Genomic DNA, 57,076 nt, shown 5'->3' on the forward strand with positions numbered 1-57,076 from the left:
CAGCGGCATGGCTTCCGGCGCGGGAGCCGGGGCCAGGGCCGGGGCCGGGATGACCTCGGGCATGGGGGCGGGGACCGGGGCGGCAGCGGGCTGCTGCTCGGCGACCATGGCGACGCGTGCCGGAACGCTGTCATCGGCCACCGACACCGCCGACGAAGCGGCGACGGCCACGATGCCGGCCGCGGCCACGGCGAAGGTCAGGCCCTCGCGGAGGGTGGTGCTGCGGCGCAGGGTGGAAAGGCGGCTGTGAGGCATTTCTGAGTTCCTTGTTAGGGGACAGGGGGGTCCGGCCGCACTCGGGCAGCGCGGATCCGGCGGCGGACGCTCGTGGTGTTCGCCGAGAAAAAGTCGGTGTGCTGTTGTGGATTTGGTTGTGGAGGACACTCCGGTCCTCGGAACGCGACGAGCTGTGCGGGTACCGGGCGGATCGGCCCGGGCCGCGGCGTCGCGCGGAACTCCACGGTGCGTGGAGCGATAAGCGGAAGGTTCGCGATCGGGGTCTGTTGCGGCTTCACATCCGGGGGCCCGGGGAACCTACATCAGGTCCGTGCGGCCGTTTTCCGAATGCGTGTAAACAACACCTCGGTCTAACCAAACCTCAGGTCTCTTTGCGACCTGATTGCAGAATGGTCACGGAAGGTTAACGGAAGGTGAACGAGAGCTGAATGGCAGAAGCTGTCGATCTTGGAATGCGCGGCGCACCGTTACCTAAACGCGATGTATGCAGGGAGTTTGCCGTTAAACGTGTTGTGCCCTAGGTCACAAAATTGATGTTGTGACGTGGGTCTTATCTGGGTTTATCGCCCTGACTGGGGCCGGTTTCGGGCCTTGGTAACGGCTCGGATCACGGCGTCGTTACCTTCGCGAGACCACCCGCCGAACAGCGTTTGGACACTGTTCGGACAAGAAAAGACCGTGCCCTTGCCCAAACGTAGCTGGGACTAGGCACGGCCTGTACTGTGCGCCATCAGGGACTCGAACCCCGAACCCGCTGATTAAGAGTCAGCTGCTCTGCCAATTGAGCTAATGGCGCCTGCTCCGTGTTCCGGTGCGGGACAAACATTAACAGGCCGGACCCGAAGAAGTGAAATCGCCTGGTGAGGGGCGGTTTCTTGGAGTCGACGGCAGGTGTTAACACCGGGCCCTTCAAACCTGATCTATCCGGTGGAACTCGGCACCTGTCGCGATGGTGTTCGCGTTGGATCGGTTTCGGATGGACTGGCAGAATGGCAGGACGTGGTCTCGACCGATCCCGCCGACGCGGTGGGTTGAGCTTCTGTAGTCGGTTGGATCCGAAGCCATCGGCGCATGTCTGGACGCGCGCGCCGGGACTTGAAACGGGGTTGAATATGAGCATTGGTCGAGGTCGGTGGCGTTCGATACGAAGACTCGGTGCACCTTTGGTAGCGCTCGCCGTGATCGCATCGGTATCGACAGGATGCTCATCGTCATCCGGTAGCGCGGACGCGGCGGTCGCCATCGACCGTAACCCGATCACCGAATTGATCAAGCCGAAGCTGCTCGCTCCCGTCAAGGACGGTGACAAGGGTGTGTCGCCCGGCATGCCGATGACCTTCAAGGTCGACGACGGCAAGTTCACGAATGTGACGTTGGTCAATCAGCAGGGCAACCCGGTCGAGGGCAAGCTGGCCGCCGACGGCCGGACCTGGGAGACCGCCGAGGTGCTCGGTTACGGCAAGACCTACCGGCTCACCGCCGACGCGATCGGTCTCGGCGGCGCCAACACCACCACGATGAGCTTCACCACCAGTTCGCCGAACAACCAAACCAAGCCGTACTTGATCCCCGGGGAGGGGGAAGTCGTCGGCATCGGCCAGCCGGTGGCGATCCAGTTCGACGAGAACATTCCGGATCGCAAGGCGGCGCAGGACGCGATCAAGATCACCGCGAACCCGCCGGTCGAGGGCGCGTTCTACTGGGTGAACAACCGCGAAGTCCGTTGGCGGCCAGAACATTTCTGGGCGCCGGGCACCCGGGTCGACATCCAGGTGAACGTCTACGGCAAGAACCTCGGCAACGGGCTGTTCGGCCAGGACAACCTGACCTCGCACTTCGTCGTCGGCGATGCGGTGATCTTCACCGCTGACGACAACACCCACCAGGTGGTCGTCGAGCAGAACGGGCAGGTGGTCCGCACCATGCCGACCTCGATGGGCAAGGACAGCACGCCCACCGACAACGGCATCTACATCGTCGCCGACAAGCACGAGAAGATCATCATGGACTCCTCGACCTACGGCGTCGCGGTGAACTCCTCGGACGGTTACCGCACGCCGGTCGACTTCGCGACCCGAATCTCCTACAGCGGCATCTTCTTCCACTCGGCTCCGTGGTCGGTTGGCGCGCAGGGTTACTCGAACACCAGCCACGGCTGCCTGAACCTGAGCCCCGCGAACGCGCAGTGGGTGTTCAACTTCGCCAAGCGCGGTGACATCACGATCGTCAAGAACACCGTGGGCGGCACGCTGTCCGGCACGGACGGACTCGGCGACTGGAACATCCCGTGGTCGGAGTGGAAGGCGGGTAACGCGGACGTCGGCTAGCGCCGCGACCATAAGTGGCGGCAAAAAGGCCCCCGGCGCTTGCCGGGGGCCTTTTTCGTCGAGCTACGGGATGTTCGGTCCCGGGGTGCCCGCGCAGGTGAGGTTGGCGTTCATCGCGCTGCCCACCGCCGCGCAGATCAGCGGGCCGCCGAAGATGATCTGCTCCAGCGCGGAGCCGGAGCCGGTGGTGGTCGCGCCGCCCGAAGATCCGGTGCTGGACGAGGATCCGCTGGTGATGCCCGCGGAACCGGAATCGGCGGGCAGGTCGATCGGAGTCGCCTCGCGCGCCGCCGATGCGGTGCCTGTGGACCCGCTGAGCAGGGTGGCGCCGACAAGGGCTGCGAGAACGGCGGAACGCTTCACGGAGTGCTTTTCTTTCTCCTCGACCGGGTGGTGCCACGGCGGCATACCCCTGAGCGCGCAGTTTACGACCGCTCGGGGAGATGCGGGACACATTTGGAAGTATCTGTGTTTCAGAACGCATTCCGTGCGCGGCGGCCGTAGTCGTTCCCCGGGTCGGTTCGGTCCGTCACTGTGACCGATGGCCTCGTCTGCCCTGCGATCTCGGGGCAATCCCAGGGGTCGGCTGGGAGAGAGATCGTTCGTTGGCGCGGCATCTGGCGGGTCGGAATGGGCGGCTCGGGCTGAACATCCACCGCGTCCTGGACGGGGCCGGGCGTTTGCCGACGGATCGAGCGTTCGCCGATGGGGCGTTGATCCGCCGCGATGCCCCGGCGACCGGCCTAGAGCACGGGATCAGGCTCACTGCCCTGGAAAAGCGAAATGCGCGAGCCCATCGGACTCGCGCATTTCGCGTGGGGTGAGTGACGGGACTCGAACCCGCGACAGCCAGGATCACAACCTGGTGCTCTACCAACTGAACTACACTCACCATCGCCGGTGAATTACCGGCGCGCTAGATACTAGCGTGCCGCACCCGCGATTCCCTAATCGGCTTCCAACATGCCGTTTCGCGGCGCCGCGGCCGCGGACTTGGCGCCGCCGCTGAGCTGGGCGGCGACCGCGGCGATCTCCGTGGTGGACGGGCCGGGCGGCGCGACGAACGCGGTGCGCCGGTAGTACTCGAGTTCGCGGATGGATTCCTTGATGTCGGCGAGGGCGCGGTGGGTGAGACCCTTCTCCGGCTGACCGAAGTAGATGCGGGGATACCAGCGGCGGCACAGCTCCTTGATGGAGCTCACGTCGATCATCCGGTAGTGCAGGTGGCTGTCCAGCGTAGGCATGTCCCGGGCGATGAAGCCGCGATCGGTCGCGATCGAATTGCCCGCCAGCGGAACGGTTCCCGCCGTGGGAGCGTAGGCGCGGATGTAGTCGAGCACCTGCTGCTCGGCCTCGGCGAGGGTGACCGTGGAGCGGCGGACCTCCTCGGTCAGCCCGGAGCGCTCGTGCATGTCGGCGACCACCGGGGGCATCGCGGCCAGCGCCTCGTCATCGGCGTGGATGACGATGTCGACGCCGTCGCCGAGGATGTTGAGGTCGCTGTCGGTCACGAGGGCGGCCACCTCGATCAGCTTGTCGCTGTCGAGACGCAGGCCGGTCATCTCGCAATCCATCCACACCACAAGTTTGTCGGACACTCGGGCAACCTTACTGCCATCGCCGCGCGCATCCTCCGGGAACAAGCGCGTTCGGCTTCCGTGCGCCGACATCATCGCGCCGCGCGCCGCCGGAACGCCGTCGGCGGGGATACAGTTTCGGCAGAGATCGGCCAGGCGTACTTCGCCTTCGCTCCGGCCGTGCGCGGGCTCTCGACCGTCGTACTCGCCCTCGCTCCGGTCACGCGGGCTTCCGGCGAGCTACGTCCGGCTCGCCCAGTGGCGTTTCGGTGCGACAGACGGAGGACGTGCGATGACCACTCCCCAGGAGAAGGCGGCCGCGGCGCGGAAGGCCGCCGACGAGGCGGCGCGGGTGGCGGCGGAGGCGGCGGCCGCCGCGGAAGCCGCCGAGCGCGAGCTGGCCGAGCGGCAAGCGACGACCGCGGGTGAGGCGCCGGATGCCGAGAGCCCCGAGCCCGCCGACGGGACCTCCTCGAAGGGCACTCCGAACGCGACCGCGCAGGAGATCGCCGCGGGCTACGCCGTCGAAGGCGCGGCTCTGGAGCTGGGCGCCGTCGTCGTCGACGGAGTCGTGGATTCCGCTGCGCGCGTTCGGATTCCGATGCGGATGATGAACCGGCACGGCCTGGTCGCCGGCGCCACCGGCACCGGAAAGACCAAGACGTTGCAAGGCATCGCCGAACAGCTCTCGCGCGCGGGCGTTCCGGTGGTCCTCGCCGACATCAAGGGCGACCTGTCCGGTTTGAGCAGGCCGGGCGAGGCCAACGACAAGATCGCCGCACGGGCCCGGGAAACCGGCGCGCCGGACTGGGCGCCCAGCGGCTTCCCGACCGAATTCGTCTCGCTCGGCACCGGCGGGATCGGGGTGCCGATCCGCGCCACCATCACCTCGTTCGGTCCCGTGCTGCTCAGCAAGGTGCTCGATCTCAACGAGACCCAGGAATCGACCCTCGGCCTGATCTTCCACTGGGCCGACCGGCAGGGGCTCGCGCTGCTCGATCTGAAGGACCTGCGCGCGGTCATCACCCACCTCACCAGTCCCGACGGCAAGGAGGACCTGAAAGGCATCGGCGGTGTGTCTGCGCAGACCGCGGGCGTCATCCTGCGGGCGCTGGTCAACCTGGAGGCCGACGGCGGCGACACCTTCTTCGGCGAACCGGAACTCGATCCGGCCGACCTGGTCCGGCTCGCGGACGGCCAAGGCGTGATCACCCTGTTCGAGCTCGGCGCGCAAGCCGCCCGGCCGGTGATGTTCTCCACCTTCCTGATGTGGGTGCTCGCCGATCTGTTCCAGACGCTGCCCGAAGTCGGCGATGTCGACAAGCCCAAGCTGGTGTTTATCTTCGACGAGGCGCACCTGCTGTTCGACAACGCTTCGAAGGCGTTCCTCGACCAGGTCGAGCAGACGGTAAAACTGATCCGCTCAAAGGGCGTCGGCGTGTTCTTCTGCACCCAGTTGCCCACCGACATCCCCAATCCCGTGCTCTCCCAGCTCGGCGCGCGCATCCAGCACGCGCTGCGCGCTTTCACCCCCGACGACCAGAAGGCGCTGTCCAAGACCGTCCGCACCTATCCGAAGACCTCGGTCTACGACCTGGAGAAGGCGTTGACCTCGCTCGGTACCGGCGAGGCCGTGGTGACGGTGCTCTCCGAACAGGGCGCGCCGACACCGGTGGCGTGGACCAGGATTCGGCCGCCGCGTTCGCTGATGGACACCATCGGCGCCGACGCCATCAAGTCCAGCGCCCTGTCCAGCGCGCTCGCCACCGAGTACGGCCAGACCATCGACCGCGAATCCGCTTACGAAATGCTGACCGCCGAACTCGCCGCGGCCGAACCGCACCAACCGGAGGTAGCCCCGGTACCGGGCCGGTCACCCAGCCAGGACGAGGAGTCGGCCGCGGAACGCATCATGAAAAACCCCGCGGTGAAGAGCTTCTTGCGCTCGGCCGCGACCGCCGCGGGCCGCGAGATCAGCCGCAGCCTCTTCGGCACCCGCCGTCGCCGCTGACACTCGAACGGCGCGTTTCCAGCCGCCGAGGCTCCGGCGCGTCAGACGCCCACCTCGCGAGCCATCAAATCCTCGACCGTCTCGCGGCGGACAAGGGTCCGGGCACGGCCGTCGCGGACGGCGACGACGGGTGGGCGGCCGACACAATATCCAGCAGCGTCACAGTGTTCTCCTGGGGTGCGCCCCCGCTTTCTCCACACTGCGGGGCCGATGCCAGTACTACCCCTCCCAGCACCCCGCGGACGCGCCCCTAACGCCTCATTGACGCCCACCGCGCCGTTCCTGACGACCCACTGACACCCGCGTCAACCCAGCTCACACACTTTCCTGGCACCAGTGCGCGGTCTTCGCAGAGGTTCGGTACGCCTCGCAGGGGTTGTACGCCCTGCGAGGTGTGCGAATGGTCTGCGAAGCGCTATGAGGGAGGTGGCGCGGCGTGGGTCAGCCGCCGAGCTTCTTGTAGAAGGCTCCCGCGATGGGGGCGGTGAGGGCGCGCGGCCCGTACTGGCCCGCGACGCTCATGCCCTTGGAGATCAAGCCGGGGACGATGCGCATCTTGTTGCGGGCGAGGGCGTCGAGGGAGACCTTCGCGGTGTACTCCGAGGAGACCCACATGAAGTCGGGGACCATGCGATCGACGATCGAGGCTTCGGACGGGTCGGGCAGTTCGGTGCGGACCGGGCCGGGGGCCAGCAGCGTGACGTGCACACCCGAATCCTTCAGCTCCCCGCGCAGCGATTCGCAGAAGGTGTTGGCGAACGCCTTGCTCGCGGCGTAGGTCGCGTTGTTCGGGATCGGCATGTTGCCCGCGGCCGAGCCGCTGATCAGGATGCCGCCCGCGCCGCGCGCGATCATGCCTGGCAGCACCGCCAGGGTGAGATCGTGCACGGCGACGGCGTTGAGCTCCATCTGGGCGCGCTCGTACTCCATGTCCAGCTCCGCGACCGGCCCGAAGGTCGCGATGCCCGCGTTGTTGCACAGGATCGAGATGTCGCGCGCCGACAGTTCCTCGACGAGCGGGCCGCGCTGCGCGCGGTCGGACAGGTCGACCGCGCGCACTTCGGCGGTGATGCCGTGCGCCAGGGTGAGGCGCTGCGCGAGCTCGTCGAGCAGGTCGCCGCGGCGGGCGACCAGGATCAGCGAATAGCCGCGTCCGGCCAGTTCGGCGGCCAGCGCGGTGCCGATGCCGGAGGAAGCTCCGGTGACGACGGCGCGGTTCTCGGAGGTGGGGGAGGGCAGGCTCACCTGAGCGATGCTAGCGAGGCGGTCAGAGGCGGGCCGCCAGCCGGGTGCCTTGATCGATCGCGCGCTTGGCGTCGAGTTCGGCGGCCAGCTCGGCGCCGCCGATCAGGTGCGGGACGATGCCCGCGGCACGCAGCGGCTCCGCCAGCTCCCGCACCGACTCCTGACCCGCGCAGACCACCACGTTGTCCACCGGAATCAATTGCGGGCGTTCGCGTTTCTCGCCGAAGCTGATGTGCAGGCCGTTGTCGTCGATGCGCTCGTAGTTGACGCCGCCGATCTGCTCGACGCCCTTGGCCTTCAGCGCGGCGCGGTGCACCCAGCCGGAGGTCTTGCCGAGGTCCTTGCCGAACGACGACGACTTGCGTTGCAGCAGTACGACATCGCGGGCGGCGGGCGATGGCTTGGGGGTGGTGAGCTGGCCCGGCGCCTGCTCGTCGTCGGCGTCGACGCCCCATTCCTCTTTCCACTCGTCGAGCTTGAGCGCGGGATGGCCCTCCACGGTGAGGAACTCACTGACGTCGTAACCGATGCCGCCCGCGCCGATCACCGCGACGCGCTTGCCCACCGGCTTCTCCTCGCGCACCAGTTCGGCGTAGGAGAGCACCATCGGGTGGTCGATGCCGGGGATGTCGGGGATGCGCGGCCGCACGCCGGTGGCCAGCACCACCTCGTCGTAGCGGCCCGCGATGAGCTCGTCGGCGGTGACGCGCTTGTTCAGGTGCAGGGTCACCCCGCGCAGCTCGATCATCCGGCGGTAGTACCGGATGGATTCGTCGAACTCCTCCTTGCCCGGGATCCGGCGGGCGATGTCGAACTGGCCGCCGATCTTGTCGTCGGCCTCGAAAAGGTCTACGCGGTGGCCGCGTTCGGCGAGGTTGACCGCCGCGGAGAGCCCGGCCGGGCCCGCGCCGACGACCGCGATGCGCTTGGCGCGCCGCGTCGGTAGCAGCTTCAGCTCTGTCTCGTGGCCCGCGCGCGGGTTGAGCAGGCAGGACACCGTCTTGTGCTGGAACGCGTGGTCGAGGCAGGCCTGGTTGCAGGCGATGCAGGTGTTGATCTCGTCGGCGCGGTCCTGCGCGGCCTTGTTCACCCATTCCGGATCGGTGAGGAACGGGCGCGCCAGCGAAACCAGTTGCGCGTCACCGCGGATCAGGATCTCCTCGGCGATCTCCGGCATGTTGATGCGGTTCGAGGCGCAGACCGGGATGCCGACCTGCTTCGTGATCTTCGCGGTGAACTCCACGAACGCCGCCCTGGGGACTGAGGTGACGATGGTCGGCACCCGCGCCTCGTGCCAGCCGATGTCGGTGTTGATGATGGTGACGCCAGCACGCTCCAGTTCCTTGGCGAGCGTGACGATCTCGTCGAATGTCTGGCCCTTCTCCACCAGCTCGGCCATGGACAGCCGGAACACGATGATGAAGTCCGGCCCGACCGCGGCACGGATCCGGCGCACGATCTCGAGCGGTAGTCTGCGCCGGTTCTCGGCCGAGCCGCCCCACTTGTCGGTGCGCTTGTTCGTGCGCGGCGCGAGGAACTGGTTGATGAAATACCCTTCACCGCCCATGATCTCGCAGCCGTCGTACCCGGCGAACTGGGCCAGCTTCGCGCAGCGCGCGTAGTCGGCGATGGTCTGCTCGATGCCGCGGGCAGACAAGGCGCGCGGCCGGAAAGGGTTGATGGGGGCCTTGATCGAGGACGCGGAGACGCTGCCGGGCCAATAGGAGTAGCGGCCCGCGTGCAGGATCTGGATGGCGATCTTGCCGCCTTCGTCGTGCACCGCCTTGGTGATCCTGCGGTGCCGGTAGGCCTCGGTCTTGTTGGTCAGCTTGGCGCCGAAAGGCAGCAGCCAGCCGGTGCGGTTGGGCGCGTAGCCGCCGGTGATGATCAGCCCGACCCCGCCGCGGGCGCGTTCGGCGAAGTAGGCGGCCAGCTTGTTGGTGTCCCAGGCGCGGTCCTCCAGGCCGGTGTGCATCGACCCCATGACCACTCGGTTGCGCAGGGTGGTGAAGCCGAGGTCGAGCGGCTCGAAGAGGTGGGGGAAGGAGCTCATGCCTGCGCCTCGCTGACGCTCGGCTCCGGCATGTGCTCGGCACGCTGGCGCACGATTCGCTCACTTCGTTCGCTCATGGGTGATGCTGGCCTTTCTCCATCAGGCCGGACGCGGGGCTGACGCGTCCGGTCGCAGTGCTTGCAGTACTTCGTCGCACCATTCGACGAACCCGGACTCGATGCGGATGCCGCCGCGCAGGACCAGGTACTGGTGCAGTGCCGTGCCGGAGAGCTGATCCGGCGCGGCGAAGTCCTTCTTCTCGATGAGCCGGTAGACCTCGAGCCGCTGGGCGTGCTGGTCGCGGTGCCGGACGACCTCGGCGCACAGCGCGTCCAGGTCGCCGTAGGCCGCGCCGCGGATCTTGACCCCGAGTTCGCCGCGTGGCAGGTCGGTGTTGGAGGGTTCGGCGATCCAGCGGGCCAGCTCGGCGCGGCCCGCCTCGTTCACCGAGTAGACCTTCTTGTCCGGCTTGCCCTCTTGCGCCACCGATTCGCTGTCCAGCCAACCGGATTCCTCCATCCGCTTGAGCACACGGTAGATCTGCTGATGGGTCGCGCTCCAGAAGAAGCCGATGGACTTGTCGAACCGGCGCGCCAGCTCGTAGCCCGAACCGGCCCGCTCGGTCAGCGATACCAGCAACGCGTGCTCGAGAGCCATGCCGTCACGGTACTCGTTACAGTCGGTACTATGCAACTGAGTGCATAGCGAGGCGTGGTCTTCGATCGACACGGCGCCTGCTTTCGGCGGACTTCGGCCGGTCGGGCGGGTTACGCTGCGCGCATGACCGAGGTGGACGCGCGCGGCACGATCGGGGACGCCGCCGGGCGCGGGCAGATAGCGGCGTGGGGGTTGTGGGACTGGGGCTCCTCGGCGTTCCACGCCGTGATCCTCACGTTCGTGTTCTCGGTGTATCTCACCGACACGGTCGGCGACGATCTGCCCGGCGGCATCTCGGCCAGCGCCTGGCTCGGCTGGTCGCTCGGAATCGCCGGACTGGTCGTCGCGCTGACGGCGCCGATCAGCGGGCAGTGGTTCGACGCCGCCGCGAAACGCAAACGCTCCCTTGGCGTGTTGAGCGCGCTGACCGTCCTCGCCATGGCCGGGATGTTCTTCGTGCACGACGACTACCACGATCTGTGGCTCGGGCTGACGCTGCTGGCCTTCGGCTCGGCCGCCTTCGAGCTGGCCAACGTGCCGTACAACGCGATGCTGCGTCAGGTCTCGACGCCGGAGACGGTCGGCAGGGTCTCCGGATTCGGCTGGGCGATGGGTTATTTCGGCGGCATCTTCCTGCTGCTGATCTGCTACATCGGTTTCATTTCAGGGAAGGGCGACAACCGGGGATTGTTGGGCATACCGACCGACGACGGGCTCAACATCCGGCTGGTCGCCGTGCTCGCCGCGGTGTGGTTCGCCGGATTCGCGCTGCCGGTGCTGTTCACGGTGCCGGAACTGCCGCGCACCGCCGCCGATCCCGGCGCCGCGAGCGCGGGGTTCTTCGGTTCCTACCGCGTGCTGTGGCGAGATTTGCGCGAGTTGTGGGAGACGGACCGGCACACCGTCTGGTTCCTCTTGGCCAGCGCGATCTTTCGGGACGGACTGGCGGGCGTTTTCACCTTCGGTGCGGTGCTGGCGGTGCGCGTCTATGGCATCGAGGATTCCGATGTGCTGCTGTTCGGCGTCGCCGCGAACGTGGTCGCCGCGCTCGGGGCGATCGTCGCGGGCCGATTCGACGACCGGGTCGGGCCGAAGGCGGTGATCGTGGCGTCGCTGGCCGCCATGCTGGTCTGCGGGCTGGCGCTGCTCGTGGTGTCGGGCCCGCTCATGTTCTGGGTGTTCGGCCTGCTGCTGACGATTTTCGTCGGGCCCGCCCAGGCCTCGGCCCGGTCGTTCCTCGTGAGGTTGGCCCCGCCGGGGCGGGAAGGACAGCTGTTCGGTCTGTACACCACGACCGGCCGGGCCGTATCCTTCCTCGCCCCCTCGCTTTTCGGGCTGTTCGTCTGGGCGTTCGACGCCGACCGCGCGGGGATGGTCGGACTTGCCGTCGTCCTCGCCGCCGGCTTGGCCGTACTGCTCCCGGTGCGCGCGCCCGACGCGCGCTAGTTGATCCGGCCTTCCATGCCGCTGTAGATCTCGGTGGCCTCGGTGAAGCCGCCGCCGATCAGGTCGGCCAGCGCCAGCGCCTCGTCGCACTTGCGCAGCGACAGCCGCGTCCGGTCGTCGCCGCCGGAAAGCGCCTCGGCGTGGGTGGCGAGCCAGTCGCGCGCCGCGGCCGCGTCGCCAGGGCCGACGAATCCGCCTACCGCGTAGTTGGCGGCGATGGTGTCCTCGGTGCGCCAAGCGATCTCGGGGAACAGGGTCGGCAGGTCACCCAGCAGCGGGCCGTTGCCGCCGAAGCCGGTGGGCCAGCCGGTTGCGGCTTCCTCGGCCAGCGCGGTCGGCCAGACGACGCCGCGGTCCATCCAGCCCGGCAGCAGTCGTGCGGCGAATTCGACCAGGCAGAACTGGACGTTGTTGCGTAAGAGGTCGGCGGCGTCGTGCGTTTCGGCGCTGTGCGGGTCGTCCACGGTCGGTTGTCCTGAGCGCAGCGCGAGGGCGGCCTGGCGCAGCAGGCGAATCTTCCAGGCGATATCGATGGCCAGGTCGTCGGCGCCGGGCAGCGTGCCGCTCATATCGGGTTCGGTGCGGGCGGCCAGCGCGGGATCGAGCAGCTCGAGCTGGGCGCGCGCCAGCTCGTCCACCGTGCCGACGGTGCAATCTCGGTACCGCGCGGCGGTTTCCGCGACCTCGGCGGGCGTCTCGGCGGTGATCAGGTACGGCCTGCCCCATACGTACAGCGAGTCGTCGAACTCGTCGCCGGCGGCCTTCATCGCGCCGAGCGCCCACGCCTTGGCCCGGAAACGCACGCGGGCCTGCTCGACCGCGGTGGCGATCAGGTCGTCCAGATCGCCGTCACCGCCTAGCCCCGCCAGGTACGGCAGGATCCGCTCCTCGACGAGCCGCATATCCAAGGCGTGAAAGCTGGTGTCGTAACCCATGTTCGGCACACTACCGGCGCGGCGAAGTCCCTCGTCGGGTCACCGATCCTTGGGCGGCCACCAATTGTCCATACCGAGGGCGATCAGGCGAACCTTCTGCACCGTGTTGTCGATGATGGCCCGCTGATCGCGCTCGGTGGCGGCGACGTAGGCGGCGATCCCGTCGGCGACGGTGCCGACCAGCAGGTCCGCGGCGATCTCCAGGTCGCGCGGGCTCCAGTCGTCCAGCGCGCGCACCCGGGACAGATCCGCGACCAGCTCGCGCACGATCAGCTGGAGTTCCAGCGCGATGGCCTTGCGCAGCGCCAGCGAGCCGCCGTGCCGCTCGCGGGTCAGGAAGCCGAACAGCGCGCGTTTGGCCGCCACCTGATCGAAGACGAACCGCACCGTGTCGGCGATGCTGCCCTCGGGATTGCGCCTGACCTCGCGCAGCGCCAGCCGCAGCGCGGTCACGCCTTGGTCGACGAGGGTGGCGCCGAGATCGTCGAGCGAGGCGAAGTGGCGGTAGAAGGCGGTCGGCACGATCCCGGCCGAGCGCGCGATCTCACGCAGGCTCAGTGCGGCGAAACCACGGTCGGCGGCGAGTTCGAGGGTGCCGTCGACCAGGGCCTGCCGCGTGCGCTCCTTGCGCTCGATTCGGGTGGCTGCCTGCTCGCTCATCACGGTGAGCATACATCCGTTCACCATTCGCTCATCCAGGAGGTGTAGTTCGTGTCACACGAATTGCCGGTTGACACCGGACCCTGCCTATCGGTCACACTGGATGAGTGTACATGCGTGCACTGAAATGTGATTGGCACGCCGCAGCCATGATCGACCGACAAGCAGAGGCACGGAGAACCGAATGGTGGATCTCATCGACCTGGTGCAGACCCTGACCACGCCCCATCCGCTCGACCGATACCTGGAACTCGTGCGCCCCACCCTGACCGTCCGTCAGATGCGGGCCGAGATCACCCACGTGCGCCGCTCGGTGCCCGGCTCGGTGACGCTCACCCTGCGCCCGACCCGGCAGTGGCGCGGCCACGCCGCGGGTCAGTACGTCCAGATCGGCGTGGTGATCGACGGCGTACGGCACACCAGGTGCTACTCGCCGGTGAATCCGGAGAGCAGACGCGACCGGCACATCCAGCTCACCGTCAAGGCGCATCCGGGCGGCCTGGTCTCGCAGTACCTGCACGAGCAGGCGGTGCCGGGCATGGTGGTGGACCTGAGCCCCGCGGCCGGGGTCTTCCGGTTGCCGGAAGTCCGGCCCGATCGGGTGCTGCTGATCAGCGGCGGCAGCGGCATCACGCCGGTGCTGTCGATGATGCGGACCCTCGCCGCCGAGGGCTATCCCGGCGAGCTGACCTTCCTGCACTACGCCCGCTCGCCGGAGGCGGTGCCGCACCGCGCGGAGCTGGCGGCCATCGCGGAGCGGAACCCGCGTTTCCGCGTCGAGATGCGCTACCCGGAGCAGGGCGGCGGCCCGTTCGACTTCGACGAGCTCGAGCGCGTCGCGCCCTGGTTCGCCGACGCGCAGACCTACGTGTGTGGTCCGCCGCCGCTGATGGACGCGGTTCGCAAGGTGTACGAGGCCGAGGAGCTGGCCGACCGGCTGCATTCCGAGGAGTTCACACTTTCGGTCGCTCCCGTCGACGCGGACGAGGCGTACGGCGCGACCACCTTCTCGGCCAGCGGGGTGAGCGCCGAGAACACCGGCGCCAGTCTGCTGGAACAGGCCGAGGGAGCGGGCCTGAACCCGGAGTACGGCTGCCGCATGGGTATCTGCTTCTCCTGCACCGCCGTTCGCCGCTCCGGTTGTACACGCGACCTGCGCACCGGCGAGACCGGCAGCGATCCCGATCAGCCCATCCAGCTCTGCGTCAGCGCGGCGGTGGGCGACGTCGACATCGAAATCTAGCCAGACAAGGGGACCGGCAATGACCATCCTGACCGAGACCGAGAACGGACCGCTGATCCTGACGCCGGATCAGGTCGAAGAACTGGGCAAGGCGCTCGACGAACTGCGCGACCGCGTCGTCGCGGAACTCGGCGAGCACGACCGCGAGTACATCTACTCGATCATCAAGGCGCAGCGCGGTTTCGAGATCGCCGGCCGCGGACTGATGTACCTGGGCTTCCTGCCGCCGGTATGGCTGGCCGCGGTGGCCGCGCTGAGCGTGTCGAAGATCCTGGACAACATGGAGATCGGCCACAACGTCATGCACGGCCAGTACGACTGGATGCGTGAGCCCGGCCTGAATTCCCGTGAGTTCGAATGGGACACGGTCTGCCCGGCGGACCAGTGGAAGCACTCGCACAACTACATGCACCACACCTACACCAACATCCACGGCATGGACCGCGACATCGGTTACGGCATCCTGCGCATGGACGAAGGCCAGAAGTGGAACCCCTATTATCTGGGCAACCCGCTGTGGGCGTTCCTGCTGATGGTGTTCTTCGAGTGGGGCGTGATGTTGCACGACGCCGAGGCCGACAACATCATCCAGGGCAAGCGCAAGTGGTCCGATCTGAAGCCGCTGGTCAAGGGCTGGTGGCGTAAGGCGGGCAAGCAGGCGCTGAAGGACTACGTGATCTTCCCCGCGCTGACCGGTCCGCTGTTCGTCAGCACGCTGGCCGGGAACGCCGCCGCCAACCTCGTGCGCAACGTCTGGGCCTATTCGATCATCTTCTGCGGCCACTTCCCCTCCGGCGTACAGACGTTCACCGAGGAGGAGACCGCCGAGGAGACCCGCGGCGAGTGGTACGTCCGGCAGATGCTGGGCTCGGCGAACATCAGCGGCGGCAAGCTGTTCCACATCATGAGCGGCAACCTGTCGCATCAGATCGAACACCACTTGTTCCCGGACATCCCCGCCAACCGTTATCCGGAGATCGCGCCGGATGTGCGGGCGCTGTGCGAGAAGTACGGATTGCCGTACCACACCGGGCCGTTGAGCAAGCAGATCGGCGATGTGTGGTCGAAGATTTTCAAGCTGGCGTTGCCGCCGCGGTTCACGAAGAAGCCGTCATCTCCCGGTGTTATCGTGATGCGTCAGCGGAAGGCAACCGAAGTGGGCGTGTGAATGATCGGGAAATTCGAAAGCAACAAGGATTTGATCCAGGAATTGACGGCCTCCGGTGCCAGGCACGTCGGAAATATCGCGACGATCATCACCGGAACCGTTCAAGAGGTCACTCGGGAGATCGGTGAGTGGATCACCGACGCGATCGAGATGAACGAGGCGGCCGCGGCGGCTCGCAAGGACGCCGCCGCCCATCGGGAGACGCTGCCGGACGAGGCCACCGACCAGGCCGAGGCCGAGCCGGAGCCGCCTGCCGCCGGCTCCGCCTTCGTCGAGGCCGAGGTCGTCGAGACCGACCTCGACGACCGTCGCTGATCACCACACCGGCAGCCTGCGCCGGTGCTCGGTGACATCGGTGATCAGGTCCTGATAGCCGTCGGCCAGCTCGGCGAGCCGCGTCCACAGCAGGTGGGCTTCCCCGTCCACCCGCGGTGGCTGCGCCGCCGGGCCGGTCTTGCCCAAAGCCTGTTGTGCCGCAGTCCATTTCGCCGCCATTCGGTCGATGACGGCGCCCAGCGTCTCGGTGTGCAGCGAAGCGCCTGCGCGGTGCGCGACATTGCTCGCCACCCAGTCGTCTATGCGTCCGACGAGCTCGGCGCGGCGCTCGTCGATGTCTTCCACCAGCTGACTGCACGCCGCGACCCTGCGGTTGTTGGCGTCCGGCGCGTGCGCCGCGGCGAGCGCGCGGTGCCTGCGCTCGTGGCATTCGACCAGTTCGCGCGCCGCGGCGAGGACTCGGTGTTTCTTCCGGTTCGGGTCGTCGGGTTCGCGAAACGCGCGCAGCAGCGCTGATCGCGGTGGCAGCTCGCCGGCTCCGATACGGTTCCCGGCGTATTCGGTAGGCATGGTGCACGCCCCTGCTCGTAACGATCCGATCGTGGATACGCCAGGGCCGAGGGGGATTTCGGGGAGGGGCACCCCTCGGCTCCGGCGCAGCCCCGAGCCCGAGACGCCCCCCACACAGTCCACCAGCACGGCAAAGTAACCGGGAAATCCGCGACGATGCGATGAGGAAGACGGCCCGACAAATCGGGACACTTTCAGGAAAGCGCGATAGCCGAATCGGCGCAACAGTATGGTGTGAAAATCCATGCGCCGGTCGGAAATCGTTACCGTCCGTTACGGTGCGGTCACCCGAAATCGACCTTTGCTCAAAGTGAACTGAGCCATCGGCGCATCTTCAGTTATCGTGGCGGCGCGGCGGCTGCGTGCTCCGGTGCGATGGACTAGCCTCGATGTTCGTGCCCGCATATGTGTCATCGCCGGAGCTGACATTCGGCTTCATGTTCGCGCTGGAAGATCCCGAGCGAATTGCTGAAGTCGTGCGCAACCTCATCGTCCGCAAGACGGTCTCGGTGTTCCGGCTCGCACGTCTGTCCGACGACGACGGCCCACCAGAGCGCTACGTGGTGAACTGGGCGGTCATCCCGCAGATCTCCATCACCACCAGCGCGCCCGATCCCGAGGAGCTGCGGGTCAATCGGATCATGCTGGTCAACGCGTTCCTAGGCGAGGACGGCGAGGTCAGCCTGTACTCCGCCCAGGGGGAGGCGCCCAGCTGAGCGCCTCCGCGTCCCGGGGGAGTACCCACCGCTATGCCGTGGCCGCCAGTGGCATCGTGGCCGGCGCATTCAGACGCCCGGAGCGGGCAAGTCCGTACAGTCCCGCGGCGGAGGCCGCGCCGATGGCGATCAGCGCGGCCCAGGCCAGCGAGCTCAGTCCGGCCGAGCGGGCCGCGTCCAGGACCGTGCCGGTGCCGAGGTTGCCGAGCAGGATGCCGGTGCCGACGACGGTGTTGTACAGGCCGTAGTGAGTGGCGACCAGGCGGTCGCCGCAGAGCGCGACGACGGTATCCATTTCGAACGGAAACACCGCCGCCGCACCGACACCCAGCACCGCGGCGGTGAGCAGCAGCGCGCCGACCGCCGTGGGGACGCCGAGTGCGACGCCGGGGACCAGCAGCAGCGGGACGAACGCCGCCGCCAGGATCGCCATGCCGAACACCAGGCTGCGCGGGCGGCCCCAGCGGGCGGCGAACCAGCGGGTGATGCGCAGCTGTCCGGCGATCGCGATCACCCCCGAGACCACGAATACCGCCGTCATCAGCACGGTCGCCGTGCCGTCACCGACGATGCGGGCGGCCTGCATGGGCAGCGCCAGGTACACCTGGAACGAGAGGACGTAGCAGCCGATCATCGCCGCGGCGAACAGCAGGAAGGGGTGGTTACCCAGCACTACTCGCCAATCGTCCAGCACCGAGGCGGTTTTCGGCTCGGCGCGGTGCTGCGGCAGCGCGCGCAGCTGGGCGATGGTGAGCAGTCCGAACACCGCCGCCGCGCCCGCCGCGGTGGCGCGGAAATCGAAGGCCATCAGCGCCAGGCCGAGGATCGGGCCGAACAGGATGCCCGCCTGATAGAAGATGTTGAACACCGCGAACGCCTCGACACGTCGCTCGCCGGAATCGACGGCCAGGTACGCGCGGACCGCCGGGTTGAACAGCGCGCCCGCGAAACCGGTTGCGGCCGAGGCGATCAGCAACGCGGGCAGGGAATCGGCGAAGGCCAGCAGCGTGAAACCGCCGGTGCGCAGCAGACATCCGGCCACGATGAGCGGCTTGTATCCCAGCCGGTCGGCCAGGGTGCCGCCGATCAGGAACATGCCCTGCTGGGAGAAGTTCCTGATGCCGAGCACCAGCCCGATCGCCCATGCGGCCAGACCGAGCGGGCCCGCCATGTAACCGGCCAGGTAGGGCATCAGCATGTAGAAGCCGGTGTTGATGGCGAACTGGTTGACCATCAGCACCCGGCTCGGCCTGCCGAAACTGCGATAGGTCGCGTAGACGTCCCTCATCGCTCGACCCCCGGCGCGGTGGTGTCGGCCCGACTGTCGGCCGCCGGGTTGTCGCTGGGCACAGTGCGCTCCTGGAGGTGTGAGTCGGATCGGTGCTGGGCCGAATCGAGCTGGTGTCGATGGGAATCGGGCTGCGGCTGAGTGCGGTTGAGCTGGTGCTCGGTGGGACCGCGCTGATGCCGGCTGAGATCAGGTGCGTGCTGCTTCGGATCGAGGACAGTCGTGCATCGGGTCCACGAGTCGACCACCTCGGCGTACGGGTGCGCGATGGTGGCGGGCTCGGTCGGCGGTTCGATGGCGAGCAGACCGTGTTCGCGGCAGTACGCGTCGTTGTAGACGGTGTCGAAATAGCGCAACGGTCCGTCCGGGAAGACGGCGGCGATGCGCGCGTCCGGGTCGCAAGTGCGGGCCAGCCACCCCGCGACGAGTGCGACGGCGCCGACGCTCCACCCGCCGCTGGCGTGGTGGGTGGCGGCCAGCGCGCGGCAGGCCCACACCGCCTCGGCGGGCGCGACCCAGTGGATCTCGTCGAACGCCGGATAGTCGACGTTGCCGGGGTGGATGCTCGAACCGAGCCCGCGCATCAGCCGAGGCCCGGCGGGCTGGCCGAAGATGGTTGACGCGACGGTGTCCACGCCGACCAGGCGCAGCTGCGGGAAGTAGCGGCGCAGCGCGCGGGCGACGCCAGAGGAGTGACCGCCGGTGCCGACCGAGCAGACCAGCACGTCGACGCGGCCGAGTTGCGCGACGAGCTCCATGGCCAGCGATTCGTACGCGGCGCGGTTGTCGGGATTGCGGTACTGGTCGGGGCACCAGGCGCGTGGGTCGGCGGCGAGGAGTTCGGCGACGCGGTCGCGGCGGGCCTGCTGCCAGCCGCCGGTGGGGTGCGGTTCGGTCACCGTCTCCACGCGCGCGCCGTAGGCCGCCAGCATGTGGTGCATGATCGGCTCCAGGCCCGGGTCGGTGACCAAGGTGACCGGGTGGCGGTGCACCATCCCGGCGAGCGCGAGGCCCAGGCCGAGGGTGCCGCTGGTGGATTCGACGATCGGTGCGCCCGGCGTCAGCTCGCCGCGGGCGGCGGCGCGTTCGACCATGTGCAGCGCGGGCCGGTCCTTCATGCCGCCCGGATTGGCGCCCTCCAATTTCGCCCAGAAACCGCGGCCGACGGGCGCGAGCGGTTCGGTGATCCAGAGGACGGGGGTGTTGCCGACCATGGTGGCCGGTCGCGGGCAGCGGCCCGCGGTGGTTAGCAGACTCGCCGGGCTGGGCAGTGGTTCCGAAGTCGTTTCGAACAGAGCGGGATTCAGCACGGCATCGTTCCGCAGTGCAGCAGTCATGGGGAATCATCGATTCTGTGCGGTCGCTGTGGCAGCGAGGTGTGTGGTGCGGGAACGCACGAACACCGGCCGGGCCCCGGCAGGCCACGACCTGACGCTGACCGATCAGTTCCGATCGATGCCGAATCGAGTGAGCAGATCCCGGCCGCGATGAACCGGAAGAGCGGAGACCGGCGGCGCCCGCGGGCCGACGCCGAACCCGGTGGTCAACGGCAGCGCGAGCAGCAGCGTGACGCCGACGAGCAGTAGTTCCTGGAGCGACGGACCGGAGCGCGGCAGGGTCGCGATCACCGCGTCGGTGGACAGATGCCGGTCCGGTTCGGCGACGTGCTGGTGCAGGTCGGCGCCTGCCCACGGCACGACCTGGGACGCGACGCCCGGACCGGAGGATTCGATGTGCGCGTGAATCGTGGCGGCGGGTGTGAACAGGTGACATTCCGGCAGCGCCATGGCGAGCGCCCACGCGGCGAAGACGCAGGCGATCACCGCCCGCATACCGGGGCCCCGTATCGCACCGAAGATCACGTCTGCCGATAGTACAAGCCCGTGGCTTCGCCCCGGTCCGGTCGCCGTCGGCGCGCGGATGTCGTCGTTTCGCGCCCGATAGCCGTCGATCCAGCCATGCATTCGACGCTGGAGTCAGTGGCGGGCGCGGTGCCGCGCGGCCCCCTGTAATGCGCCGGTGGTGAATAAGCACCGGGCCGGTGGCTTCGGCTCCGGCCGCGAATCAGCGCGGTGCTGTGGTCGGGCGCACCAGGCAGGCGACGCCGTCCTCCTTGCCGTCCACCCGGTCCAGTGATGCCGAGTAGCCGGGGTCGTGGCGGCGCAGCGGAGCCCTGCCCGCCGCCCAGGCGTCCTCGCAGCTGTGGAAGGCCGCCGCCGAGGTGGTGGTCGCCGTGGCCACCGGACTGGAGGAGGAGTGGCGCCGTTTCTTGCTGGAGCCGCAGCCCGTCACCGAGATAGCGACCAGCGCGATCAGTAGCAAGCCGACGACGAACACGAAGCGACGAGAGTTACGCATGATCGGAATCCCCCCAAACACAACGGTTTTCGATTCAGACGCCAGCAAGTATCGCGGCCCTGCCTGCCTTTCGCAACATACCGGTCAGGCTGGTCGGTCGTTTTTGTTGGCGTGTCGGTATCGCATCGTGCTCTTACTGTCCGAGGGGTGCCGGATAATTATGAGATACCTCACAGGCGCCCTGTGAAATCCAAGCCCGGGAGGGCTGTGCATTCGAAGCCCGGAAGGAGCGTCGATCATGGAAATGGAACCCGAGAAGCCGGTGGTCGCGGCGAATCCGATCCGCGTCCGCGGTGATCTCGATCCCAATCTGTCGCGATGGATGTGGCTGGTGAAGTGGATACTGGCCATTCCGCACTACATCGTGCTCTTCTTCCTGTACATCGCGTACTTCGTGGTTTCGGTGATCGCCTTCTTCGCGATCTTGTTCACCGGAAAGTATCCGCGCGGCCTGTTCGACTTCAATGTCGGTGTCATGCGGTGGAATTGGCGGGTCGGTTTCTACTCGCTAACCGTGCTCGGCACCGACAAGTATCCGCCGTTCCATTTGCGGCAGGACGCGGACTATCCGGCCGATCTCGAGGTCGACTATCCCGAGACCCTGCACCGGGGCCTGGTTTTGGTCAAATGGTGGCTGCTGGCCATTCCGCACTATCTGATCGTCGGCGCGCTGATGAGCGGCGCGGTCGGCAACGCGGCGGACGACGGCGCCAATCCGTGGAGTCTTGTGCTGACCTGGCCCTTGATCTCCCTCCTGCTCGCGGTGGCGCTGATCGCGCTGCTGTTCACCGCGCGTTACCCGAAGGGGCTGTACGACTTCGTCGTCGGCATCAATCGGTGGGCCATCCGAGTGCAGGCCTACGCCTCGCTGATGCGTGACGAGTACCCGCCGTTCCGGCTGGATCAGGGGCCGCGCGAGCCGTAACGCCGGATCCAACCGAATACCGTGCATCCGCCCGCCTGCTCGTCAGCGGGCGGATTCGTATATGCGGCGGACCACGTCTTCGATGCCGGGCTCCTCGATGGACAGATCGCGCACCTCCACCCGGTCCGATACCGCCGCGAGCAGCTGTGCGGCCGTGATGGATTCGGCGTCGAAGGCCAGGCGCTGGCGCATGCCGTCGGCCTCGCTGGTGAGCAGTTCAGCGCCGGATGGCAGCTCGCGCAGATCCGGGGTCGGCTCGGCGAGATCCACCACCAGCACCCGGCGCGCGCCCACCGTCGCGCCGAGCCCGGCGAGCGAACCGTCGTAGACCAGCCGCCCGTGGTCGACGACGAGCACACGGTCGCAGAGCCTTTCGATATCGCCCATGTCGTGCGTGGTGAGCAGCAATGTGGTGCCGCGGTCGGCCCGTTCGGCGCGCAGGAACTCCCGCAGCCGCTGCTTGGACAGCACGTCGAGGCCGATCGTCGGTTCGTCCAGGATCACCAGCTCGGGGGAGTGCAGCAGCGCCGCGGCGACCTCGGCGCGCATCCGTTGGCCCAGCGAGAGCTGACGCACCGGCGTGTCCAGCGTCTCGGCCATCTCCAGCTGCTCGACCAGCTCGTAGGTGCGCTTACGGGTGATGTCGGGTTCCAGCCGGTGGATGGCGGCCAGGATCGTGAACGATTCGCGCAGTGGCAGATCCCACCACAGCTGGGACCGCTGCCCGAACACCACCCCGATGCGGCTCGCCAGTTCACGCCGCCGCCGGACCGGGTCCAGGCCACAGGTGCGCACCCGCCCGGAGGAGGGAACCAGAATGCCGGTGAGCATTTTGATGGTGGTGGATTTCCCCGCGCCGTTCGCCCCGATGTATCCGACGGCCGCGCCGCGTTCGATTCGGAAAGTCATCCCGTCGACCGCGGTGAGGATGTCGCGCTGCCTGCGCCACCGACTGCCGTTCTTGCGGTACAGCGTGAATTGCCTTGTCAGATTCTCGATATCGATGATCGTCTCAGATAAGTCGCTGTCCGCCACGCTTATCCCCCGCCTCCCTGATAGTGCCTCGTCCCGAGCCGCCACAAACCGAGTGCCAGCAGCCATATCCACAGCGTCGCCAGCGGAGTCAGCCAGGCCAGCCAGGACGGCAGCAGCGGCGGGCCGGGCAACTCGAGCAGGGCGATGGTGGGCAGGTACGCCGTGAACGCGACCGGGACGGCGAATCCGAACAACAGTTTCAACGGCAGCGGAAATACCGAGGCAGGCTGCATCGCGGCGAACGACCCGCCGTAGGTGAAACTATTGGTGAGCTCGGAACCGTCGATCAGGAAGAACTGTAACCCGGCCGCGCAGACGAAGATCCCGCTGAACAGCAGAATACCGCAGCCGAGCGTCATCACCACGAGGACGAATGCGGCCGCGTCCCAATCGATGTCGTTCTGTAGCAACCCGATGATCAGCACAACGATGGCGACCGCGGCGCGCGCGAATCGGCGCAGCGAGACGTCACCGGTGACCAGTTGCAGCAGCAGCGGTTGCGGGCGCAAGTGGTAGGCGTCGAGTGTGCCCATCCTGATCAGGGTCGGCAGCGTGTCCAGATGCCCGACCAGCACCTGGGCCAGCGCGAACGTGGTGTTGCTCAGGCCGAACAGCAGCAACGCCGCGTGCAGATCGAGCCCACCGAGCACCCGCACGTTGTGAAAGATGACCCACACCTCGGCGAATTCGACGACGCCGATGAGGAAGGCGCTGAACACCTCGCTGGCGAAGGACAGCCGGTAGGCGCGCTGGGATCGGATGCGCGAGCGCAACACCGCGGCATACGGTGTGAACCATCTCCCCGATGGCGCGGAAACCGGCGCTGCCTCAACCACCCTGCACCTCCAACTTGCGGCGGCCCGCCGACAGCATCAGCCGTCCGGCGACGGCGACCGCGACCACCCAGAAGAGCTGTGTCCCAACGACCGTCACGCTGTCCAGGCCGATGATTCGCCCCGAGAGCACGTCGATCGGGGATTGCAGAATGGAAGGGAACGGGGTGGCGTTCGCGAGCGTGCGCAACCAGTCGGGGAACATGTGCACCGGCACGAACAGGCCTGCGAGGAAGGTACCGCAGATCTGGTACAGCACCCGGATGCCGCGGGTCTCGACCACCCAGAAGCCGATCAGCCCGATGACGAACAGCAGCAGGAACGACAGCGAGATGGCCAGCAACATCGAGATCGCGCCGAGCGCGTAGGGTCCCGGCGTGGTGGGCATCGCGAGCCCGACGGTCAGGAAGCCGAACAGCACGCTCGGCAGGAAGCGCGGCACGATGGTGCAGGTCGCGCGTCCGAGATCGGCTGCCAGATAGCCGAATTGGATGTCGACCGGGCGCAGGAAATCGATCGCGATGTCGCCGTTCTTGACTCGCTCCGCCAATTCTATTGGCGGACCCATGAATTGCATGGCGCCGAGCAGTCCCTGCGAGAGCCAGACGTAGGCGCCGATGGTGCCTTCGTCGTACCCGCCGAATTCGCCCGCGCCGCGCACCGCCGCGAGCATTACCGCCGCGCGCACCAGCCCGAACACGCAGTTGGTGAACAGCCCCGCGAACATCGCCAGCTTGTATTGCGACTGCCGCCGGAACCCCGCGATGGCGAGCCGCCAATACAGTGTGGCCTCGCGTCGCGCCTGGGTTGCCGCGGCCTGCCGCTCCTCCCCTCCCGCACTCCAGTGCACAAGCAGTCAACCTTACTGTCCGGTCGCCGATGCGCGGTAGCTTCCCGCGCGATTTCGCCGAAAGTGCGACGAAGCTGACGCGCCAGTGTTAGAAACACAGTCACTTCAGATTATCTGCCAGCGCTCGCGCACGACAGGAAGGATCGTGATGACTGTCGCCGAGTCGACCGTTTTCGAGGCTCTCGAATCGAATGTCCGCGGCTACTGCCGATCCTGGCCGACGGTGTTCGACACCGCCAGCGGCGCCTGGTTGCGCGACGAGCACGGCCGCGACTACCTGGACTTCTTCGCGGGAGCGGGCGCGCTGAACTACGGCCACAACAATCCGGTCCTCAAGCGCGCGTTGATCGACTACCTCGTCGGCGACGGCATCACTCACGGGCTCGACATGTCGACCGTGGCCAAGCGCAGGCTCTTGGAAACGCTGCGCGATACCGTGCTGGTTCCGCGCGGCTTGGACTACAAGGTGCAGTTCCCGGGCCCGACCGGAGCGAACGCCGTGGAGGCCGCGCTCAAACTGGCCCGCAAGGTCACCGGACGACAGCCGGTGCTGAACTTCACCAACGCCTTCCACGGCATGTCGCTCGGTGCGCTGTCGGTGACCGGCAACGCCGCCAAGCGGGCGGGTGCGGGTGTGCCGCTGGTGCACGTCACGCCGATGCCCTACGACGGCTACCTCGGCGCGGGCGACGAACTGCGTTGGATGCGGCGCGCGCTCGACGATCCCTCCTCGGGTTTGGACAAGCCCGCGGCGGTGATCGTGGAGACGGTGCAGGGCGAGGGCGGGGTGAACGTGGCGCGGGCGCGGTGGCTGCGCGAACTGGCCGAGCTGTGCCGGGCGCGCGGCATCCTGCTGATCGTCGACGACGTGCAGATGGGCTGCGGGCGAACCGGTCCGTTCTTCTCCTTCGAGTCCGCGGGTATCACGCCCGATATCGTGACGCTGTCCAAGTCGATCGGCGGCTACGGATTGCCCATGGCGCTGGTGCTTTTCAAGTCCGAGCTGGACCAGTGGGCCCCTGGCGAGCACAACGGAACCTTCCGCGGCAACAACCCCGCCTTCGTCACAGCCGAGGTCGCGCTGCGCCACTATTGGTCCGACGACGCGCTCGAGCGTGCCACCCTCGCCAAAGGCGAGCGGATCGAGCGGGCGCTCGCCGGAGTGGCCGCGGCGTATCCCGGCGTCTCGACTCGTGGGCGAGGTCTGGTGCACGGCATCGTGTTCGAGGACCCGTCGCTGGCGGGCAAGGTCTGCCAGGTGGCGTTCGATCGCGGGCTGCTGGTGGAGACCTCCGGCTCCGTCGACGAGGTGGTCAAGCTGCTGCCGCCGCTGACGATCACCGACGACGAGCTCGACCGTGGTCTGGATGTGGTCACCGGCGCTGTCGACGCCGTCTGCGGCTGACGGATCTGGACAAGTCGAACGGCACTGGGCACCGCGTCCGTGCCGCGTCGGTTGGTCCGTTGCGTTTGTCCAGCGGGCAACGGCCATTCGACTACCGTCGTTTCCGGTCAGTGCCACTTGGGTTGGCGAGCCTGCTGGCCCGAGATGCCTGATCCGCACGGCACAGGTGCGGCACTCAGCTCGCCACGCGGTGACCGGTGACGATCCGGTGGATCAGCCGCGCGGCCGTGCGGGCGGTGCGGCCGTCGATGTCGAAGACCGGCGCGAGTTCGGCGACGTCGGCGGCGACGAGTTTGCCGCTGGCCGTCACCCGGTCGCATACGCGCTGCACGGTCTCGACCGGTACGCCGAAGCCCGCGGGCGCGCTGACGCCGGGAGCCACGGCGGCGGGGAGGACGTCGAGGTCGATGGTGAGATAGACCAGGTCGACGTCGTTCAGGAAGGCATCGACGAACTCGTCCACGGCCGCCCGGTCCAGTAGGCCGCATCGGTCGTCGGGCAGATGGCGGACGCCGAGTTCGCGCGCGGTCTCGAACAGCGCGACCGTATTGCCCGGTTGGCTGATGCCGAGCACGTCGTAGCGGTAGGACGCTCCCGCCGCGCGTTCGGCCTCGGTGATCTGCCGGAACGGGGTGCCCGAGCTCGGCTCCTGATCGGCCCGAAGATCGAAGTGGGCGTCCAGATTCAGGATGCCCAACCGCAGCGTGCCGCGTAGCCGTGCCGCCGCGATGCCGGAATAGGTGCCGAAGGCGACCTCGTGACCGCCGCCGAGCACCACGGGAAAGCGGCCCGCGTCCAAGGCGGCCGCGACGGCGCGGCCCAGCCGCCGCTGACCCGACTCCAGATCGCCATCGGTGACCGTGACGGTGCCCGCGTCCTCCAGATCGAGCGGTTCGGGCAGCGCCAGCGACGCAAGCGCGCCGCGCAGCGCGTCCGGACCCGCCGCCGCCCCCGGACGGCCTTTGTTCCTGCGGACGCCCTCGTCGCTCGCGAAACCGATCAGCACACAACCCTTTCCGGCCGTGCGCGCCGGATCGTAGGGGCGGACCAGCTGATGCCACCGGGCGTGCTGCGGCCCGTCGCCGTCGACCCGGCCGGTCCACGGCCGCGGGGCGATATCGACCGGGAGGCGCGGGTTCATGCGGCTGCCGTTCCGGCGACGAGGATTCCGCCGCGCCACACCGAACGCACGAGCGGCACGCCGGGCCGGTAGGCCAAATGCAGATAGGAAGGGGCGTCGAGCGCGAGTGCGTCGGCGCGCGTACCGACGCGCAAGGTGCCGACATCGTCGCGGAGCAGTGCCCGTGCGCCGCCCGCGGTGGCGGACCACACCGCTTCCTCCGGCGTCATTCGCAACTCGCGCACCGCAAGCGCGATGCAGAACGGCAGGCTCGTGGTGTACGAGGTGCCGGGATTGCAGTCCGCGCCCAGCGCTACGGTGACGCCCGCGTCGAGCAGTGCCCTGGCGTCGGGATAGCTGTTGCGGGTGCAGAAGTCGGCGGCGGGCAGCAGTGTCGCCACCGTCGCGCTGCCCGCGAGGGCGTCGATGTCGGCGGGGGTGACGTAGCTGACGTGGTCGACCGAGGCCGCGCCGAGTTCGACGGCCAATCCCACGCCGGGACCGGGGCCGAGCTGATTGCCGTGCACCCGGGGAATCAGCCCGTGCGCCATTCCCGCCCGCAGCACGGCCTCCGACTGCTCCCGGGTGAACGCGCCCCGTTCGCAGAACACATCGATCCACTTCGCGTGCGGCGCGCAAGCCGGAATCATGTCCCGGCACACCATCTCCACGTACTCGCCGGCTCGTCCCGCGTACTCCGGCGGTGGCACGTGCGCGGCCAGCAAGGTCACCTCGTCGGTGAAGCGCCCGGCCACCAGCGCGCTGCGCAGTTCGTCCCCGGTGGTCTGGCCGTAGCCGGTTTTGCATTCGACCGTCGTGCTTCCCGAGCGCAGCGACTCGTCCATCAGCCGCAGGACGTTGGCGGCGAGCCGGTCGTCGCCGGCCGCCCGCGTCGCGGCGATGGTGGTGCGGATGCCGCCCGCCGCGTAGGCGGTCCCGGACATCCTGGCCGCGAACTCCTCGGCCCGCTCCCCGTCGAACACCAGATGCGCGTGGCTTTCCACGAATCCGGGCAGCACCGCCCGGTCCGCCAGATCCACGCATACATCGGCCGCCTGAGCCTCGCGCGAATCACCCACCCAGCCGACCAGTCCATCCTCGAACACCACCGCCGCGTCGCGCCGCACGCCGAGCGGGCCGACGCCCGAGTCCGGGTCGTTGGTGACCAGCGTGCCGATATTCGTCAGGACGGTGGACCGTGAACCCTCGGACACGATTCCTCCTCGCGACCATGCCGTGTCAGCCGGATGCGGATCGGTGTGAGGCGACTGTAGAACACCGCGCGCCGTCGCCGGACGCAGTCGGGCCACTGCTTCCGATGCGCGTCGGACCCGCGCGCACCGGGTGGGCGGCTCCATATTCGGTTGACCGGCGGCCCTGGCCGGTCAGTAGGGTGGGCCGGTGATTCGCACAGCTGCGTTGGCTCATGTCCGGGATCGGCGTCTGCTGCAGGCGCGATCCATCGGCAAGGACGTCTTCTACATGGCGGGCGGCAAGATCGACGCCGGGGAAACGCCGGTCGCGGCGTTGCACCGTGAGGTCAGGGAGGAACTCGGCGTCGGCGTCGCCTCCTGCGCCGAACTGGGCGTCTTCCACGCCGAGGCGTACGGCCACGCGCCGGGTACGCGGCTGCACATGACCTGCTTCACCGCCGAACTCGACGGCGATCCGCACCCCAGCGGCGAGATCGCCGAACTCCGGTATTTCACGGTGCGCGAGTACGCCGCAATGGACCACGTCGCTCCGGGCTCCATGCTCGTCTTCCGCAAGCTGCACGAACTGGGCCTCGTCGACTGGTGATCACCCGCCGGGATATTCGGTGGGGCAGCGTGTTTCGGACGGCGGTCGACGCTCGCGCGGGCGAGGAGGAGCCGCCGGATACAGCCATGTCCCGGAGCTCGACGCAGGATTGCGCTCGAGTTCGCGCTGACCGAGCGTCGGCCGTGGCCGGATAAGTAAGTAGAAAGTCTTCTATCTATATCGTCTTGGCGACGACAAATGATGGTGTATGTTAATGGCAGTTCCTCATTATGAAGCGGGGGTCGAGGAACTTCGGTGAGGCACCCGATCGGAGACGCGTAGCGCGGACCCTACTGGGGGCGCCGGGGCAGCACAGCCGCTCTCCGATGGCGTAGAGGATGGAAGAGCCGAATGCGTGTATCCGCAGCACTGACCGCATCGGCGCTGGCCGTCGCGGGACTGGTCGTCACGGGTTCGGCGGCGCACCAGGGCGGTCCCAGCGCCCCGCCCGAAGCTCCCGAGGCGCTGTCGGCGGTCGTTGACGGCGCCGCGCAGGGGGAAGACGTCGCCGCTGCCGGTTTGTCACGGGCGGTCGGATTGCTTCCTGTCGCACCGGATACGCCGCGCACGCTCCGCGCCGTTACTCCGGTGAGGTCGCCCGCGTTCGCGGGGACGGTGCCCTTGCACGACATCTCGCTGCCGAATACCCGTGGCCCCTTGGGCATTCCGGAGATCGTGTTGGCGGCGTATCGCAATGCCGAGTTGGCCCTGGAGTCTTCGATGCCGGGCTGCGGGCTGACGTGGAATCTGCTCGCCGGGATCGGCCGGATCGAATCCGGCCACGCGGGAAGCGGACACACCGATGTGGCGGGGACGACGCTCGCGCCGATCTTCGGCCCGGCCCTGGACGGGACGCTGCCGGGCAACGAGATCATCAAGGCCGCGTCCGGCGGATACGTCCGCGCGATGGGGCCCATGCAATTCCTGCCGAGCACGTGGAGCGCGTATGCCGCCGACGGCAACGGCGACGGAATCGCCGACCCGCACAACGTGTTCGACGCATCGCTGGCCGCCGGAAAGTACCTGTGTTCCGGTGGGACGGACCTGCGGGATCCGGCGCAGGAATTGCGGGCGGTGCTGCGCTACAACAACTCGGTGTCCTACGCGCGCGACGTGCTGAGCTGGTCGGCGGCGTATCGCACGGGCGGCGCTCCGGCTCGCGTCGAGATCGGCCCCGAGCTGGATCCGCCGGGCTCGGGGCCCATGATCCAGCCCGCTCCGGAGCTGTCCGCTCGCGACACCGCCCTGCCGTCCACGCCTGCCCCGACGGAACAGCCGCCGGTCGCCACCGTTCCCTCGGCTCCCGCGCCGACGCAGGTGATGATCACCATCCCGGGTCTGCCGCCGATTCCCTGCGGGATCTTCTGCCCGCCACCGCCCGATCCGTGCGAGCAGGGGGTTCCCGCTCCGATGCCGCGACCGGGCGAACCCGGAGGACTGCCGATCGCGCCGGGCCGGACCTACGGCGGCGATGCCGGAGAGCTCATCGAGCCCGAAGTCATACCTGCCCAGAAGAATCCGGCATGTGTGATCGAGATGCCGCAGCATAGCGGGCCGCTGCCGTACAAGGAGCCGAAAGCCGAAGCGCCGATGGCGGATTCCGAGCAGGTACCTGCCCCGGCTTCCGATGCCGCGCCGGAGCCCGCACCGGAATCGGAACCCTTTGTGCCCCAGTCTCCTGCACCCGAGCCCGGCATCACCCTGCCGTTCGGCATCGTCATCCCGCTGCGCTGACCGGGTCCACCGCGGCCCGTGCACCGCTAGGGTGGGGGAACAGCTGAGGACAAGGGGAGTTCGATGTTGGAAGTCGCGCACCTGGTGCGCCGGTTCGGGGATGTCGTCGCGGTCGACGACGTGTCGTTCGCCGTGACGCCCGGCGCTCTTACCGGATTCGTCGGCGGCAACGGGGCGGGCAAAACCACCACCATGCGCATGATCATGGGCGTGCTCGCGGTGCACGGCGGGGAACTGCGCTGGCAGGGCAGGCCGGTGACCGCCGCCGACCGCAGGTCGTTCGGCTACATGCCCGAGGAACGCGGGCTGTATCCGAAGCAGCCGGTGCTCGATCAGCTCGTCTACCTGGCCAGGCTGCGCGGGCGGACGGCGACCGACGCCCGGCTCCGCGCGCGAGAGTTGCTGGACCGCTTCGCCCTCGGTGATCGCGCGAAGGACAAGCTGGAAGCTCTCTCGCTGGGCAACCAGCAGCGGGTGCAGATCGCCGCGGCGGTGATCGCGCAGCCATCGCTGCTGATTCTGGACGAGCCGTTCTCCGGTCTCGACCCGTCCGCGGTCGATTCGATGGCCGATCTGTTGCGCGAATACGCGAGCATGGGCGTGCCCGTGCTCTTCTCCTCGCATCAGCTCGATCTGGTCGAGCGGCTGTGCGATCGGCTGGTGATTCTCGCGGCGGGCCGGGTCGTCGGGCAGGGCTCGGTGGACGAGCTCCGGTCCACCGGTTCGACGCGCTATCGGCTCGCGGTCGGCGGCGACCCGGGTTGGCTGCACTCCTATGCCGGCGTGCGGGTACTACAGACCAACGGTTCCAGTGTGCTGCTCGAACTCGACGGCGCGACCACCGAAGCGCTGCTCGGCGAAGCGCTGGCCCGCGGCCCGGTGCGCGAACTCGCCGAGGTGCGACCGTCGGTGTCGGAGATCTACCGCGAGGTGACGGCATGAGTACGGATTTCGCTCCACGCGGGGTGTGGCGGCTCGTGGCGGCTCGCGAGATCGCGGTGAAGCTGCGCGATCGAAACTTCCTGGTTTCCACGGTGATCACCATCGCGGCCATCGTCGCGTCCCTGGCCATCACCGGTTTCGTGAGCAACCGCACCGAGGAGATCGACGTCGCCGTCGTCGGTGCGGGAGCTGACCGAATCGTCGCGGTCGCCAACGATCTGGCGGCGAGCGCCGACCGGAAGGTCGTCTTCACGGCCCGCCCGCAGCCCGATGTGACGGCGGTCGAGCAGCGGGTGCGCGACGACGAGACCGAGGTCGGCTTGATGCCAGCGGAACCTGGCGGCTGGCGGCTGGTCGGCGATAACGCCCAGAACGACGACGCCGCAACGTATCTCGGTGCCGCCGTGCAGCAGATCGCGGTGCAGCGCAATGCCGCCGCCGCGGGCGTGAGCCTGGAGCAGCTCGGCCGCGGCGGCGCGGTGACCTACGACCTGCTCGACCGGTCCACGATCGAACCGGGCTTGGCCAGGATCGTGAGCATCGTCTTCGCGCTCCTCTTCTACACCGCGTCGATCCTGTTCGGCATGGGCATCGCGCAGAGCGTGGTCGAGGAGAAACAGAACCGGATCGTGGAGATCCTGGCCAGCGCTATCCCATTGCGGCAGTTGCTGATCGGAAAGGTGCTCGGTAACACGGCGATGGCCTTCGTGCAGCTCGCACTGTTCGTCGGCGCAGGCCTGATCGGATTGGCGGCCACCGGCAGGGGCGACCAGGTGACCACGATCGCGGGCGCGGCAGGCTGGTTCGTCGTCTTCTTCGTGGTCGGCTTCCTCGCCCTGGCGAGCTTGTGGGCGGTCGCGGGCGCGCTCGCGACGCGTAGCGAGGACCTGCAATCCACCTCGATGCCCATGTCGATGGTGATCATGATCGTGTTGTTCGCAGGCATCTTGCTCACCGGCACGTGGCGGGTGATCGCGTCCTATGTCCCGATCGTTTCGATCGTCGCCATGCCCGCCAGGCTGGCGGAGGGCGCCGCGGCCTGGTGGGAGCCCGTCGTCGCGCTGATCCTGATGGCGGCGGGGACCTATGGCACCGTCTTGATCGCGGAGAAGATGTACCGGCGCTCGCTCATGCAGACGCGGGGACGTCTGACGATGCGACAGGCGCTGGCCGTCGAGGATTGACGCGCCGCGTCAGTACCAGTGGTTCTGCTGCCAGAACACCCACGCCGCGTCGGGGCTGCCGTAGCGGTCGACCATGTAGTCGTAGGTCCAGCGCAGCTGGGTGACGGGGTTGAACCGCCAGTCGGAGCCGTGGGTGGACATCTTTTCCGGCGGAAGCGCCTGGCCGAGGCCGTAGGCGCCGCTGGACGGGTTGACCGCGAACATGTTCCAGCCGCTCTCCCGGGTGATGATCGCGTCGAACGACGGGAAATAGTGGAGCGGAACGATGGTCAGCGCCAAGGCCTTCACGCCGATACGGGCCGAGGTCAGAAGCAGGTCGACACCCGCGGAGAGCGCCGGGTTCACCGACTCCGTGCCGCGCGCGTCGTTGGGATCGTCGGGTGGTGGCGCCGCGGCCGCGGCGGGGGCCAGGGCGATCGTCGCCGCGCAGCAGACCGCGGCGGCGGAGTAGGCGTACCGAAGCATCGACTCGCTCCCTTCGCATCAGATGGTCTGAGTCCGGAACCAGCTCGTGCGAAGTCAGCAAACCATTGGTAACCCTATGGGTTGGGTTGCCACACCGATGGCGGGCGGGGTTCTTCGCGGGCCGCGAAGTCGCCGCGGAAGCTATTTCAATCAATGATTGAATCGACGTTTGAAACGTGTTTTACTTCACTCATGGCTCAGAAAGTTTCGGCGGTCACCCGCGAGCGGCTGCTCGCCGCGGCCGAGCGGTTGTTGCTGACCGACCGCTACGAAGACGTCTCCGTGCGGGCGATCTGCGCGGAGGCGGGCGCCAACCCGGCCGCCGTGCACTACCACTTCGGGTCGAAGGAAGCGCTGGTCGCGGCGCTGTTGGAGGATCGGCTCGGACCGCTGTGGGCCGACCGCCTCGCTGCGGTGAGCGCCGAGCGCGGTCCGGTGACCGAGATCGTCGACGCGGTGATCGAGCCGTTCGTCGAACTGTCCGCCGACCCGGCGGGTCGCCTGCATCTGCGACTGCTCGCCCAGCTGGTGCTCGGCCGTCACCCGCTGCTGTGGCAGCAGCGCTGGTTCCGGATGGACTCCTGGGTCGGCCTGCTTCCCGAACTCGCGGAACCCGAGAGCAGGAGGCGCTGGTCGTTTGCCTTCGACCTCGTCATCATGGCGTTCGGGGCCGGCGACCGTGACCTGTCGGAGCATGCCGTCGCCACCTTGCGTGACTTTCTGGTCGCCGGACTCTCCGCGCCGGAAGGCGGTGTGCGATGACCGATGTTTTCGCACCGGCGGCATTGGGCCCGATCACCCTGCGCAACAGGGTGATCAAGGCGGCGACCTTCGAGGGCCGAACGCCCGACGCGCTGGTCACCGACGAACTGATCGAATTCCACCGCGAGACCGCGGCGGGCGGCGTCGGCATGACCACCGTCGCCTATTGCGCGGTCGCGCCGGGCGGCCGCACCGACCGGCATCAGATCTGGATGCGCGAGGAAGCGCTGCCGGGTCTGCGCAGGCTGACCGATGCCGTGCACGCCGAAGGCGCCGCGGCCAGCGCGCAGATCGGCCACGCGGGACCGGTGGCCAATGCCGCCTCCAACCGGCTGCCCGCGCTCGCGCCGAGCCGCATGTTCAGCCCGCTCGGCATGCGGCCGATGGAGGTGCCCGACGAGTCCGAGATCCGCGGGCTGGTCGCCGCGCACGCGGACGCCGCGAGACTGGCCGAACGGGCGGGGTTCGACGCGGTGGAAATCCATTTCGGACACAACTACCTGGCCAGTTCGTTCCTGAGCCCGCTGCTGAACCGCCGCACCGACGGCTATGGGGGGTCGGCGGCCAACCGAGCCAGGTTCGTCCGCGAAATCGCCCGCGCGGTGGGCGAAGCCGTGGGCGGCAGGCTGGCGGTGACGGCGAAGCTGAACATGGAAGACGGCGTGCGTGGCGGCCTCACGGTGCCGGAATCGCTCCAGGTCGCCGCGTGGCTGGAAGAGGACGGTGCGCTGGACGCCATCGAGCTCACGGCGGGCAGCTCGCTGCTGAACCCGATGCTGCTGTTCCACGGTGACGCTCCTCGCCGCGAGTTCGCGAAAGTCCTTCCAGGACCGGCACGCTGGGGTTTCCGGTTGGTCGGCCGCGGCTTCCTGCGCGAGTACCCGTACCAGGAGGCGTACCTGCTCGAACGGGCCCGCCAGTTCCGGCGCGAGCTGGCCATGCCGCTGATCCTGCTCGGCGGCATCACCAACCTCGACACCATGCGGCAGGCGATGGCCGAGGGCTTCGAGTTCGTCGCCATGGGCCGGGCCTTGCTGCGCGAGCCGAACCTGCTGCGCCGCATCCAATCCGACGAGGCGACCCGGTCGGCGTGCACCCACTGCAACCTGTGCATGCCGAGCATCTACACCGGGACGAAGTGCGTGTTCCGGCTCGATCAGCGTTCCGATATCGCCGATCGAGTCGGCGGCTCGGCCTGAGGTTCGAGTTCCGCGGCGGCGCGGCGACCTTTCCTCGCCGCGCCCCGCGACGGCGACTTTTCGACGAACTGCTCCGGATGCTCGACCTCGCGACCGACGACTGTCGGCCAGCAGCCGCGGTTGCCGTTGTCGGCATTACTTGTGTGGTGTTTGAGCGTCTCCCCGTTCGGGTACCAACCCTGTGACCCGCATCGGCGTGCGGGCCACAGGGTTGTCCGTGTGTGCGCCCCCGGCAGGAATCGAACCTGCGACCTAGGGATTAGAAGGCCCTTGCTCTATCCAACTGAGCTACGGAGGCAGCGGTTTCCACCATGGCCGATATCGGCGGTGGTGTCCAGCGCGGAAATTATAGCGACCGTCCAGAAACTAGATTCTTAGCGTCAGCAAATTCCCTATACCTCAGTCGAGCAGCACAGCGATGGTCAGCAGGGTGGCCAAGGTCACTTCCACGATGAAGTAGAACCAGACCGGATAGAAAGCGGAGGCGCGCTCGGTGAACGAGGACCAGATCCGGCCGAAGGCCATCCCGCCCAGCGCCGCGGCCACCGCGACGCACACCCCGAATCTGAGGTCGCCGATATCGGCGGCGGCCAATCCGAGGACCACCGCCACGGCGATGCCGAAGCCGCCGTAGACCGCGCGGACCTCGGCGTGCGCGTCGGCCCGATCGGCGAGCAAGCCGACCGTGTCGGCCAGCCTGCTAGGGCGAAGCAGTCCCAAAACGCCCATGGCGGCGAAAAAGAGCGCCACCACGGCAATCAGCACGACCGACATCCCACCTCCGTGATTCGCGCCTACCTTATACGGGCTGCCCCGCACATTCCGGCCGAACTCGGCTCGAGCCCGCCCCGCGCGCGCCGGATAGCGACAACTACGCTGAGTCGTATGTCATCACCGCAGGACACGCCCCTCGCATCCGCTGAGCCGGACGTCCAGCGGGCGGGTGCCGCGGGCAGCTTCGCCGCCGTGACCGCGTTCGCGGGCGCGCTCGCCGCCGTCGTCGCGGCGCTGGTGGTCGGGCTCTCCGCGGCGCAGGCGCTGAGCCTGCTCGGCATCCCGGATCCGGGTCCGCTGACCACCTATGGCCTGCCCGCGACGCGCGCGCTGGCCGATCTCGCCGCGGCGCTGACCGTCGGCTCGCTGTTGTTCGCCGCGTTCCTGGTGCCGCCACAGGCGGACGGACTCCTCGACGTCGGCGGATACCGTGCGCTGCGCCGAGCCTCGAACTTCGCGGTGCTCTGGGCCTGCTGCGCCGCGCTGCTCGTCCCGCTGACGGTGTCGGACACCACGGGTCAGCCCGTCTCCGACATCTGGCGTCCGGAACAGCTGTGGCGGGCGATCGGGCAGGTCGATCTGGCCGAGGCGTGGCGCACCACGGTGATCTTCGCGCTGATCGTGGCGATCGGCTGCCGTGTCGCGCTGCGCTGGGGCTGGACGCCGCCGCTGCTCGGCGGCGCGATCGTGACCATGATGCCGCTCGCGCTGACCGGGCATTCGTCCTCGGGCGGCTCGCACGACATCGCCACCAACAGCCTGATCCTGCACCTGGTGTCGGCGGCGATCTGGGTGGGCGGTCTGTTCGCCGTGCTCGCGCACGCGCTGCGCGGCGGCGCGCACACCGACGTGGCGGTGCGCAGGTTCTCGCTCACCGCGACCATCGCGTTCGTGGTGATCGGCGTCAGCGGCGTGATCAACTCGTGGGTGCGTGTGCCCTTCGACGAGCTGTTCACCAGCACCTACGGGCGGTTGGTGCTGGCGAAAGCGGCGGCGTTGCTCGTGCTCGGTGTCATCGGTTGGTTCCAGCGCCGCGCCGCCGTGCCCGCGCTCGCGGCGGATCCGAGTGACCGCGCCGCGCTGATTCGTTTCGGGGCGGTCGAGGCGCTGGTGTTCGCGGCGACCATGGGTTTGGCGGTTGGGCTCGGTCGCACGCCGCCGCCACCGCCGAAGACGGTGCCGTCGCCCGCCGAGGTGGAACTCGGGTACGACCTCGCGGGCCCGCCGACGGTCGCGCGGCTGACGTTCGACTGGCGCTTCGATCTAATCTTCGGCACGGCGGCGATCGTGCTCGCTGTGCTGTATCTGCTCGGCGTACGGCGGCTGCGCTCGCGCGGCGATTCGTGGCCGGTCGGCAGGACCATCGCGTGGCTGTCCGGCTGCGCGCTGCTTTTGTTCGCGACCTCGTCGGGTGTCGGGCGGTACTCGCCCGCGGCGTTCAGCGTGCACATGGGCCAGCACATGGCGCTGTCCATGCTCGCGCCGATTCTCTTGGCGCTCGGCGGTGCGGTGACGCTGTCGTTGCGTGCACTGCCGCCTGCCGGACGCACCGGCGCACCCGGTCCACGGGAATGGATTCTGGCCGCCGTGCACAATCCGGTGTCGCGCTTCCTGACCCATCCGATCGTCGCCTCGGTGATCTTCGTCGCGGGCTTCTACGCGCTGTACATGGGCGGCATCTACGACACTTTCGTCGATTCGCACGCCGCCCATCTGCTGATGAACATCCACTTCCTGCTCAGCGGCTACCTGTTCTACTGGGTGGTGATCGGCATCGATCCCAAACCGCGCCAGGTGGAACCGCTCACCAAGCTGGGCATGGTGTTCGGCTCGCTGCCCTTCCACGCGTTCTTCGGCGTCGCGCTGATGAGCATGACGACGGTCATGGGCGGCTGGTTCTTCCGCAGCCTCGACCTCGGCTGGAACAGTGACCTGCTCGGTGATCAGCGCACCGGCGGTAGCCTTGCCTGGGCGAGCGGTGAAGTGCCGTTGGTCGTGGTGATGCTGGCGCTGCTCATCCAGTGGTCGCGCAGCGACGAACGGATGGCCAAGCGCATCGACCGCGCCGCCGACCGTGACAACGGCGCGGATCTGGCTGCCCACAACGCCATGTTCGCCGAACTGGCGAAACGTGACGGAGAGGTGCGCAAGTGAGTGAGGCCGCGCCGCCGGGTCTGCCCCGGCCGTGCGACCGCGAGGTGCGGTCTTGAATCCGATCGAGAACGACGGGGGCGGCGTGGCGGTCGCCGAGCACTGCAGGCAAGTGCATCGCTCCGACGTCCGCGCGGCGCGGCGACGGTTGGCGGGACGGATCAGGAAGACGCCGGTCTTCCACACCTCGGTGGCCGGGCCCGACGGTCCGGTCCCGGTCACGCTGAAGCTCGAATACCTCCAGCACGGCGGCACTTTCAAGGTGCGCGGCTGTCTCAACGCGCTGCTCGCCACGACGACGCGGGCCGATCAGGTGATCATCGCCTCGGCGGGCAACGCGGGGATCGCCGCCGCGCTGTCCGCGGCCTGGCTCGGCAAGGCGTGCACGGTGGTCGTTCCCGAATCCGCGCCGCACACCAAGGTGGCCGCGATGTGGTCGCACGGCGCCGAGGTGCTCTGGCACGGAACGACATACGCGGAGGCGGCCCGCTACGCCACCGAGCTGGCGGCCGAGCGCGGCGCTTTGCAGTTGCACGCCTACGACCTGCCCGCGGTGGTCGCGGGCGCGGGAGTGGTCGGTCTCGAGCTCGAGGATCAGGTGCGCGGCAAACCGCCGGTGCTGGTCTCGGTCGGCGGCGGCGGGCTGGTCGCCGGTATCGCCGCGGCGCTCGGCCGTCGCCAGCAGGTGGTCGGCGTCGAGCCGGTCGGCATGCCCGCACTGCACGCCGCGTTGCTGGCCAACCGGCCGGTGGACGTCGGCAGGCCGGGTATCGGTCTCGACGCGCTCGGCGCGACCAGGGTCGGGGAGATCGCCCTCGATATCGCGCGGCGCTACGACGTGCCCTCGCTGCTCGTCACCGAGGAGGCGATCGCCACGGCACGCGAGTACCTGTGGCGCGAATTCCGGATCGTCGTCGAGCCGGCGAGCGCCTGCGCGCTGGCCGCGATCATGAGCGGCGCGTACACGCCCGCGCCGGGAGAACGGCCGGTCGTCGTGCTCTGCGGAGCCAACACCGATCTCGCCGCCCTCTGACCCGCCCTCGCGCGGTGTCGCGAAGCCGGGGTACCCGCCGCCCTGACGCGTAGATTGGGCGCGAAGTGCAGGTGGACCCGGCCGACGATCCGAGGAGGAGCGCTGATGCTCGACACGGTGGACGAAGCCCTGCGCGCGCTGGTCGGCGCGTTGACCCTGGAACAGAAGGTGCGGCTGCTGACCGGCGCCGACCTCTGGTCGACCGTGGCCGAGCCCGCGATCGGGCTGCGGTCGATGGTGCTCTCCGACGGGCCTTCCGGCGTGCGCGGCCCGGTATGGGACGAGCGCGACCCTTCCCTGAACCTCCCTTCGGCGACAGCGCTCGCCGCGACCTGGGATCTGGACCTGGCTCGCCGCTACGGCGCCGTCTCGGCGAGCGAGGCCAAGCGCAAGGGCGTCGACGTGGTGCTCGGTCCGACGATCAACCTGCAGCGCAGTCCCTTGGGCGGCAGGCACTTCGAGGCGTACTCCGAAGATCCGCTGCTGACCGGCGAACTCGCCGCGGCCTACGTGCGCGCGGTGCAGGAGCATCGCGTCGCCGCGACGCCGAAACACTACGTGGCCAACGACTTCGAGACCGAGCGCTACACCGCCGACGTCGAGCTGGACGATCGCGCGCTGCACGAGCTGTACCTCGCGCCGTTCGAGGCGGCGGTGCGGGCGGGCGCGTGGCTGGTGATGTCGGCGTACAACTCCGTTCGCGGCATAACCATGTCGGAGAATCCGCTGTTGACAACGCCGTTGCGCACTTCGTGGGGTTTCGACGGCGTGACGGTGTCGGACTGGATGGCGGTGCGCAGTACCGAGGCGTCGGCCAAGGCCGACCAGGACCTGGTGATGCCGGGCCCGGTGGGGCCCTGGGGCGAGCGACTGGTCACGGCGGTGCGCTCCGGCGCGGTGCCGGAGGCCGCGATCGATGTGAAGGTGCTGCGCCTGCTGCGGCTGGCCCAACGGGTAGGCGCGCTCGATCTGTCGGATTCCGCTTTGCGTGACAACGGTTTCGACACCGCCGCGGTGGCCTCGCACGGGGGTGTGGCGGTGCGGAATGTCCCCGCGCGAGAACCGGACCCGATACCGGAGGGCCCGCAGGACGCGGACGTCTCGGATCGCGAGGGGCGCGAGCTCGCCCGCGAAGTCGCGGCCGCGGGTACGGTGCTGCTGCGGAACAGAGGTGAATTACCTTGGCCCAGTTCTGGTCCCGGCTCGATCGCGGTGATCGGTGAGGCGGCGATCCGGCCGCGCACGCAGGGCGGCGGCAGCGCGACGGTGGTTCCCGCCGAGGTGGTCAGCCCCGTGGACGGGCTGCGCGCCGCGCTGCCGGACGCGACCGTCACCGTGAATCCCGGCGTGCCCGTCCAGACCGGCATCCACGCGCTGCCGCCGGGGTCGATGACCGATCCGCAGACCGGCGAACCCGGGTTGCGCGCCCGATTCCTCGACGCCGACGGCGGCGAGCTGCTGAGCGAGCAGCGCTACGCGGCGCAGCTGGTCTACCTGGGCACGGTGCCCGCCGGTGCGGGCACACTCGAACTGAGCACGGTGTACCGACCTGGTCCCGACGAGCCGGCGACGGTACGGCTCGGCGTCGCCGGGGTGGGGCGGATACAGATGGAAATCGAGGGCGACACGGTCATCGATACCGGGCTCGGCGGCGCCGGCGAAATCCTCGGCGCCGCGCTGTTCGCACCGGATGTCGCCGCGGTGCCGGTGGCCGTCGACCGCGAAAGGCCGGTCTCGGTCGTCGTGCGGCAACGGCTCGAAAAGGACTCCGCGGCAGCGGGTCTGGTCGCGATCACGCTGGGTACCGAGGCCGCGCACACCGATCCTTCGAGCGCGATCGCCGAAGCGGCCGCGCTCGCGGGCGCCGCGGACACCGCCGTCGTCGTGGTCGGCACCGGCTCACAGACCGAGAGCGAGGGCTACGACCGCAGTACGCTCGCGCTGCCCGGCGCGCAGGACGAGCTGGTGCGCGCGGTGGCGCGGGCCAACCCGCGCACCGTGGTGGTGGTGAATTCCGGCGGGCCGGTGCTGCTGCCGTGGCGCGACGAGGTGTCGGCGGTGTTGCTGACCTGGTTCGGCGGCCAGGAATCGGGCCACGCGCTGGCCGACGTGCTGCTCGGCCGGACCGAACCGGGCGGCAGGCTGCCCACCACCTGGCCCGCCGCCGAGGCCGACGTGCCCGTCCTCTCGACCACGCCGGAAGACGGGGTGTTGCGCTACCGCGAAGGCATCCACATCGGCTACCGCGCTTGGTTGCGCGCAGGCGTGACCCCGGCCTACCCGGTCGGTCACGGACTCGGTTACAGCACTTGGGAACTCGCCGATCTCGCGGTGTCGGCGCCGGAACAGGACGGGACGGTGGTGGTGACGCTCACCGCCCGCAACACCGGAATGCGGTCCGGGAAACAGGTGGTGCAGGTGTATCTGTCCCGTTCCGATTCCGCGATCGAGCGGCCCGTGCGGTGGCTGGCGGGGTTCGCCGCCGTGTCCGCGCCCGCGGGAGCGTCGGTTCCGGTGCGAATCGACTTGCCGCCGAGGGTGTTCGCGCACTGGGACGGTGGCTGGCGGACCGAGCCGGGCGCGTTCGCCGTGCACGCGGGGACGAGCGTGGTGGATCTGCCGTTGCGCGGGTCCGCGGTGGTCGGCGCGGGCGGGTAGCCGTACCGGTTCGAGCGAAGCGCCGGATGTTCACACACGGGTGAGTTGTCCACAGGCGCGAAACGAGGGGTTCCTTCACACCCCCCGCCCGGGCGAGGCTGGATACGCCCTCGCGGAGGGGGAGGAGACACCCGGAGCATCCGCACCGGGTCCGACAGGTGAAGGGGCGTGATCATGTACGAAGCGATGGCGACGGTGGTCGGTACCGTGGTGACCCAGCCGGTCAAGCGGGACCTGAGCAACGGCGAACAGGTGCTGACCTTCCGGATGGCCAGCAACTCCCGCAGGCTGGACTTCGCGACGGGGGAATGGACGGACAATGGGACGCTCTTCCTCACGGTGACCTGCTGGCGTCGCCTGGTCGGCGGCGTGGACGCGTCGCTGCGGCGCGGCGACCCGGTGCTCGTCTACGGCCAGCTGCGTTCGCACGAGTACCGGACCAAGGACGGCGTCGAGCGGCGCGATCTGGAGATGCGCGCCACCGCGGTCGGCCCCGATCTGTCCCGCTGCACGGCCAGGGTCAGCCGCCGATCGGAGACCGGAGGCGGGTCCGGCGCGCTGATGCGGAATACTTGTGTCGGATCCAGCGCTGAAAACCGTGCACGCGTCGGCGAGGAATTGGGGGATAGTGCCGCGATCGTGGCTTCCGCACCTTCCGGAAGCGCCGCACCCGAGCCCGTCGACGCCTGATCCCGCCCGTAGAACGTCGGGCGCGAGCACGGTGAATCCGGCGCGAGGATGCCCGCGTGCCGTGAGTGGCTCTGCTTCGTTCCACTGTTCCCGAGACCGATAGGCTTCCGCGTATGGCTGAGTTCATCTACCAAATGAAGAAGGTTCGCAAGGCGCACGGCGACAAAGTCGTGCTCGACGATGTCACCTTGAACTTCCTTCCCGGCGCCAAGATCGGCGTCGTCGGCCCGAACGGCGCCGGTAAATCCAGCGTGCTGAAGATCATGGCCGGACTGGACCAGCCGAACAACGGCGACGCGTTCCTCGCGCCCGGCGCGACGGTCGGCATCCTCCAGCAGGAGCCGCCGCTGAACGAGGAGAAGACCGTTCGCGGCAACGTCGAGGAGGGCCTCGGCGAGGTCAAGGTGAAGCTCGATCGCTTCAACGAGATCGCCGAGCTCATGGCCACCGATTACTCGGACGAGCTCATGGACGAGATGGGCAAGCTCCAGGAGTACCTCGACCACGCCGACGCGTGGGACGTGGACTCCCAGCTCGAGCAGGCCATGGACGCGCTGCGCTGCCCGCCGCCGGACGAGCCGGTCACCAACCTCTCCGGTGGTGAGCGCCGCCGCGTCGCGCTGTGCAAGCTGCTGCTGAGCAAGCCCGACCTGCTGCTGCTCGACGAGCCGACCAACCACCTCGACGCCGAGTCGGTGCTGTGGCTCGAGCAGCACCTGTCCCAGTACCAGGGCGCGGTGCTCGCCGTCACCCACGACCGGTACTTCCTGGACAACGTCGCGGGCTGGATCCTCGAGCTCGACCGCGGCCGCGCCCACGGCTACGAGGGCAACTACTCCGTGTACCTGGAGAAGAAGGCCGAGCGCCTCGAGGTTCAGGGCAAGAAGGACCAGAAGCTGCAGAAGCGGCTGAAGGAAGAGCTCGCCTGGGTGCGGTCCGGCGCCAAGGCTCGCCAGGCCAAGAACAAGGCCCGCCTCGGCAGGTACGAGGAGATGGCGGCCGAGGCCGAGAAGATGCGGAAGTTGGATTTCGAGGAGATCCAGATTCCGGCGGGTCCGCGCCTGGGCAGTGTGGTGGTCGAGGTCGAGCACCTGGACAAGGGCTTCGGCGAGCGCCAGCTGATCAAGGATCTGTCGTTCACCTTGCCGCGCAACGGCATTGTCGGCGTCATCGGCCCGAACGGTGTCGGTAAGTCGACGCTGTTCAAGACCATAGTCGGTCTCGAGCAGCCGGACAGCGGCACGGTGAAGGTCGGTGAGACGGTCAAGCTGAGCTACGTCGACCAGAATCGCGCGGGCATCGACCCGACCAAGACGGTCTGGCAGGTCGTCTCCGACGGCCTGGACTACATCGAGGTCGGTCAGCAGGAGATGCCGTCGCGCGCGTACGTGAGCGCGTTCGGCTTCAAGGGTCCGGACCAGCAGAAGCCGGCGGGCGTGCTCTCCGGTGGTGAGCGTAACCGCCTGAACCTGGCGATGACCCTGAAGCAGGGCGGCAACCTGATCCTGCTCGACGAGCCGACCAACGACCTCGACGTCGAAACCCTCGGTTCGCTGGAGCACGCGCTCGAACAGTTCCCCGGCTGCGCCGTGGTCATCTCCCACGACCGCTGGTTCCTCGACCGCACCTGCACGCACATCCTGGCGTGGGAGGGCGATTCGGACAACGAGGCCAAGTGGTTCTGGTTCGAGGGCAACTTCGAGGCGTACGAGGCCAACAAGATCGAGCGCCTCGGGCCGGAAGCGGCCCGCCCGCACCGGGTGACGCACCGCAAGCTCACCCGCGACTGAGCAATTTCCGTCGACGGGGCGATCATCGCGCATCGCCCCGTCGCACGGCCTCTTCGTCGAAGAAACTGCGGAGTAATAACCGCGGGCGAGCGCGTACTCGAAGGTAATTCGGTCGGCTCCCTCTCGCCCGCGAAACCGGCTGCGGCGCATTTTCGTCTCGGCTGCGACCACGCACCGTTTCGGGCGGACTTCTACCGCTGACGCGTATAGGGTAGGAACCGTGCATGCGCAGGCGCTGTCCGGACAATGGGTCCTTCCCACCGCGATCGCGTCTACGTGACGTTGCCGGTCCGATCGGGTGCTGTGCCGAGACCATCGACCTCGGCAATTCAGCGGCGAACGCACGGTATCGGTGAACACCCTGCAATCGGAAGGGAATTCACCTCCGCGTCAGCACGGCACAGTTACCCTCGGACCGGCGTCACTTTGTTGCGGAACCGAATCCGAGGGAGTTGGCGAAAAAATGACGGTCTCGTCCGAATTGTCCGGTGCGGCGTGGGTCGCGAGTTTGCCGCAGTCGCTGCGCGGTGATCTCGCTCCCCTTGAGGAGGCGTATTTCCGCCACGTCGACGCGGGCGATGTGGACTGCGCGATCACTGGCATAACCCAGATTTTCCGGCGGCACTTGGAATTGGCCATGACGCGCCAGACCGGTCGCGCCCTGGTCCGGGTCTACCACCCGGACGACGGGTCGGGGCTGGGCGCGGCGGTCCAGGTCGTGACCGACGACATGTCGCTGCTGGTCGAATCGATCACCTCCTCGCTGAGCCGGGTCGGGGTGAGCGTCAGCGAGGTCATCCATCCGGTCTTCGAGGTGGAGCGCGACGCCGACGGCAGGCTGACCAGGGCGGTGCCGCACGAGGTCGACGCCAACGGCTCGATGCCGCTGCGCGAGTCCTGGATGCACCTGCAGCTGCACCCCTCGACCAGCCGCGCTCAGCTCGAGCGCATCGAAGACTCCATGCCGGACGTGGTCGCCGATGTCAGGCAGGTCATCGGTGATACCGAGGCCATCAGGACCGTCCAGAGCGCCTTGGCCGACGATCTGGAGAAGGCGTCGAAATCCGGCATCGCGCCGTTTCCCCCGACCGATCTCGTAGATTGCGCCAATCTGCTGCGCTGGCTCGGCGAGGGCAATTTCACGGTGCTCGGCTACGCCCGCTATCGCCTCAGTACCGAAGGCGACAAGACGGTGTCGAATCCGCTGCCCGGCACCTGCCTCGGCGTGCTGCGTCCGGACGTCGGCACCGATTTCCGCGTCCCGGTCAACGGCGCCGATCGCCCGTTGCTGACGTTGATCCAGGGACTGGTGCCCGCCACCGTGCACCGTTCGGTGTACCCGTATTTCGTCGGCGTCGCCGATTTCGACGCGTCCGGCGCGATCATCGGCGAGCACCTGTTCATCGGCGTGTTCACCGTGACGGCGATGCACGAGAACGTGCTCGACATCCCGATGATCGGTCGCCGGGTGCGCGCGGTGATCGAGGAGAGCGGTTTCGACCTGGACTCGTTCTCCGGCCAGGCCATGCTCGAGGTCATCCAGAGTTTTCCGCGCACCGAGCTGTTCTCCTCCGACACCGAGACCATGCGGCGCACCGCCACCGCGGTGCTCAACGTCGGCTTGCGCCGGCAGGTCCGTCTGTTCCTTCGTCAGGACACCTACGGCCGGTTCGTTGCCTGCATGGTGTATCTGCCGCGCGATCGCTACACCACCAGGGTGCGGCTGGAGATGCAGGAGATCCTGGTCCGCGAACTGGGTGGCGTCTCCATCGACTATTCCGCACGGGTGAGCGAAAGCGAGCTCGCCAGTGTGTATTTCACGGTGCGGATGCCCGACGTCGATTCCACGGCGCCCGCCGTGCCCGGCGCGGAGCCCGGCGTCGCCGACACCTCCGAAGCCAACCGGTTGCGCATCCAGCGCCTGCTCGCCGAGGCGAGCAACACCTGGGACGACCACCTCAACGACGAGGTGAGCACCTCGACGGTGCTCGATCCGGCCGTCGTGCAGCGCTACGCCGACGCCTTCCCCGAGGGGTACAAGCAGGACTTCAGCCCTGGCCGCGCCCTGCGCGACATCGGCAGGCTGGAGCGCTTGGCCGAGGGCGCCATCGCCCAGCACCTCTACCGCAAGCCGGAATCGGAGCCAGGCTCCTGGCGCTTCACCCTCTACATCGGCGGCACCGGCATTTCGCTGAGCCAGGTGCTTCCGGTGTTGCAGAGTCTGGGCGTCGAGGTGGTCGACGAGCGGCCCTATCAGATCCTGCTGGAGCCGGCCGTTCCCGGCGGCCCGAGCGTGGAGCGCTGGATCTACGATTTCGGCCTGCTGGCCCGCCCCGAGCTGCTGCGCAGCTCTCTCGACCGCGACTTGGACGCGGAACTGCTGGAGTCCCCGGCGCGGGCCGACGCGCTCGAGGCGGAGGTGCGCGGGCTGCGGGAACGCTTCACCGATGCCTTCGAGGCGGTCTGGTACGGCCGCGCCGAGGCCGACGGCCTCAACGAGCTGGTGCTGCGTGCGCGGCTGCCGTGGCGCGCGGTGTCGATCCTGCGCGCCTACGCGAAATACCTTCAGCAGGCCGGTTTTCCGTACAGTCAGGCCAATATCGCCCGGGTGCTGCTCACCTCTCCGGACGTGGCGCGCTTGTTCGTCGACCTGTTCACCGCGCGGTTCGATCCGGACACCGTCTCGGCCGAGCACGCCGCCGAACTGGAGACCCAGCTGCGCGTGCGCATCGACGAGGTGGTGAGCCTGGACGCCGACCGCATCCTGCGCGCCATCCTCGGTCTGATCAAGGCGACGTTGCGCACCAACTACTACGTGACCGACGCCGAGGGCATGTCGCGCGACTACGTCTCGATGAAGGTGGAGCCGCGCGAGATCGCCGAATTGCCCAAGCCGCGACCGCAATTCGAGATCTTCGTGTACTCGCCTCGGGTCGAGGGCGTGCACCTGCGCTTCGGTCCGGTGGCGCGCGGCGGCCTTCGCTGGTCGGACCGCCTGGAGGACTTCCGCACCGAGATCCTGGGCCTGGTGAAGGCGCAGGCGGTGAAGAACGCGGTGATCGTCCCGGTCGGCGCCAAGGGCGGATTCGTGGTGAAGCAACCGCCCGCCGCGACCGGCGATCCGGTCGCCGACCGGCAGGCGCTCGGCGCCGAAGGCGTCGCCTGCTATCGCACCTTCATCTCCGGCCTGCTCGACCTCACCGACAACGTCGATCTGGCCACCGGCCGGGTACTGCCGCCCGCCAGGGTGATCCGCCGCGACGGAGACGACACCTACCTGGTCGTCGCCGCCGACAAGGGCACCGCGACCTTCTCCGACATCGCCAACGACGTGGCCAAGCGCTACGGATTCTGGCTCGGCGACGCGTTCGCCTCCGGCGGTTCCGCCGGCTACGACCACAAGGCCATGGGCATCACCGCCAAGGGCGCGTGGGAAAGCGTCAAGCGCCACTTCCGCGAGATGGAGATCGATACCCAGACCGAGGATTTCACCGTGGTCGGGATCGGCGACATGAGCGGCGACGTGTTCGGCAACGGCATGCTGCTCTCCGAGCACATCCGCCTGATCGCGGCCTTCGACCACCGGCACATCTTCCTCGATCCGAATCCGGATGCCGCTCGGTCGTACCGGGAGCGCCAGCGCATGTTCGCCTTGCCGCGGTCATCGTGGGCGGACTACGACACCTCGCTGATCAGTGCGGGCGGCGGCGTCTGGGATCGCACGGTGAAGTCGGTGCCGATCAGCCCGCAGGCGCGGGCGGCGCTCGGTCTCGGCGACGAGGTGGAATCGCTGGCGCCGCCGGAGCTGGTGCGCGCGATCCTGCTCGCGCCCGCGCAGCTGCTGTGGAACGGCGGCATCGGCACCTACATCAAGGCGAGCACCGAATCCAACGCCGACGTCGGCGACAAGTCCAACGACGCGGTGCGCGTCAACGGAAACCAGTTACGGGTCAGGGTGATCGGCGAGGGCGGCAACCTGGGCGCCACCGCGCTCGGTCGCATCGAGTTCACCCGCGCCGGCGGCAAGATGAACACCGACGCGCTGGACAACTCCGCGGGCGTCGACTGCTCCGACCACGAGGTCAACATCAAGGTCCTGCTCGACGGCGTCGTCAGCGGCGGCCTGCTGCCGGAGGAGGAGCGCAATCCGCTGCTGGCGTCGATGACCGACGAGGTCGCCAGGATGGTGTTGCGAGACAACGTTTCCCAGAACTTCCTGATGGGCATGGCGCGCTCCGAGGCGCCGCGCATGATGAACGTCAACATGCGGCTCATCGACGAACTGGAACAGCGCCGCGGCCTGGATCGCGAGCTCGAGGCGCTGCCGTCCGCCGCGGACATGAAACGGCGGCAAGAGGACGGCGCAGGCCTGTGCTCGCCGGAACTGGCCAATCTCATGGCGCACGTGAAGCTTTCACTCAAGGTCGACCTGCTCGACTCGGATCTGCCGGACATGGCCTACTTCGCCGCCCGGCTGCCGGAGTACTTCCCGACGCCGCTGCGCACCCGCTTCGGTGGCGCCATCAAGAAGCACCGGCTGCGCCGGGAGATCGTCACCACCATGATCGCCAACGAGGTGGTCGACTACGGCGGGATCAGTTACGTGTTCCGGCTGACCGAAGAGGTGGGAGCGACCACCGTCGACGCGGTGCGCGCTTTCGCCGCCTCCACGGAGATCTTCGACCTGCACACCATGTGGGCGCGGATCCGTTCGGCCGACATCCCCATCTCGGTGCGCGACGAACTGGAGCTGGAGACCAAGCGCACCCTCGACCGGGCCTCGCGATGGCTGCTCAGCAACCGTCCGCAGCCGATCGCGGTAGGCGCCGAGATCAACCGGTACAGCCGCGGCGTGCGCGAGCTCTCCTCGAAGGTGCCCGGCTGGTTGCGCGGTCACCATGTGGCCACGCTGACCGATCAGTCCGCCGAGTTGATCGCGCGCGGCGCGCCGACCGACCTGGCCACCGAGGTGTTCGACCTGCTGAACATGTTCCCGCTGCTCGACATCGCCGACATCGCCGACATCACCGACCGCGACGGCGAGGAGGTCGGCGCGCTCTACTACGCGCTGAACGACCACCTCAAGATCGATTGGCTGCTCCAGGCGGTGAGTCATCTGGAACGCGGTGACCGCTGGCACGCGCTGGCCAGGCTGGCGCTGCGCGACGACATGTACGGTTCGCTTCGCTCGCTCACCCTTGACGTGCTGTCCGCCGGTGAACCGGAGGAGACCGCCGACGAGAAGATCGCCTACTGGGAGTCGAAGAACCAGTCCAGGCTGGGGCGCGCGCGGGCGGCGCTGTCGGAACTGTTCGAATCCGGGGCGCACGACCTGGCGACGCTGTCGGTGGCGGCGCGGCAGGTGCGCAGCATGGTCAGCGGTGTCGGCGCGCAGTCGGAGGTGCCGCGCTAAGGCACTCCGCCCGCCCCCGTAAGGACTCGCCCGGCCGAGATTGCGATACTGATTGTCGAAGATCGGTCTCGGTCCGGGCGTGCCCCGGGTCGCAGTGTCGGAGTTTGTCGGATTTTCCAGACCCACGATCTCGCCTCGTCTGCCTGTTGCGGCGCCGCAGCGTGTGCGTCGTGGTGGGTGACTGGGCGTCCACCGGAGGTACCCCACAGTGACGAATTCGTTGAATGGTGACGGGAAGGCCCACGGTAATTCCGTGCTATTGCCCAAGCGTTTTCACGCCAAGGTCGAGATCCGGTGGTCCGACATGGACGTGTTCCAGCACGTCAACCACGCCAGAATGGTGACGTTGCTGGAAGAGGCGCGTATCCCGTGGCTGTTCGAGGACAACCGCCCGACCGTGGCGCTGCGCACCGGCTGTGTCCTGGCCGACCTGCACGTGCGCTACCGCGGACAGCTGCGCCACGAGGACACCCCGCTCGACATCGCGATGTGGATCGAGCAGTTGCGCGCGGTCGATTTCACGGTCGGCTACGAAGTGCGGGCCAACGGCGCGGCGCCGGATTCGCCGCCCGCCGTGGTCGCCACCACCCAGCTCGCCGCGTTCGACATCGATACCCAGCGCCTGCGTCGCCTCACCGAGCCGGAGCGCGACTATCTCGCCGAGTGGATGGACAAGTGACCGCGACGTGCTGAGCGCCGGTCCGCTGAAGACAGAACGGTTGTGATGGCTGAGCAGCGCGTGCTGCACGTTTCCGATCCGGCGGAGCGCGAGAACCTCGCCACCTTCCTTAGCAGGGCGGTGCGCCTCGATCCCGCCGCGGTTGTTCGGCTGCGCCGTCGCGGCGAGCGCTATGTATCCGCTTGGGTTGCTACGGGTTTCGAGGCGCTCGCGGTACGCACGGTGGTCGCCGAGCTCGGCGTGGACGATGTGACCGTCGGCGCCGACCAGGTGCTGGCCGGACTGGGTACGGGCAGCCCGATCGACCTCGGGTACTCGATGGATTCGGCCTGGCGCGGTGCGCTGCCGCCGGTCGACGGATTCGCGCACGTCGACGATGTGCCCGCCCGCACGCTCGTCGAATTGGCCGAGCGCGGTGCGGCATTGGCCAAGGAGCACGGCAGCCAGCACGGGCCGCCCGCCTCGCTGCTCGACCAGACCGTGCTGACCGTCTCGGCCGCCGACACCGCGGTGGAGGTGCCGATGCGCGTCGTCTTCGCGCTCACCGCAATGGATTTCATCCCGCACTCCGGTGACAAGGCCGAGGCCCACCGCATTCCGCCCGCCGAGATCGTGCGCGTCCGTGCGACGCCCACCTGGCTGCGTCTCGACGCGCGCTACGGTTCGGTCGCCCGCCGCCGCGCGGGCAGCATCCCCCTGCTGCCCAACTGAACCCGTGGCGAGAGGGTCGCCAACCACCCGCGAGCCGCGGCATAGTCGTCGCCGACCGCCGACGGACCTCAGGGCATCCCGATGAGCCGGAGCACGGCGGTTGTCGCCGCGGCCGCCAGAATGACGACCAGCAGCGGACTGCGCCGCCACGCGAGGAACCCCGCAGCGACCACCCCGGCGGGCAGTGCGACGCCGACGTGCCCGGTACCGAACGGCAGGGTCGTGACGGCGACCAGCGCCGCGAGCAGCACGACCGCTCCGATCTCGAGCAGTTGGCGGGCGCGCTCCGGAAATCGCACGCGGCTGCGCAGCGCGGGCCCGGCCCAGCGGAACGCGTAGGTTCCCGCGGCGAGGGCGATCACTCCGGCGGCCAGCATCATCGGGATTCCCTCGCTCCGCAATCGCAGGGGGCGTTGTTCGGCGCATCGGACTCGTTGTCGGCCCGCTCGTCGTTCGGCGAATCGGAACTCGGAGAATCAGGCGCATCAGTCCGTCCCAGGCCGATCGCGGCGACGAGCACGCCGGAGAGGGCGAGCAGCACCGGCAGGCCCGCGGGCAGGAACGGCGCGCTGAGCACGGCCACGGTGGTACCGACACAGACCGCGCCGAACGTGGTCCGATCGCGCAGCGCGGGAACGACCAAGGCCAGCAGCACCGCGGGAAACACCGAGTCCAGGCCGAACACCGAGGTGTCCGGTACCACCGTGCCGATGAGCGCGCCGAGCGCCGCGCCGCCCGGCCAGACGAGCAGCACGCCGAGCCCACAGGCCCAGTAGACGGCGCGGCGCCGGTCGGGCGCGGATTCGGCGAGCGCCATCGCGACCGCCTCGTCGTTCATCACGTGCACGCCGATCAGGCGCCGCCACCCGGTGCCGACGACGTCGGGCACCGACAATCCGTAGGGCAGATGCCGCGCGTTGACCAGCAGCCCGGCCAGTGTGGCGGCGATCGGACTACCTCCCGCGGCGACGATGCCGATGAACAGGAACTCCGCGCCGCCCGCGAGCACGACGGTGCCGAGCAGTACCGGCAGCCACACCGGGAAACCCCCGGCTACCGCGGTCGTACCGTAGGACACGCCGATGACGCCGACCGCGAGGCAGACAGCCGCGATGCCGGACAACGTGTTCCGATCCAGTGTTCGCCATATCGAACGCATGTAGCTTATAGTGAACATGGCAGGGCGGTTCGTCAATATGGTTTTCTGTTGGGCGGTTCGGAACCGACGGGAGCTGGGAATGGCGCAGAACCACACGACGACGGCGACGCCGCAGGCGGTGATCGCCGCCTCGCTGCGCCGCGAGCGCACCCGCGCCGGGTTGTCGCTGAGTGAGGTGGCCAACCGTGCGGGCATCGCGAAATCGACGCTGTCGCAACTGGAATCGGGGAGCGGAAACCCGAGCCTCGAGACGCTGTGGGCGCTGTGCGTTGCGCTGGACATGCCGTTCTCCCGGCTGCTCGACCCGCCGCGGCCCGCCGTTCAGGTGATCCGCGCGGGCGAGGGACCGGTCGTGGCGGCCGAGCAGTCGGAGTACCGGGCGACGCTGCTCGCGTCCGGTATACCGAACGCGCGCCGCGACCTGTTCCGCATCACCGCCGAACCCGGCCATCCCCGGGAATCGGACCCGCACATCCCCGGCGTCATCGAACACGTCCTGCTCGCTACGGGCCGGGCTCTGGTGGGGCCGATCGAGGCTCCGGTGGAGCTGGGTCCGGGCGACTACATCGCCTACCCGGGCGACGCGCCGCACGTCTTCGAGGCGCTCGAACCCGGGACATGGGCGACGCTCGTCATCGAGTACGGCTGAAGCTCAGGCCGCGCCCTCGCCGAGGTACTGCAACCAGATCGGATCCAGGTCGGAGGTCGTCGATAGCAGTCGCCAGTGCGGACCCTTCGGGGAGATCAACGGCGACCGCAGCGTCCAGCCCAGCTCGCTGAGCAACTTGTCCGCCTTGCGGTGGTTGCACGGCGCGCAGCTGGCCACGCAGTTCTCCCACGAATGCTCGCCGCCGCGGCTGCGCGGGATGACGTGGTCGATGGTCTCGGCCTTGCCCCCGCAGTATCCGCAGCGATAGCGGTCGCGGTGCATGAGCGCGGCCCTGGTCATCGGGACGCGGGCGCGATAGGGGACGCGCACGTAGGTGCGCAGTCGGATGACGGAGGGAACGGCTACCTCGGCCCCGGCGGAATGGACGACCGGTCCTTCGGGATTGTGGTGCACGGCGTCGGCTTTGTCGCAGATGAGCAGGACGACGGCACGGCGGGCAGATAGCGCGGTGAGCGGCTCGTAGGTGGCGTTCAGAAGCAACACCCGGCGCTTCAACCACGTGGCGGTCTCGGACTGGACCGGCGTGAGGTGGTGGCCGTGATCGGCGCGATGAGGAGCCTCACCGGGGCGACGCGGTGTCCCCGGATGATGGTCGGACAAGATGTGCAGCGGAGTAGCCCCCGACCCACGATTGTGGACGTCGGCGGGCTGGAGTTGTCGGTGGGTCCTGGCCTCGTGTGACCGGCCGTGCCGCTGCTTCATGTGGGTGACCCCGATTTCGTCAGCTTCAAGATCATGTGGTATCTCCCGCGGAGACTGCACCAATATGACCATGGAACACGCCTCATTGCACGGTGATTTCGCACAATGTTGGGTTAACTGCCGCTGAAGAGCCGCCGCTGCGCTATCTGAGCCGCCGTCGCGCGGGTCCGTCCTGCCGTGGCGGCCCGCTTCGCGACGGGCACAATGGAGTGCGGGATTCGACCAATCGAGAGGACCTGATGAGTTCGGGCGAGCAGACCACGACGTCGTTCTACGAGGCGGTCGGCGGCGCGGAGACCTTCCGGCGGATCGTGGCGGTGTTCTACCGCGAGGTGGCCGCCGACGAGATCCTGCGCCCGCTCTACCCGGAGGAGGACCTCGGCCCCGCGGAGCGCAGGCTGCGCATGTTCCTCGAGCAGTACTGGGGCGGTCCGCGCACCTATTCCGACGAACGCGGCCACCCGCGGCTGCGGATGCGGCACATGCCGTTCACCATCGGCCCGCTCGAACGCGACGCCTGGCTGCGCTGCATGCGGATCGCGGTCGCCGAGATCGAGCCGGACGTCCTCGACGATTCGCACCGCAAGCAGCTGCTCGAATACCTGGAGATGGCGGCGTACTCGCTGGTGAACGCGCCGATGTGAGGCGCGGTGCCTGCTCGCGGGCGGGGGATGATTCGCTGTGAATTCGCCAGATAGCGGGCGATGCCCTCGCCCGAAGGGCATTCGCCAAATCGCTTTGGCACTATTACGAATGTGACTGCTACACCTGCCGCGCAGGCGCCTGCGGATCGCAGAGACCGAGAGTGGTGGCGATCCGCCGTGTTCTACCAGGTCTACCCGCGTTCCTTCGCCGATTCCGACGGCGACGGCATCGGTGACCTAGGTGGCGTCCGCGAGAAGCTCGGCTATCTGGAACTGCTCGGCATCGACGCGCTGTGGATCTGCCCGGTGATGCGCTCCCCGATGGCCGACGGTGGCTACGACGTCGCCGACCCGCGCGATATCGACGTCCTCTTCGGCGGCATGGCCGCCTTCGACCGGCTTCTCGCCGAGGCGCACGCTCGGCGACTCAAGGTCACCATGGACCTGGTGCCGAATCACACCAGCCGCGAGCACCCCTGGTTCCAAGCCGCGTTGGCCGCCGCGCCCGGCAGCCCGGAACGGGCCCGCTACATCTTCCGCGACGGGCGCGGACCCAACGGCGACGAACCGCCCAACAACTGGCCGAGCATCTTCCGCGGTCCCGCCTGGACCAGGGTCACCGAGCCCGATGGCACGCCCGGCCAGTGGTACCTGCACCTTTTCGCGCCCGAACAGCCCGACCTGAACTGGGAGAATCCCGAGGTCGTCGCGGATTTCGAGCAGACACTGCGCTTCTGGCTCGACCGCGGGGTCGACGGCTTCCGCATCGACGTGGCGCACGGCATGGCCAAACCGCCCGGACTGCCGGACATGGAGAGCGTGTCCACCAAGATGCTCATCCACGACGACACCGACCCGCGCTTCAACAATCCCGGCGTGCACGACATCCATCGCCGCATCCGCAAGGTGATCGACGAATACCCGCACGCGGTGTCGATCGGCGAGGTCTGGGTGGACGACAACACCCGCTTCGGCGAGTACGTGCGACCCGACGAACTGCACCTCGCGTTCAACTTCCGGCTGGCCGAGACCCCGTTCACCGCCGACGCGGTGCGCCACGCGATCGACAACTCGCTGGCCGCGGTGGCCCCGGTCGGCGCAGTACCCACTTGGACGCTGTCCAACCACGACGTCGAACGCGAGGTCACCCGGTACGGCGGCGGCGCGGCCGGATTGGCGCGAGCCAGGGCGATGATCCTGGTCGAGCTCGCGCTGCCCGGCTCGGTGTTCGTCTACAACGGCGCCGAACTCGGCCTGCCGAATGTGGACGACCTGCCCGAGGACGCTTTGCAGGACCCGGTGTGGGAGCGGTCCGGGCGCACCGAACGCGGGCGCGACGGCTGCCGGGTACCGATTCCGTGGGAGAGCGAGCGGCCGCCGTTCGGGTTCACCACGGGCAAGCCGTGGCTGCCGATCCCGCCGGAGTGGGCCGCGCTGAGCGTGGAGACGCAGCTGGAGGACGTCGGGTCGACCCTCTCGCTGTACCGGATGGCGATCGAATTGCGCGGTCTGCGACCGGAATTCGCGGGTCCGCGGATCGAGTGGTACGGCAGTCCCTCGGGCTGCCTTGCCTTCCGCAGGCCCGGCGGGCTGGTCTGCGTGCTCAACGCGAGCGCGGCGCCGATCCCGCTGCCGCCCGGCGAGCTGCTCCTGGCGAGCGCGCCGCTGACGAGCGGGCACCTGCCGCCCGACGCGGCGGCCTGGCTGGTCTGATCCCGGCTCGCGCGGTGAACGACATGCCGCGGCCGGGTTTCGACACGGGCGAGTGGACGACCGGTCGAGCGTCTACTACACAGCATCGTCTACCGTAAGGCCGTGAGCATTCTCGAGACAGTGCTGATCTTCGTCGGCATCCCGCTGGTGATCTACGCGGCGATCGCCGGATTGTCGTTTCTCGGTAAGCCGCTGCCCGGCGAGAAGCCGGTTCACTTCGAACTGGGACAGAAGTGGACCGCGGCGCCGGTGCTGTGGAGTGCGACCGACGAGGTGACCGGACACGGCCACCACACCGCTGAGTCGCATGGCAGCCATGCGGCTATCGAATCCGCCCAGGTTGAGCTGATCGGAGGCCGGGCAAGTGGCAAGTTCTAATTGGCCCGCGGTGGTCGAGGCCGACCTCCCGCACGGGTACGCCCTCACCAGCAGCGGACGCGTGTCCGGTGTGCACGAGGCAGGCGATGTCTTCAAGGAAGCCCCGTTCAGCGACGAAGAGCGGCTCGCCATGGACAACGTGCTGACCGAGGCGACCAGGGCGACCAAGGTGCGCTTCAACATCTACATCGGCGATCTCGGAGCCGACACGGCCGCCGGCGCGGACGAGCTCTTCACCTCGACCCCCGAGGCGGCGCGTTCGGTGCTCATCGCCGTCTCGCCCAACGAGAAGGCGATCGAGGTCCGCTCCGGCCACGAGGTGGCCGACCGTGCGAACGATCGCGTCTGCCAGCTCGGCGTCACCGCCGCGCTCAGCTCCATCCGCCAGGGTCAGCTGATCGACGGCCTGATCTCCGCGGTCCGCGTGATGGCCGCCGCCATCGGTCGCTGATCCCACACGTCACCAGCGTGCTCGCGGCGCGCTCATCCGGATTCGGGTGAGCGCGCCGCAGGCGTTTCGGGAGTGCTTGCGGCGCCAGGGATTTCGGGGTTGTCGGGTGCCGCGGACCGCAGGCACCTTGGGAAGATGAGAATTCTTGTCACGGGCGCCACCGGCAACATCGGACGGATGGTGGTCGACCACCTGCTCGCGGGCGGCGCGACGGACGTGCGAGCGCTGTCGAACCGGCCCGAGCTGGCGGGATTCCCCGCGGGCGTCGAGGTCGCGCACGGCTATCTGCGGCGGCTCTCCTCGCTGCCCGCCGCCTTCGAGGGCGTCGACCGCATGTATCTCGCGCCGGTGCTGGAGACGGTGAACGAGGTCGTCGAGCTGGCGAAGGCGGCGGGTATCCGGCACATCGTCGACCTATCCGGTGACGCGTCCACCGACT

General features: G+C 68.4%; 51 protein-coding genes, 3 tRNA genes and 1 pseudogene (1 of these 55 cut by a window edge). 29 read left to right on the top strand and 26 right to left on the bottom strand.

Features of this window, described 5'->3' with window-relative positions:
- Positions 1-255, bottom strand: a pseudogene (locus NX1_RS21235) (transglycosylase SLT domain-containing protein); the annotation flags it as partial.
- Between the two features lie 705 nt (positions 256-960).
- Positions 961-1,033 (bottom strand) — tRNA-Lys (locus NX1_RS21240).
- 316 nt (positions 1,034-1,349) lie between these two features.
- Between NX1_RS21240 and NX1_RS21245 the strand changes: the two genes are divergently transcribed.
- A complete protein-coding gene (locus NX1_RS21245) occupies positions 1,350-2,564 on the top strand; it encodes a L,D-transpeptidase (RefSeq protein ID WP_068062308.1) in 1,215 nt (404 codons plus the stop codon).
- Between the two features lie 63 nt (positions 2,565-2,627).
- On the opposite strand, the gene NX1_RS21250 is transcribed toward NX1_RS21245, so the two are convergent.
- The 3 genes from NX1_RS21250 to orn all read right to left on the bottom strand — a co-directional run bounded on the left by NX1_RS21250 (position 2,628) and on the right by orn (position 4,162).
- A complete protein-coding gene (locus NX1_RS21250) occupies positions 2,628-2,927 on the bottom strand; it encodes a hypothetical protein (RefSeq protein ID WP_157119920.1) in 300 nt (99 codons plus the stop codon).
- Positions 2,928-3,380: 453 nt separating this feature from the next.
- Positions 3,381-3,456: transfer RNA gene (locus NX1_RS21255), tRNA-His, on the bottom strand.
- Positions 3,457-3,511: 55 nt separating this feature from the next.
- Positions 3,512-4,162 (bottom strand): oligoribonuclease, encoded by a 651-nt coding sequence (gene orn / locus NX1_RS21260; protein WP_068062313.1) that lies wholly within the window; start codon positions 4,160-4,162, stop codon positions 3,512-3,514.
- A 271-nt stretch (positions 4,163-4,433) separates the two neighbouring features.
- Here orn and NX1_RS21265 point away from each other — a divergent pair, with 271 nt between their 5' ends.
- A complete protein-coding gene (locus NX1_RS21265; protein WP_068062316.1) occupies positions 4,434-6,152 on the top strand; it encodes a helicase HerA-like domain-containing protein in 1,719 nt (572 codons plus the stop codon).
- A gap of 441 nt (positions 6,153-6,593) precedes the next feature.
- Here the strand turns inward: NX1_RS21265 and cmrA are convergent, their stop codons facing one another.
- The 3 genes from cmrA to NX1_RS21280 all read right to left on the bottom strand — a co-directional run bounded on the left by cmrA (position 6,594) and on the right by NX1_RS21280 (position 10,107).
- On the bottom strand, positions 6,594-7,397 hold the full coding sequence (gene cmrA / locus NX1_RS21270) for a mycolate reductase (protein WP_068062319.1): 804 nt from the start codon (positions 7,395-7,397) through the stop codon (positions 6,594-6,596).
- A 22-nt stretch (positions 7,398-7,419) separates the two neighbouring features.
- Positions 7,420-9,450, bottom strand: coding sequence for an NADPH-dependent 2,4-dienoyl-CoA reductase (locus NX1_RS21275; RefSeq protein ID WP_068062326.1), 2,031 nt, complete (start codon positions 9,448-9,450; stop codon positions 7,420-7,422).
- A 99-nt stretch (positions 9,451-9,549) separates the two neighbouring features.
- Positions 9,550-10,107 carry a PadR family transcriptional regulator gene (locus NX1_RS21280; protein WP_068062328.1) on the bottom strand — a complete coding sequence of 186 codons (558 nt, stop codon included), beginning with the start codon at positions 10,105-10,107 and terminating at the stop codon, positions 9,550-9,552.
- 123 nt (positions 10,108-10,230) lie between these two features.
- On the opposite strand from NX1_RS21280, the gene NX1_RS21285 reads away from it, so the two are divergent.
- Entirely contained in the window at positions 10,231-11,553 is a 1,323-nt protein-coding gene (locus NX1_RS21285) for an MFS transporter (protein WP_068062330.1), read from the top strand.
- Here NX1_RS21285 and NX1_RS21290 read toward each other — a convergent pair.
- Together NX1_RS21290 and NX1_RS21295 are read right to left on the bottom strand one after the other, a co-directional pair.
- Positions 11,550-12,488 carry a hypothetical protein gene (locus NX1_RS21290; RefSeq protein ID WP_157119921.1) on the bottom strand — a complete coding sequence of 313 codons (939 nt, stop codon included), beginning with the start codon at positions 12,486-12,488 and terminating at the stop codon, positions 11,550-11,552. The genes NX1_RS21285 and NX1_RS21290 overlap by 4 nt on opposite strands.
- Before the next feature lie 39 nt (positions 12,489-12,527).
- Positions 12,528-13,148, bottom strand: coding sequence for a TetR family transcriptional regulator (locus tag NX1_RS21295; RefSeq protein ID WP_245668614.1), 621 nt, complete (start codon positions 13,146-13,148; stop codon positions 12,528-12,530).
- Positions 13,149-13,332: 184 nt separating this feature from the next.
- Between NX1_RS21295 and NX1_RS21300 the strand changes: the two genes are divergently transcribed.
- The 3 genes from NX1_RS21300 to NX1_RS21310 are packed head-to-tail and all read left to right on the top strand — an operon-like array spanning position 13,333 to position 15,874.
- A complete protein-coding gene (locus NX1_RS21300; protein WP_068062340.1) occupies positions 13,333-14,391 on the top strand; it encodes a ferredoxin reductase in 1,059 nt (352 codons plus the stop codon).
- 19 nt (positions 14,392-14,410) lie between these two features.
- Entirely contained in the window at positions 14,411-15,559 is a 1,149-nt protein-coding gene (locus NX1_RS21305; protein ID WP_068062343.1) for a fatty acid desaturase family protein, read from the top strand.
- Positions 15,560-15,874 (top strand): hypothetical protein, encoded by a 315-nt coding sequence (locus tag NX1_RS21310; protein WP_068062345.1) that lies wholly within the window; start codon positions 15,560-15,562, stop codon positions 15,872-15,874.
- On the opposite strand, the gene NX1_RS21315 is transcribed toward NX1_RS21310, so the two are convergent.
- The gene (locus NX1_RS21315) at positions 15,875-16,405 is read right to left on the bottom strand and encodes a DUF4254 domain-containing protein (RefSeq protein ID WP_068062347.1); all 531 of its coding nucleotides are present in this window, start codon (positions 16,403-16,405) and stop codon (positions 15,875-15,877) included.
- Between the two features lie 389 nt (positions 16,406-16,794).
- On the opposite strand from NX1_RS21315, the gene NX1_RS21320 reads away from it, so the two are divergent.
- Complete coding sequence (locus NX1_RS21320) at positions 16,795-17,121, top strand: hypothetical protein (RefSeq protein ID WP_084501637.1); 327 nt, start codon at positions 16,795-16,797, stop codon at positions 17,119-17,121.
- Between the two features lie 31 nt (positions 17,122-17,152).
- On the opposite strand, the gene NX1_RS21325 is transcribed toward NX1_RS21320, so the two are convergent.
- From NX1_RS21325 to NX1_RS21340, 4 genes are all read right to left on the bottom strand, one after another.
- Positions 17,153-18,409: an MFS transporter gene (locus tag NX1_RS21325; RefSeq protein ID WP_068062349.1), complete on the bottom strand. Its 1,257-nt coding sequence runs from the start codon at positions 18,407-18,409 to the stop codon at positions 17,153-17,155.
- The gene (locus tag NX1_RS21330) at positions 18,406-19,746 is read right to left on the bottom strand and encodes a PLP-dependent cysteine synthase family protein (protein WP_373864899.1); all 1,341 of its coding nucleotides are present in this window, start codon (positions 19,744-19,746) and stop codon (positions 18,406-18,408) included. Before NX1_RS21330 ends, NX1_RS21325 begins: the two co-directional genes overlap by 4 nt.
- Before the next feature lie 105 nt (positions 19,747-19,851).
- Positions 19,852-20,271, bottom strand: a complete 420-nt coding sequence (gene lpqS, locus NX1_RS21335; RefSeq protein WP_157119923.1) for a putative copper homeostasis (lipo)protein LpqS — start codon at positions 20,269-20,271, stop codon at positions 19,852-19,854.
- Between the two features lie 202 nt (positions 20,272-20,473).
- Positions 20,474-20,767 (bottom strand): excalibur calcium-binding domain-containing protein, encoded by a 294-nt coding sequence (locus tag NX1_RS21340; RefSeq protein ID WP_068062356.1) that lies wholly within the window; start codon positions 20,765-20,767, stop codon positions 20,474-20,476.
- Between the two features lie 238 nt (positions 20,768-21,005).
- Between NX1_RS21340 and NX1_RS21345 the strand changes: the two genes are divergently transcribed.
- Complete coding sequence (locus tag NX1_RS21345) at positions 21,006-21,692, top strand: DUF4389 domain-containing protein (RefSeq protein WP_373864900.1); 687 nt, start codon at positions 21,006-21,008, stop codon at positions 21,690-21,692.
- 42 nt (positions 21,693-21,734) lie between these two features.
- On the opposite strand, the gene NX1_RS21350 is transcribed toward NX1_RS21345, so the two are convergent.
- From NX1_RS21350 to NX1_RS21360, 3 genes are all read right to left on the bottom strand, one after another.
- Entirely contained in the window at positions 21,735-22,601 is an 867-nt protein-coding gene (locus NX1_RS21350; RefSeq protein ID WP_373864901.1) for an ABC transporter ATP-binding protein, read from the bottom strand.
- A 128-nt stretch (positions 22,602-22,729) separates the two neighbouring features.
- Positions 22,730-23,503, bottom strand: a complete 774-nt coding sequence (locus tag NX1_RS21355; protein ID WP_245668616.1) for an ABC transporter permease — start codon at positions 23,501-23,503, stop codon at positions 22,730-22,732.
- Positions 23,504-23,555: 52 nt separating this feature from the next.
- On the bottom strand, positions 23,556-24,410 hold the full coding sequence (locus tag NX1_RS21360; RefSeq protein WP_245668617.1) for an ABC transporter permease: 855 nt from the start codon (positions 24,408-24,410) through the stop codon (positions 23,556-23,558).
- Positions 24,411-24,558: 148 nt separating this feature from the next.
- On the opposite strand from NX1_RS21360, the gene ectB reads away from it, so the two are divergent.
- Complete coding sequence (gene ectB / locus NX1_RS21365; RefSeq protein WP_068062364.1) at positions 24,559-25,815, top strand: diaminobutyrate--2-oxoglutarate transaminase; 1,257 nt, start codon at positions 24,559-24,561, stop codon at positions 25,813-25,815.
- Between the two features lie 175 nt (positions 25,816-25,990).
- On the opposite strand, the gene hutG is transcribed toward ectB, so the two are convergent.
- A complete protein-coding gene (gene hutG / locus NX1_RS21370; protein WP_068062469.1) occupies positions 25,991-26,956 on the bottom strand; it encodes a formimidoylglutamase in 966 nt (321 codons plus the stop codon).
- Positions 26,953-28,152, bottom strand: a complete 1,200-nt coding sequence (gene hutI, locus NX1_RS21375) for an imidazolonepropionase (RefSeq protein ID WP_068062466.1) — start codon at positions 28,150-28,152, stop codon at positions 26,953-26,955. The genes hutG and hutI overlap by 4 nt, the downstream gene beginning before the upstream one ends.
- A 184-nt stretch (positions 28,153-28,336) precedes the next feature.
- On the opposite strand from hutI, the gene NX1_RS21380 reads away from it, so the two are divergent.
- The 4 genes from NX1_RS21380 to NX1_RS21395 all read left to right on the top strand — a co-directional run bounded on the left by NX1_RS21380 (position 28,337) and on the right by NX1_RS21395 (position 32,595).
- On the top strand, positions 28,337-28,735 hold the full coding sequence (locus tag NX1_RS21380; protein ID WP_068062367.1) for an NUDIX hydrolase: 399 nt from the start codon (positions 28,337-28,339) through the stop codon (positions 28,733-28,735).
- 351 nt (positions 28,736-29,086) lie between these two features.
- The gene (locus tag NX1_RS21385; RefSeq protein WP_068062370.1) at positions 29,087-30,469 is read left to right on the top strand and encodes a lytic transglycosylase domain-containing protein; all 1,383 of its coding nucleotides are present in this window, start codon (positions 29,087-29,089) and stop codon (positions 30,467-30,469) included.
- Between the two features lie 63 nt (positions 30,470-30,532).
- Entirely contained in the window at positions 30,533-31,411 is an 879-nt protein-coding gene (locus tag NX1_RS21390; RefSeq protein ID WP_068062375.1) for an ABC transporter ATP-binding protein, read from the top strand.
- Positions 31,408-32,595 (top strand): ABC transporter permease, encoded by a 1,188-nt coding sequence (locus tag NX1_RS21395; RefSeq protein ID WP_068062379.1) that lies wholly within the window; start codon positions 31,408-31,410, stop codon positions 32,593-32,595. The genes NX1_RS21390 and NX1_RS21395 overlap by 4 nt, the downstream gene beginning before the upstream one ends.
- Positions 32,596-32,604: 9 nt before the next feature.
- Here NX1_RS21395 and NX1_RS21400 read toward each other — a convergent pair whose 3' ends face one another.
- Positions 32,605-33,060 carry an aggregation-promoting factor C-terminal-like domain-containing protein gene (locus NX1_RS21400; RefSeq protein WP_068062384.1) on the bottom strand — a complete coding sequence of 152 codons (456 nt, stop codon included), beginning with the start codon at positions 33,058-33,060 and terminating at the stop codon, positions 32,605-32,607.
- A gap of 192 nt (positions 33,061-33,252) precedes the next feature.
- Here NX1_RS21400 and NX1_RS21405 point away from each other — a divergent pair, with 192 nt between their 5' ends.
- Both NX1_RS21405 and NX1_RS21410 read left to right on the top strand, forming a co-directional pair.
- Complete coding sequence (locus tag NX1_RS21405; protein WP_068062386.1) at positions 33,253-33,822, top strand: TetR/AcrR family transcriptional regulator; 570 nt, start codon at positions 33,253-33,255, stop codon at positions 33,820-33,822.
- Entirely contained in the window at positions 33,819-35,021 is a 1,203-nt protein-coding gene (locus NX1_RS21410) for an NADH:flavin oxidoreductase (RefSeq protein ID WP_068062389.1), read from the top strand. The genes NX1_RS21405 and NX1_RS21410 overlap by 4 nt, the downstream gene beginning before the upstream one ends.
- A 224-nt stretch (positions 35,022-35,245) precedes the next feature.
- Here NX1_RS21410 and NX1_RS21415 read toward each other — a convergent pair.
- Both NX1_RS21415 and NX1_RS21420 read right to left on the bottom strand, forming a co-directional pair.
- Positions 35,246-35,319, bottom strand: a tRNA-Arg gene (locus NX1_RS21415).
- A gap of 101 nt (positions 35,320-35,420) precedes the next feature.
- On the bottom strand, positions 35,421-35,795 hold the full coding sequence (locus NX1_RS21420) for a DUF4345 family protein (RefSeq protein WP_068062392.1): 375 nt from the start codon (positions 35,793-35,795) through the stop codon (positions 35,421-35,423).
- A gap of 111 nt (positions 35,796-35,906) precedes the next feature.
- Between NX1_RS21420 and NX1_RS21425 the strand changes: the two genes are divergently transcribed.
- The 8 genes from NX1_RS21425 (at position 35,907) to NX1_RS21460 (ending at position 50,920) form a co-directional block, all read left to right on the top strand.
- Positions 35,907-37,949 carry a bifunctional copper resistance protein CopD/cytochrome c oxidase assembly protein gene (locus tag NX1_RS21425; RefSeq protein ID WP_068062395.1) on the top strand — a complete coding sequence of 681 codons (2,043 nt, stop codon included), beginning with the start codon at positions 35,907-35,909 and terminating at the stop codon, positions 37,947-37,949.
- Positions 37,950-38,010: 61 nt separating this feature from the next.
- Positions 38,011-38,979 (top strand): threonine/serine dehydratase, encoded by a 969-nt coding sequence (locus NX1_RS21430; protein WP_068062472.1) that lies wholly within the window; start codon positions 38,011-38,013, stop codon positions 38,977-38,979.
- A 105-nt stretch (positions 38,980-39,084) separates the two neighbouring features.
- Positions 39,085-41,637 (top strand): beta-glucosidase family protein, encoded by a 2,553-nt coding sequence (locus tag NX1_RS21435; protein WP_068062398.1) that lies wholly within the window; start codon positions 39,085-39,087, stop codon positions 41,635-41,637.
- Between the two features lie 174 nt (positions 41,638-41,811).
- A complete protein-coding gene (locus tag NX1_RS21440; RefSeq protein ID WP_084501642.1) occupies positions 41,812-42,327 on the top strand; it encodes a single-stranded DNA-binding protein in 516 nt (171 codons plus the stop codon).
- A 113-nt stretch (positions 42,328-42,440) separates the two neighbouring features.
- Positions 42,441-44,117, top strand: coding sequence for an energy-dependent translational throttle protein EttA (gene ettA / locus NX1_RS21445; RefSeq protein ID WP_068062401.1), 1,677 nt, complete (start codon positions 42,441-42,443; stop codon positions 44,115-44,117).
- 463 nt (positions 44,118-44,580) lie between these two features.
- Positions 44,581-49,530 (top strand): NAD-glutamate dehydrogenase, encoded by a 4,950-nt coding sequence (locus tag NX1_RS21450; protein ID WP_068062404.1) that lies wholly within the window; start codon positions 44,581-44,583, stop codon positions 49,528-49,530.
- Positions 49,531-49,783: 253 nt separating this feature from the next.
- Positions 49,784-50,209 (top strand): acyl-CoA thioesterase, encoded by a 426-nt coding sequence (locus NX1_RS21455; protein WP_444980710.1) that lies wholly within the window; start codon positions 49,784-49,786, stop codon positions 50,207-50,209.
- 45 nt (positions 50,210-50,254) lie between these two features.
- A complete protein-coding gene (locus NX1_RS21460) occupies positions 50,255-50,920 on the top strand; it encodes a DUF8185 domain-containing protein (RefSeq protein WP_068062407.1) in 666 nt (221 codons plus the stop codon).
- A 68-nt stretch (positions 50,921-50,988) separates the two neighbouring features.
- Here the strand turns inward: NX1_RS21460 and NX1_RS21465 are convergent, their stop codons facing one another.
- Both NX1_RS21465 and NX1_RS21470 read right to left on the bottom strand, forming a co-directional pair.
- Entirely contained in the window at positions 50,989-51,300 is a 312-nt protein-coding gene (locus NX1_RS21465) for an AzlD domain-containing protein (protein ID WP_068062410.1), read from the bottom strand.
- Positions 51,297-52,079 carry an AzlC family ABC transporter permease gene (locus tag NX1_RS21470; RefSeq protein WP_068062413.1) on the bottom strand — a complete coding sequence of 261 codons (783 nt, stop codon included), beginning with the start codon at positions 52,077-52,079 and terminating at the stop codon, positions 51,297-51,299. Before NX1_RS21470 ends, NX1_RS21465 begins: the two co-directional genes overlap by 4 nt.
- A gap of 79 nt (positions 52,080-52,158) precedes the next feature.
- Between NX1_RS21470 and NX1_RS21475 the strand changes: the two genes are divergently transcribed.
- Positions 52,159-52,728, top strand: a complete 570-nt coding sequence (locus NX1_RS21475; RefSeq protein ID WP_068062416.1) for a helix-turn-helix domain-containing protein — start codon at positions 52,159-52,161, stop codon at positions 52,726-52,728.
- A gap of 3 nt (positions 52,729-52,731) precedes the next feature.
- Here the strand turns inward: NX1_RS21475 and NX1_RS21480 are convergent, their stop codons facing one another.
- Entirely contained in the window at positions 52,732-53,451 is a 720-nt protein-coding gene (locus NX1_RS21480; protein ID WP_245668619.1) for an HNH endonuclease, read from the bottom strand.
- A 239-nt stretch (positions 53,452-53,690) separates the two neighbouring features.
- Here NX1_RS21480 and NX1_RS21485 point away from each other — a divergent pair, with 239 nt between their 5' ends.
- The 5 genes from NX1_RS21485 to NX1_RS21505 all read left to right on the top strand — a co-directional run.
- A complete protein-coding gene (locus NX1_RS21485) occupies positions 53,691-54,095 on the top strand; it encodes a globin (RefSeq protein WP_068062422.1) in 405 nt (134 codons plus the stop codon).
- Positions 54,096-54,206: 111 nt separating this feature from the next.
- Positions 54,207-55,808, top strand: coding sequence for a glycoside hydrolase family 13 protein (locus NX1_RS21490; protein WP_068062426.1), 1,602 nt, complete (start codon positions 54,207-54,209; stop codon positions 55,806-55,808).
- Between the two features lie 102 nt (positions 55,809-55,910).
- Entirely contained in the window at positions 55,911-56,186 is a 276-nt protein-coding gene (gene ctaJ / locus NX1_RS21495) for an aa3-type cytochrome oxidase subunit CtaJ (RefSeq protein WP_068062429.1), read from the top strand.
- Positions 56,173-56,637 (top strand): DUF5130 domain-containing protein, encoded by a 465-nt coding sequence (locus NX1_RS21500; RefSeq protein ID WP_068062432.1) that lies wholly within the window; start codon positions 56,173-56,175, stop codon positions 56,635-56,637. The genes ctaJ and NX1_RS21500 overlap by 14 nt, the downstream gene beginning before the upstream one ends.
- Before the next feature lie 135 nt (positions 56,638-56,772).
- Positions 56,773-57,076: the start of an NmrA family NAD(P)-binding protein gene (locus NX1_RS21505; RefSeq protein WP_068062435.1), read on the top strand. Its footprint extends 500 nt past the window's final position; only the first 304 of its 804 coding nucleotides appear in the window; its start codon is at positions 56,773-56,775; the stop codon falls past the right edge of the window.

This window comes from Nocardia xishanensis NBRC 101358, assembly GCF_001613365.1.
GTDB lineage: Bacteria > Actinomycetota > Actinomycetes > Mycobacteriales > Mycobacteriaceae > Nocardia > Nocardia xishanensis.

Bases quoted from the DNA above. Each gene is read 5' to 3' on its own strand.
- NX1_RS21245 (WP_068062308.1), top strand. From the start codon at position 1,350: ATGAGCATTGGTCGAGGTCGGTGGCGTTCGATACGAAGACTCGGTGCA.
- NX1_RS21265 (WP_068062316.1), top strand. From the start codon at position 4,434: ATGACCACTCCCCAGGAGAAGGCGGCCGCGGCGCGGAAGGCCGCCGAC.
- NX1_RS21275 (WP_068062326.1), bottom strand. From the start codon at position 9,450: ATGAGCTCCTTCCCCCACCTCTTCGAGCCGCTCGACCTCGGCTTCACC.
- NX1_RS21280 (WP_068062328.1), bottom strand. From the start codon at position 10,107: ATGGCTCTCGAGCACGCGTTGCTGGTATCGCTGACCGAGCGGGCCGGT.
- NX1_RS21285 (WP_068062330.1), top strand. From the start codon at position 10,231: ATGACCGAGGTGGACGCGCGCGGCACGATCGGGGACGCCGCCGGGCGC.
- NX1_RS21290 (WP_157119921.1), bottom strand. From the start codon at position 12,488: ATGGGTTACGACACCAGCTTTCACGCCTTGGATATGCGGCTCGTCGAG.
- NX1_RS21295 (WP_245668614.1), bottom strand. From the start codon at position 13,148: ATGAGCGAGCAGGCAGCCACCCGAATCGAGCGCAAGGAGCGCACGCGG.
- NX1_RS21300 (WP_068062340.1), top strand. From the start codon at position 13,333: ATGGTGGATCTCATCGACCTGGTGCAGACCCTGACCACGCCCCATCCG.
- NX1_RS21305 (WP_068062343.1), top strand. From the start codon at position 14,411: ATGACCATCCTGACCGAGACCGAGAACGGACCGCTGATCCTGACGCCG.
- NX1_RS21310 (WP_068062345.1), top strand. From the start codon at position 15,560: ATGATCGGGAAATTCGAAAGCAACAAGGATTTGATCCAGGAATTGACG.
- NX1_RS21315 (WP_068062347.1), bottom strand. From the start codon at position 16,405: ATGCCTACCGAATACGCCGGGAACCGTATCGGAGCCGGCGAGCTGCCA.
- NX1_RS21320 (WP_084501637.1), top strand. From the start codon at position 16,795: ATGTTCGTGCCCGCATATGTGTCATCGCCGGAGCTGACATTCGGCTTC.
- NX1_RS21325 (WP_068062349.1), bottom strand. From the start codon at position 18,409: ATGAGGGACGTCTACGCGACCTATCGCAGTTTCGGCAGGCCGAGCCGG.
- NX1_RS21330 (WP_373864899.1), bottom strand. From the start codon at position 19,746: ATGACTGCTGCACTGCGGAACGATGCCGTGCTGAATCCCGCTCTGTTC.
- NX1_RS21340 (WP_068062356.1), bottom strand. From the start codon at position 20,767: ATGCGTAACTCTCGTCGCTTCGTGTTCGTCGTCGGCTTGCTACTGATC.
- NX1_RS21345 (WP_373864900.1), top strand. From the start codon at position 21,006: ATGGAAATGGAACCCGAGAAGCCGGTGGTCGCGGCGAATCCGATCCGC.
- NX1_RS21350 (WP_373864901.1), bottom strand. From the start codon at position 22,601: ATGACTTTCCGAATCGAACGCGGCGCGGCCGTCGGATACATCGGGGCG.
- ectB (WP_068062364.1), top strand. From the start codon at position 24,559: ATGACTGTCGCCGAGTCGACCGTTTTCGAGGCTCTCGAATCGAATGTC.
- hutG (WP_068062469.1), bottom strand. From the start codon at position 26,956: ATGAACCCGCGCCTCCCGGTCGATATCGCCCCGCGGCCGTGGACCGGC.
- NX1_RS21385 (WP_068062370.1), top strand. From the start codon at position 29,087: ATGCGTGTATCCGCAGCACTGACCGCATCGGCGCTGGCCGTCGCGGGA.
- NX1_RS21390 (WP_068062375.1), top strand. From the start codon at position 30,533: ATGTTGGAAGTCGCGCACCTGGTGCGCCGGTTCGGGGATGTCGTCGCG.
- NX1_RS21395 (WP_068062379.1), top strand. From the start codon at position 31,408: ATGAGTACGGATTTCGCTCCACGCGGGGTGTGGCGGCTCGTGGCGGCT.
- NX1_RS21400 (WP_068062384.1), bottom strand. From the start codon at position 33,060: ATGCTTCGGTACGCCTACTCCGCCGCCGCGGTCTGCTGCGCGGCGACG.
- NX1_RS21405 (WP_068062386.1), top strand. From the start codon at position 33,253: ATGGCTCAGAAAGTTTCGGCGGTCACCCGCGAGCGGCTGCTCGCCGCG.
- NX1_RS21410 (WP_068062389.1), top strand. From the start codon at position 33,819: ATGACCGATGTTTTCGCACCGGCGGCATTGGGCCCGATCACCCTGCGC.
- NX1_RS21420 (WP_068062392.1), bottom strand. From the start codon at position 35,795: ATGTCGGTCGTGCTGATTGCCGTGGTGGCGCTCTTTTTCGCCGCCATG.
- NX1_RS21425 (WP_068062395.1), top strand. From the start codon at position 35,907: ATGTCATCACCGCAGGACACGCCCCTCGCATCCGCTGAGCCGGACGTC.
- NX1_RS21435 (WP_068062398.1), top strand. From the start codon at position 39,085: ATGCTCGACACGGTGGACGAAGCCCTGCGCGCGCTGGTCGGCGCGTTG.
- NX1_RS21440 (WP_084501642.1), top strand. From the start codon at position 41,812: ATGTACGAAGCGATGGCGACGGTGGTCGGTACCGTGGTGACCCAGCCG.
- ettA (WP_068062401.1), top strand. From the start codon at position 42,441: ATGGCTGAGTTCATCTACCAAATGAAGAAGGTTCGCAAGGCGCACGGC.
- NX1_RS21450 (WP_068062404.1), top strand. From the start codon at position 44,581: ATGACGGTCTCGTCCGAATTGTCCGGTGCGGCGTGGGTCGCGAGTTTG.
- NX1_RS21460 (WP_068062407.1), top strand. From the start codon at position 50,255: ATGGCTGAGCAGCGCGTGCTGCACGTTTCCGATCCGGCGGAGCGCGAG.
- NX1_RS21465 (WP_068062410.1), bottom strand. From the start codon at position 51,300: ATGATGCTGGCCGCCGGAGTGATCGCCCTCGCCGCGGGAACCTACGCG.
- NX1_RS21470 (WP_068062413.1), bottom strand. From the start codon at position 52,079: ATGCGTTCGATATGGCGAACACTGGATCGGAACACGTTGTCCGGCATC.
- NX1_RS21475 (WP_068062416.1), top strand. From the start codon at position 52,159: ATGGCGCAGAACCACACGACGACGGCGACGCCGCAGGCGGTGATCGCC.
- NX1_RS21480 (WP_245668619.1), bottom strand. From the start codon at position 53,451: ATGAAGCAGCGGCACGGCCGGTCACACGAGGCCAGGACCCACCGACAA.
- NX1_RS21485 (WP_068062422.1), top strand. From the start codon at position 53,691: ATGAGTTCGGGCGAGCAGACCACGACGTCGTTCTACGAGGCGGTCGGC.